Source organism: Paenibacillus amylolyticus (assembly GCF_047302515.1).
In the GTDB taxonomy this organism is placed as follows: Bacteria; Bacillota; Bacilli; order Paenibacillales; family Paenibacillaceae; genus Paenibacillus; species Paenibacillus amylolyticus_G.
In genome coordinates, this window is the sequence record NZ_CP168019.1 from 3,863,798 (window position 1) to 3,921,468 (window position 57,671).

The window sequence follows — 57,671 nt, forward strand, 5'->3', positions numbered from 1 at the left end:
ACCAGTGTTTGTGAACATATTGTATCCACCAACGCCGCCTACTCCGCCTACGTTGCCACCACAGCCATATCCTACTTCGCTCATGTGATTGCCTCCTCTTCATCAGGTATACCCTAACATATGACGTTTCCGTTGGAATGAACCGGGCGAACAGGCAACATTCGATAAATGGTTGTCTGTCTGCATCTACCTGAGTGGGTTAGCCTTTTGCTATTCCCTGTTCTTTGCAGAGATCTATATGTCGGACTCCGAATGAACCTGGATGCCTTTTTCCTTGCGGTACATGATAACAAGTAATCTCCAAAATTCATAACTGCCTTTGTCATTCATAATAAACGGTCGATAATAATCAAATGCTTGCTGCGCCCATGCGGGACAATCCATATTGGAAAGTTGCTCCTGTTGCTGAATCCATCCCCCTTGAATCTCCAGCGTTTTCTGCATGGCTTCAAATACTTTCTTCTGCTCATTGGTCATCGGCGGAGCCTCCTGTTCCTGAGATGCAGTTCCGTATTCGGCCTGTAGATATGCACCCGGTTCCGTCACACCATCTTCGCTGGCTGTATACCCGTAAGATGGTGCACTTGTTTTACGAATCTCATAATGTACATGTGGGCCGGTACTCTGACCGGTGCTTCCCTGAGTACCGATAAGCTGGCCTCGCTTCACACGCTGCCCAACGGTTACGGCAATCCACGAAAGGTGAGCATAACAATGCAAGTAGCCACGATGATCTTGAAGGGCAACTGTAAGCCCGTACCCGCCGAATCCGGAGCCTGTAACTCCTTCGGAAGCAAAACGTACCCTACCTTCCATAAAGGCATAGACGGGGCCATTCCAGGGCTCTGTCACGAGATCAATTCCGCGATGAAATGTCTGTCCGCCATGAATAGGATGAATTCGATAGCCGAATGAACTTGTAATCCGATAGCCCTCGAAAGGGTTTACGCTCATACACTCACATCCTTTTCTATCATTAAATGCTTAAATCTATGAAATGGCTTGTGCTATTGGTCTTATTTTATTCCACAAAAATACCGCTCAGAATATCTTAGGGAAACCTTATGGTCTCTCTCCAACGTATATTCCAAGCGGCGCTGTGCTAATATGAACACTCTATGAGATGTATATATTATTATTTCATTTTAACTACTGCTCACTTCTAATTCAGAGGTCTGTATATGACGCCTAGCTGATCCAATTCCTGTCCTGCTCTTCCATAAAATCCGGCAATGTACCACCCCGCTGGTGCCTCAAGTTTGATTTGATCCGAGGTCTTTTGTCCGCCTTCAACTTTATTTCCAAGATTGGTGGACAACTCCACGTAAAAGATCCGTTTATCTCCATTACGTGTCCCCTGACCAATTGTAGCCTCGGTTAAGTACTCTCCGTCTGCCAGGTTCAGTGTGACAATGTTGGATTGACCACCATGTGCCAGGTTCGTTCCATCCCTGTAGAGCGTTGAAATGCCGTCTACACGGTTGCCCGAGTTAAGCACCACTGAGCTAGGTCTGGCATCGGGAATCTGATTCAGATCATTAAACCCAGTTCCTCCAGATCCTCCGATTGTTGAACTTAGTTGGTACTGAGAAGATGTGCTGTACACAAATTCCGCTGTAATCGGATAATGATCGGAGAGTTGCTTCCCACTCGGATCAACAAATGTTTGATTTTCTAACCGATAGCTCTGTGCATTAAGGGACAATGCTTTACTTCCGCGATACAAAATTTTGTCGACAATTTCATAGTTGGGTCCATTTATATTGCTTGCATCCATAAGGGCATCTCCATCAGCGGGAATACTCCCACCTCGAATCAAATCGATCCACGGATCTCTTAAACCATTCTCAGACATGAGCAACTCTATATTGTCAGCAGCACGGGTGTACCGTGTATTGGTATCCCCGAATACAATAACTGCGTTCCCGTCCGAGTGCTCCTTTATGTAATTGGAGAGTTGCTTGCCACTCCGATAACAGAATAACCTTATGATCGCTGTTATCCCCAGATTTTTCGAATAAAAATACCCCCTAGAGAGACTTTTTAAAAAGTCTGCTCTAGAGGGTATTCGATCACATAAAACGATATCTACCGCTTAACATCAGCAACTAGCTTCAGCTTTACGGCTTCGAAAGGCGCTGCATTGGATTAACCAATGGAGCCCTCCATTTCGAATTTGATCAATCTATTCATCTCAACGGCGTATTCCATTGGCAATTCCTTCGTGAATGGCTCAATGAAGCCCATGATAATCATCTGTGTTGCTTCTGCATCAGTCAGACCACGGCTCATCAGGTAGAAGAGCTGATCCTCAGACACTTTGGATACCGTAGCTTCATGCTCCAGCATGATGTTATCATTCATGATTTCATTGTAAGGAATTGTATCCGATGTGGACTCATTATCGAGAATGAGTGTATCACACTTGATGTTGGATTTCGCGCCTTCAGCTTGACGTCCAAAGGAAGCCAAACCACGGTACGTTACTTTACCACCATGTTTACTGATGGACTTGGATACAATCGTAGATGTTGTATCCGGAGCCAAGTGGATCATTTTCGCACCTGCATCCTGATGCTGGTTTTTACCAGCTACAGCGATGGAGAGTACGGAACCTTTAGCTCCACGGCCTTTCAGTACAACCGCTGGATATTTCATCGTCAGTTTGGAACCGATGTTACCATCGACCCATTCCATCGTTGCATTTTCTTCAGCAACCGCACGTTTCGTAACGAGGTTGTAGATGTTTGGTGCCCAGTTTTGGATCGTTGTGTAACGAACACGAGCATTTTTCTTACAGATGATCTCAACGACCGCACTATGCAGTGAGTTCGTGCTGTAAATTGGAGCTGTACAGCCCTCTACATAGTGAACGAAGCTGTCTTCGTCCGCAATGATAAGTGTACGCTCGAATTGTCCCATATTCTCGGAGTTAATCCGGAAGTAGGCTTGCAGAGGCACTTCACATTTCACGCCCTTAGGCACGTAGATGAAGCTTCCTCCGGACCATACCGCACTATTCAATGCAGCAAATTTGTTATCTGCTGGCGGAATAACCGTTGCAAAATATTCACGCAGGATTTCCGGATGCTCTCTGAGAGCCGTATCCGTATCCATGAAGATTACACCTTGGTCTTCCAATTCCTTTTGCATGTTGTGGTATACAACCTCGGACTCATACTGAGCTGATACACCTGCAAGGAACTTTTGCTCTGCTTCAGGAATACCCAATTTGTCAAAGGTTTCCTTGATTTCAGATGGAACCTCTTCCCATGTTTTCCCTTGTTTTTCAGAAGCACGCACATAATACTGAATTTCATTGAAATCCAATCCGTCGAGATCTCCGCCCCATTTCGGCATTGGCATCTTTTCGAATTGTTTCAGGGATTTCAAACGGAATTCCAACATCCATTCCGGTTCGTTTTTAATCTTGGAGATTTCGGTAACCACTTCTGCAGTCAGACCTTTACCGGTTTGAAAGATGGATTTGTGCTCGTCGCGAAAACCATATTTATACTCTTCCATTTCTGGTGCTTTTTTAGCCATCTTGCTCTACCTCCCTATCGTTATTGTACTTTGTTCTCTTCGTCAATCCCTTTACGTAATGCATTCCAGGCCAGAGTGGCACATTTGATGCGTGCAGGGAACTTGTTCACACCGGATAGGGCTTCGAGATCTTCATAATCGTCGAAATCGACTTCTTCACCTTTCATCAGTGAGGAAAAACGGTTAGCGATATCGAGTGCCTGTTCCATCGTTTTGCCTTTGACGGCCTCTGTCATCATCGATGCAGAGGACATGCTGATGGAGCAGCCTTCACCCGTATATTTGGCTTCCTGGACGATTCCGTCTTTCAGCAAAATTTGCAGTGAAATCCGGTCGCCGCACGTTGGATTGTTCAAATTCACCGTGACAGCGTCATTATCAAATGTTCCGCGGTTACGCGGGTTTTTGTAGTGGTCCATTATAACACGTCTGTACAGATCATCAAGTTGCATCGCCAAAATACTCCTTTGTCTGGATTAAGGCGCTGACAAGCCGATCTACATCTTGTTCGTTATTGTATAGATAGAAGCTGGCACGAGCTGTTGAGCTAACTTCAAGCCAGCGCATTAGCGGTTGACAGCAATGGTGTCCGGCACGAATGGCTACGCCACTCGCATCCAGCACGGTTGCCACATCATGCGGATGAACATCACCCAGGTTAAAGGTAACAACACCCACATGCCGCTTGGCTGGGCCATAGATGGTTAACCCATCGATCTCGGCCAGTCGTTCTGTTGCATAAGCTGCCAGCACACTCTCATGATGTGCGATCTCGTCCATACCAATCTGCTCCAGAAAATCAATGGCAGCCCCCAACCCTACCGCACCTGCGATAATCGGGGTTCCGCCTTCGAACTTCCAGGGAAGCTCTTTCCAGTTGGATTCGTACAGACCCACATCATCAATCATTTCACCACCGAACTCAATGGGTTCCATGGACTCCAGCAGCGCCTTTTTGCCGTAGAGTGCACCGATTCCGGTTGGTCCGCACATTTTATGACCGGATAATGCATAGAAATCACAGTCAAGATCCTGAACGTCCACCTTCATGTGAGGTGTGCTTTGTGCGCCATCAACAACGATGACAGCACCATTGCGGTGTGCAATTTCAGCAATTTGTTTCACTGGATGGATCAGACCCATAACATTGGATACATAAGCGATTGCTACAATTTTAGTATTGTTCGTAATCGTCTTCTCAACATCTGCCAATTCAATATGACCGTCAGGCTGAAGTGGAATGTATTTCAATGTTGCACCTGTCTCCTTGGCAACCTGCTGCCAAGGAATCAGATTACTATGGTGCTCCATTTGCGTGATAACAATTTCATCGCCTTCTTTGCAATTGGCGCGGGCGTACGATGAAGCCACCAGATTGAGGGCTGTCGTTGTACCGCGAGTAAAGATAATCTCCTGTGTACGGCGGGCATTGATAAACTTGGCTACCTTCTCACGTGCGCCTTCGTAAGCGTCCGTTGCACGGCTTCCAAGGGTATGAACACCGCGGTGTACGTTGGAGTTCTCATACTCATAATAATGTTTGACTGCTTCAATCACAGCATGAGGCTTCTGTGAAGTTGCAGCACTATCTAAATATACGAGCGGGTGTCCGTTAATTTCCTGGTGGAGGATCGGGAACTGCTCGCGAATGGACGGGTTCATTGTCCCAGCTTCTTCTCAATCAGGGACTGCAATTGGGTGCGCAGTGCTTCCAGAGGAATATCCGCCACCACCGGAGCCAGGAAGCCATAGATGATCAGGCGTTCGGCATCCGTACGGTTAATTCCGCGCGACATCAAGTAATGAATCTGCTCGGCATTGACTTGACCAACAGAAGCCGCGTGACCTGCTGTTACATCATCCTCGTCAATAAGAAGGATTGGGTTGGCGTCTCCACGTGCTTTAGGGCTCAGCATCAATACTTTCTCTGTCTGCTGTCCATCAGCTTTGGTAGCGCCTTTCTCAATCTTCGTGATCCCGTTGATGATTGCAGAAGCTTCTTCACGCATAACTGCACGTGTAATCATCTGGCTTGGTGTATTCTTGCCGAAGTGACGAGCTTCTGTGGTGTAGTTGATTTTTTGCGAACCGGAACCTACAGCGATGACTTTGGAATCAGAACTTGATCCATTGCCTTTCAGCACGGTCATCGTGTTGCTCGCTGTGTCGCCATTGTTCATTTCGCCTACAATCCACTCGATGGAAGCATCATTCTCCAACACTGCACGACGGAATGAAACATCAGTTACATTCACACTCAGTTGATGAACCGATGCGAAACGTACTTTAGCACCGGATTTTGCGAATACTTCCACAACACCATTATGGAAAACAGGTGCGGACAATTCGCCAGATACATAGTTATCAACATAAGTTACGGAGCTGTTTGCTTCTACAACTACAAGCACGTGAGGTGCAAACGTTGCAGATGCGTCGTCCGTAAGCAACACTGCTTGCAGCGGTACTTCGATTTCGACATTTTTCGGAACATACAGGAAGACCCCGCCATTCCAAAGTGCCGCATGCAATGCAGCGAGGGAATGCTCATCCGCTTTCACTGCTGTGTTCAGATATTGTTTTACCAGATCGCCATGTTCGCGAACCGCTGTAGCCAGATCCGTGAAGATAACTCCTTTTGCTGCCAGATCAGCAGACACCTTGGAGTATACCGTACCGGAATTGCGCTGGATAACCAGACTGCCTTCAGCTTGATCCTGAACCAGATCTTTGATAGAAGCAGGTACTTCTGTCAAAGAAGAAATAGCTTCACTTGTTTTATATGTTCCGTACTCGCTGACATTCCAGCGTTCGATTTTTTGTTTTTCCAGTTTAGGAAGCGCAAGCCCGCTCGCAAGCTTTAAAGCTTCAAGCCGCTGTTCGGTCAACCAGCCGGGTTCATTGTTGCTTTCCGACAAGGCGCGAAGCGCTTCAGATTCAACCGGAAGAATTGTTTGTGTAGTCATTAATTAATCCTCCTCCGTTTTGTCTTTACGCTTCTTGGCCTACAGTTTCGTCTGTAATTCCCAGCTCTGCCTTTACCCAGTCATACCCTTCCGCTTCCAGACGGTGAGCCAATTCAGGTCCGCCGGATTTCACGATACGACCTTGCATCATTACGTGAACATAGTCAGGCGTAATGTAGTTCAACAGACGTTGGTAGTGAGTGATGATCAGGAAGCCACGATCTTCGCTCTTCATAGCGTTCACACCGTCAGCCACGATTTTCAAAGCATCGATGTCCAGACCGGAGTCAATTTCATCAAGTACTACGATTTTCGGATCAAGCAGCATCATTTGCAGAATCTCGTTACGTTTTTTCTCACCACCGGAGAAACCTTCATTCAGGTAACGGTGAGCGAACTCAGGGTTCATGTCGAGTTCTTTCATTTTACCTTCCATTTGACGAATGAACTTGATCAGGGAGATCTCGTTACCTTCGCCACGACGTGCGTTAATTGCACTACGCAAGAAGTCGGAGTTTGTAACACCTGCAATTTCACTTGGGTATTGCATAGCCAGGAAGAGACCTGCACGTGCGCGCTCATCTACAGCCATATCCAATACATCTTCACCATCAAGTGTAATTGTACCGTCTGTTACTTCATATTTAGGGTGACCCATCAAGGCAGAAGCCAGAGTGGATTTACCTGTTCCGTTTGGTCCCATGATTGCGTGGATTTCTCCACCTTTCATTTCCAGGTTGATGCCTTTCAGGATTTCCTTACCTTCGATCGTCGCTTTCAGACCTTCAATGACGAAATTCGTAGCCATGTGTATTGTTTCCCTCCATTGATTAAATTGATGTTTACTGTCGAAAACGAAAAAGCGCCTATTATATCTGAACAGGGCTTCCCCTGAATTTCTCCTGTACTCGAATCTTCAAAGCAAGAGCACTTTAGAATAATTCTAAACTGATTCTCAATGATAATCAAGTCATTTCCTAAGAACCTTTGTCCCTTGCATGAAACCTTATTCTTTCTGATTCTATAGTAAAAGACAAATTGAATCAAATCAGAAAACATCTTAAGCACAAATGCACAGTGAGAAAAATCACAGCAATTCAAGCTTTTATGTCATCTGCTATACACTAATCTAAAAAAAGGACTCATCCATATTATGGACAAGTCCCTCCGTTAATAACGTTACCATTTACAATTTGAGCATCTCGTTAATCTTCTGTACCTGTTCGTCAAAATCCACAACGTCCACCACCGGCGTCATTTCGCGCGGTACCGGACCATTCGGAATAGAAATCCATGAACGGCAACCGTTATATTCAGGCAGTACGGGGATTTCCATCGGTTCTTTCAAAAGGTACACACGTAAAATCAATACATGGAGCGGATCTTTCCGTTTCCATTTCAAACGATCTTCGGCAAAATCCGCTGTCCACATATGAAAGTCAAGAAGTCGATCCAGCATCTCCTGATCTCGTATCTCCAGATCCTGCGTTACTTCGGCATATGCAGTAATACGGATTGTCGAAGCTTCGGGCACCCATTCGGCCAGTGATTCTTCAACATAGGATTGATCCGAGGACTTAATCAGTTCTTTACGCTGATGTTCATAAGTCGGATACAGGTAAAACGCCGGACTTTTCAGCTCAAAATGTCGGGTTTCCTCTACAATCCCGCCTTTGCGCATCACCATAATCTGGCGACCCGTTTCCAGTGCTTTGATTGCAGAAGCCCATTCTTTTAAAGCCGGTATCTTTGGTTCTAACATAAACGGTCCCCTCCCCTATCGTTCTTGTCAGCAGTATAGACGCTCAGGGCGTTTCTGACAACATGATCCGGGCTCAGAAAGCTTACGTAAGAGACCAACTTGTATTAAGCAAAATCTTGGCTATATTAACCCAGGAAAGAGCGAAGCATCCACATGTGTTTCTCCAAGTCAGCCTTGAAGCCTGTCAGCATATCGGATGTTGGTTGATCTTCAGCTGCATCTGCAACTTCGATACCTTCCTGATATTCATTCGAAAGTGTAGCGAAGTCCTCGATCAGGTTTTGCACCATTGTTTTTGCGTCTTCCCCGCCTGCTGCTTCCTGGATAGAGGAAAGCTCCAAATACTCTTTCATTGTAGCCGCCGGGCTACCTTTCAGCGTAAGGATACGCTCTGCGATTTCATCCATTTGTACTGTAACTTCGTTGTAGAACTCTTCGAATTTCACATGCAACGTGAAGAAGTTAGGTCCTTTAACGTACCAGTGATAGTTATGGATTTTAACATACAATACGTTCAGGTTAGCTACCTGACGATTAAGTACTTGTTCCACCGATTTTGCTTGATCTGTTTTGTTTTTTGTAGCCATATTAATCCCATCCTTTATTTAAAATTAGTCTGTCATGCCATGATAAGCAGGTTGTCCCGCAATGCATAACAGAGAGTTAATAATGTGTCACCACATGTAGTGGAGAGGCTTGTTAACGGCGTTTCTCTCAACCGTCCGGCCTATTTGTTTTTACCCTTGAACCGGAAGTTCGAATCAGGATCGACTTGACTTGTCTCAAAAAAAAGTTCAAAAACCGCGTTATTTCCGATATACTGACATATACCAAGCAAAGAAGTGGGTTTTCCTGTTTCTTCATATATATGGAGGTGGCACCTTTGTCCCAATATCGCCCGTTTACCCCCCAGGATGCAATTGAACTGGCCAAAACATTACCGGGTCCATTTGCGGCAGATGCAAATCTGGATTGCCACGAGATCGGCGACGGCAATCTGAATTTGGTATTCCACATCACGGATCAGAACTCCGATAAAAGTATCATTATCAAACAGGCGCTTCCTTATGCGAAAGTGGTTGGAGAATCATGGCCACTCTCTCTGGTACGTGCCCGCATTGAACGTGAGATTCTTCAGGAAGAGTATCGTCTATGTCCAGGGATGGTACCCGAAGTGTATCATTACGATGATGACCTCGCGTTAACGGTTATGGAAGATCTAAGTGATCATGTGATCATGCGTAAAGGCCTGATCGAAGGTGTTTCCTATCCTCTTTTTGCACAGCATATCGGGGAATTCATGGCAAGAACGCTGTTCTTCACATCCGACTTGGGCATGGATCAGCAATTGAAGAAGGAACAACAGGGCAGATTCATTAATCCGGACCAATGCAAAATAACGGAGGATCTGATCTTTGATGAACCCTACCGGATCGCTGAGAAAAATAATTATGATGTTTCCATTGAAGACGAGGCTGAATCCCTTCGCACAGATGGAGAGCTTCACCTTGAAGTGGCCTTGCTGCGGGAAAAATTCTTGACTCATGGGCAGGCATTGCTTCATGGAGATCTGCATACAGGCAGTATTTTTGTTACACCTGAATCGACCAAAGTCATCGATCCCGAATTTGCATATTACGGCCCCATGGGATTCGATGTTGGTGCAGTCCTTGCGAACCTGCTCTTGAATTACGCATCCCTGCCAGGATGGATTCAGGATGAGACTGCTTTGCGTGAGCGTAAGACGCTTTTGCTGAACATGGTTCGTGATGTATGGACTGAATTCGAATCTCGTTTCCGCGCACTCTGGGTTAACGACCTCGTTGATCCGATGGCAAAAACGCCAGGCTATCAGGATCTGTATGTGCAACAATTGTTCAGAGATTCCATTGGCTTCGCAGGTGCCAAAATGGTTCGTCGTATCGTGGGACTCGCTCACGTGGCGGATATAGATACCATTCCAAATGCAACTGAACGTGAACATGCTCAGCGTAAAGCGTTGTCCATTGGTAAAGCATTGATCAAGAACAATCGTCGCTTGAATACCATCGGCGAAATACTGGATATTGTATCCACAGCTGTTACTACTACTAAGGTTTAACATAAGGAACGGAGGAACTACCCATGACAACCCCTGATTATCAGCCTCTGTCCTCTCTCATCTGGAAAAAGGACAAGCTTGAAATGCTTGACCAGCGTCTGTTGCCCGAAACGATCCTCATGTTGAAATTGTATACACCCGAGGAAGTATGGGAATCCATCCACTCCATGAAAGTACGCGGTGCTCCGGCGATTGGTATTGCTGCTGCATTTGGTGTTGTATTGGGTGCCAAATCATATGACGGAACAACCGTTCAAGGTTGGTTGGATCACGTAAAGTCCATATGTGCTCATCTGGCTACTTCCCGACCAACAGCGGTGAACCTTTTCTGGGCACTGGATCGCATGATGCAAAAAGCAAATGAGGTCGTTGAATCCGGCCTGAGCCTGGATGATGGCAATGATGCTCTTGAAGTAGAAGCTCTGTTGATTCAGAAAGAAGACGAAGAAGTATGCCGCATGATCGGCGAGAATGCACTGCCTTTGTTCGAAGATGGTATGGGTGTACTCACTCACTGTAACGCAGGCGGACTGGCTACGGCGAAATACGGTACGGCAACTGCTCCAATGTATCTCGCACAGGAACGTGGCATTCACCTGAAAGTATTTGCAGACGAAACTCGTCCTGTACTTCAGGGTGCACGCCTGACTGCATTTGAGTTACAGCAAGCCGGCATTGACGTTACGCTGCTCTGTGATAACATGGCAGGCATGGTCATGTCCAAAGGCTGGATTCAAGCCGTTATCGTCGGAACGGATCGTGTTGCTGCCAATGGCGATGTAGCTAACAAAATCGGAACCTACAGTGTGGCCGTGCTTGCCAAGGCTCATAATATTCCGTTCTATGTAGCGAGCCCATTGTCGACTATCGACTTGTCCACTCCATCCGGGGACCTCATTCCGATTGAGGAACGTGCTGCGGAGGAAGTGACCGAAGGATTTGGTAAACGTACAGCGCCGCAAGGTGTTAAAGTATACAATCCAGCATTTGACGTAACGCCTAACGAATATGTAACAGCTATTATCACGGAAAAAGGCGTTGTTCGCGCACCTTTCCAAGAAAATCTGGCTGCCTTGTTCGCGAAGGAAGAAGCTTAATTTATGAAGAGTATTTAAGAAAAAAGTTCGTGTATAGAGTTAGTGGCTACTGATGTGCCCGGCTCTGTATTAGAACGCTAAGACGCTAAAGAAGGGCTTCCCGCATGGGAGGCCACATGGGGAGCCCTTTTGTTAGCGATTAGATCATTTTCAACAAAGCCTCTACACCCGTCATGCCAACCGTAATGCCCATGGCCTCGGCTTCTGTTGTCACCGACTCCATAGGTGCATGCAACAATTGCTCCAGTGTACGCACACCAACCGCCCGAGCTGCAATAATTTTGCGATCCCCGAGCTTCTCATTAAGTAATCCCACGTCGAGTGCTCCGCACATGATATATCCTTTGGATGTGTTAATGGTCAACAACGTTGTTTTGGGCAGCTTGACTTCTACCCCTACTAATACATGCTCTCCAACTACAATGGGCTCCATCGTCACCATAATTTCCCGATCCACCTCCTCTTCCACAGGTCACGATAATTGTATGCCTCATTCTGTATTGTCGTGTGGACACCTGCCGTGTTTGAGAAAATGTAGGTACTTACAGTTCAAATATATTGTTGCTAATTCTCTTCGCAGACTTAGATATTAGAAATATGCTTATTTGGAATATAAAAAGCCACCTCAGAAATGAGGCAGCTCTTCCACTGACTTAACCTATACTTACATAGAATCCATGACTTTATCGATGTCGAAGTCCAGAGTGTTATCGCTGTAGATTACTCGATTAATTAAAAAGTTTCCAAAGATAGAGAGGGAAAGACTAATGTGTGTTTTTTTCTTATCTACTATCCAATAGCATTGGTAGCTTATCTTTCCAGCAGCTAGATCTTTCTCTTCGCCATCATACATAGTGACACGCTTGCCGCTTCGATCAAGAATGTCTCTGTTGTTAATAGATCTGTCATATGTATCAAATAGATCTCGCTTTAAACTGAAATATTCACCTATCAAGTGCATTGTAGTTCCATTAGTATTGTTTGGGTCAAATACATACATTGCACGGACTAATTTGTTTTTGTAAAACAAGTAATACAGATTCGCATTCTTCCTAAATCCTTTTGTTTTATAAACTACGTAGGTAAAATCTTTACTCTTTACTGTTTCCAATATCTTTGATTTTTCTTTCTTTTTAACCTGATTGACTGTCATGCCCCAATTGACATTTTTAAAATCGTACTTAGTAGCTGCTGTTGCAGGTGCGGGTGCATATGTAGTTGTAACGACAAACAATAATAAAGCTAAAAACGATAAAACCAACTTCTTCATACGTAGACCTCGTTTCCTAAATTATGGAATGATTATACCATGCCAAAAGAAGTGGGTCTATGGGATTAGATGTAAGGTAAATATTCATATAATACGTTGAATAACCGATAATGATATTAATCGGGAAGGAGGGAAATATGAACTCGATTTATAAAGTATCTTTTTTTATAACTGTACTTGTACTGATTATGTTGTCGTTTATACTTTTCACAGATATTAGAATTCCACTTGAAGGTACAGGTAGGTTTTATACAAAAGAGACAATGAACTTTGGTATGGTCTTGTGTATTAGTATAACTGGATTATTGGGTGTCCTTTCAGGTTTAGCCGCACTTGAAGAAAAAGTATTGGTACATGCTTCACTTCTTTACAATTTCACGGGCTGGTTGTTTATGATGGCAGTTCATTATTACAGAGTTGCCTACAATAACGATCTATTCGATGGCTTACTTCTTAGCATCTTAAAATGGACTACATTATTTATTGTAATACATATAATATTTGCTTCATTCTTCATTAGAATAGATAAGAAAAGAAGAAAACAAGAAGAAGAGAAGAAGCGTAAAGGAAGTATTGAAAAAGTAGGTAAAAATTACGTTTATACTTTTGGAGATGGAAGCAAAATTACCGTAACACAAGAAGACTTTCAGAAAAAAGATTAATAACGAATACTTGGGGGAACGTCAATGATTGACGCCCCTTTTTTATTCTTTACGTTTTAACCAAAGCTGGAAGAGTACACCCAACTCCATCAATCAACATCTGACTTATATGTTCAGTACATATACACAACTGCAATGCAGTTTATACCCAGGTAGAACGAAATAAAGTGTCACCCAAGGTGAATCAAATTCGGCCTACCTTAAAACATATGCTCACCATTCTTTAATCGCCTTATCTCCGTTAAATCTCTTCTAATCCCCAGTACTCGTCTATGAAGTACACTGCGGTCTATTGATTCAGCTACCGACTTTTTGAACTGGACATCCAATTCACTTAATGGCTCCTGAGCTAGTTTCTTTTTATGTATTGGTTTAACTTGAACTGTTGTAGTTTCAGGCTTGATAGGCTTCAATCTTTTCTGCTTCATAATCTGTTCAATTACACTGTCCTCTTGATGCATGGTCTTCATTCCTTAATGTGTGATGAGCATATTGTAACATAATAACGAGAAGACGGTTGTTAAACGTCAGAGTACAAACAATTAAAGTGGGCATAAGATGAATGTTGTCTCATACGGGTTCATTATTTACGTGTAACAGCACTTTGCGACTCTACTCCAAAATGATGTGCGATAAGTTGCTCCGCACATGCCAAGACGCGCTCTCCAACAATAATGGACTGCATCGGTCAACAAATTTTCCGATCCACCTCCTGTTCCACAGGTCACGAATGTTGTTTCCCTCATTCTGGATTGTCTTGTGGACACCTTCTAAAAGACGTGAATAATAAGGTTTATTTATGATATTCACCCAATTGTTTCGGCATATTTCTGCGTCTCTAGCACTATGATAATTTCCTTTTTAATGATATAGTGAATTGAAGCGTTTTTTTGAGCTGACATACTTTTTAACGGGGCTGGGATGAATGAAAGAAACCTTATCCAATCAAGAGGACATCGGCTTTTTATTTAATGTCGATATACTTATTAAGAGCCGCTCAAATGCATTGGCACTGCAGTCCCTGTTGGAGTTCATAAACAATGAAGAACAAATTGCGGACTTTCGGATTCAATCCGGCATAGAGCTAGGCAAAATTATTGAAGCGACACTCCAGTCCAAGAAGGACTCTTTCGTCACACTTCACAACGAACGCAAAAAAGCCAACGCAGCACAGAAGGCATCCACTGCAGCTCAGACACCTGCCTCACCTGCTCCAGTCAAAACACAGAATCAACAAGAAAAACCGGTTAGCGAGAAAAAGCCTGCCACCCAAACATCCAATGTTTCCGATGGAAACTCGTTTGACGCGTGGATTGACACACTCATTAAAGAGAATAAACTCACCCGTATTGTTGTCAATAACAAGAACGGTAAACATCAGAGCATTCCTTGCCGTATTCTAAATTTTGATCGAGATACCAGTATTGTGAGCATCTACCATGTCGATGAAAAACAGGTGTATACTTTCCGAACCAATGAAATCGATGAGTTTCTGTAACTAACTTCATCGGATTAAAACAAAAAGCAACTTGCGTTAGAATGACGGGACATTCTAACGCAAGTTGCTTTTTTAGTTCAATGGTTCATGTAGGATTGAACCCTCCGAGATTTGTTTGGACCGATCAGGAGCGATCCTTACCTCGCTGCCATACATCTAATGCCAATAACAACCATCCGGCAATGAAGGCTACCCCACCAATCGGTGTGATGGCACCCAGAATCTTGATGCCAGAAATACTAAGCACATACAAGCTGCCCGAGAACACAATAATCCCGATAAACAACAAACGTGCTGCCCACTTTAGTTTTGTCGATGCCCCAAGCTGACCAGCCGTCAAGCCAATAATGAGCAGGCCCAATGCATGAATCATGTGATATTGAACACCCGTCTCATATGTTGCTATGGCCGCCGGCCCAATCGTATCCTTGAGCATGTGAGCACCAAACGCACCTATCGCCACCGACAGCATGGTCATTACAGCTCCAAGCATCATCCATCTTCGTTGCATATAAGTTCTCTCCCTTAATTCAACTACACTTCACTCCTATTATTGTAGCGAATCCACTCCTCCTTTACCAGTCGGGACAGAGCTCCAAAGATCATATGTCTGTTTATACTTAATAGTCCTATCCCTGCCCTATTAATTGTAGAAAACAAGCGTAAATCCTTGATTTTTATCGATAATTATGGAAAAGTAAACAGGTATGTAATCGTTGTATTTTAAGTGCAAGTTCAAAAAGATTGGTTTTCAGTAACGAAAAGATGGGATGAAGCTAATCATTACTCATCGATTAGGTTAATAACACACAGTACGATGATTAAGGGAGGCAAGTCAACATTATGGATAATCGCGATTCCTATAATTCAGGTTATAACAACACGGATCAGAATCCTGGCCATGCAGATCCATACAATAACAATGGGTATGAACCATACCCTCCAGATCATGAGAGGCAACCAATGGTACCACTGAAACATTCCGGACCTGGGATCGCCAGCTTTGTCATTGGATTAGTTGCAATCTTGGGTTATATTCTGATATTCTTTATTGCCACCATGGCTGTAAACGAGTCCATCGGAGTTCTCACCCCGTTGCAGACAGAAGAGATCGCCTTGCATCCAGCAGTGGTTCTAGCTTCATTAGCCATTCTGGTCTGCCTGATTCTCAATCTGGCCGGAGGCATCGTCGGAATTATTGGTCTTGTCATCAAGAATCGAAAGAAAGTTTTTGCCATTATCGGAACTATATTAAATGGGATCATGATTCTGTTATTCGTTGGACTTATCTTGGTAGGCATGACGCTGATGTAACGCTTTGCATCAGCGTCATGTTTCCTTATAATTAAAATGAATGGGTTTACACATAAGGATAATCTATACTTTTTGCCAAAATCATTGTTTTCAAAGGAGATTGACATGTCACGAATCAAAATTTTTGCGGACAGCACAAGTGATCTGGCTCCAGAATGGATCCAGCAGCACGATATCGGTATCATCCCCTTATATGTCGTGTTCGGTGAAGAATCACTGAAAGACGGTGCTGAGATTAAACCTGAACAGCTATATGAACGTGTTAGCAAAGATGGGCGTCTTCCCAAAACAGCTGCACCTTCCCCCGCTGATTTCATAACGGCATTTCAACCTTACATAGATCAAGGGGATGAGATTTTATATATCAGCTTATCTTCTGAACTTTCCTCTACCTATCAAAATGCACGACTAGCGAGTTCCGAGTTCCCGGAAGGTCGAATATCGGTCATTGACTCACAGAATCTCTCATCAGGAATTGCACTGATGGTGATGAAAGCTGTACATGCTGCTGATAAAGGGCAAAACCTGACTCAGATTACACACCTGATTGAGGCGATGAAATCAAATGTACGCACGGAGTTTGTCATCGATACACTGGAGTATCTGCATAAAGGCGGACGCTGTTCGGGCATGCAGAACCTGATTGGAAGCCTGTTGAAGATTCGTCCTGTCATCCGGGTAACAGATGGCAAGATGGCACCTGCCTATAAAGTGCGCGGCAAACGGGAGAAAGCTCTGGAACAAATGCTGAATAATACGCTCAGCCAGAAGGATCAGATCGATCCTGACCTGCTGATTGTTGTGCACACCATGGCTAAAGAGGATGCGCTTGACTTGCAGAAGTCTTTGCAGGAACAGACGGGTGCCCGAGTTGAACTAACCACTGCTGGTTGTGTAGTATGCAGCCACTGCGGCCCGAAAACAATTGGAATTATCTATAACACTGTTTTATAGTATTACACGTTACATCGTATCGTATTACCCAATCCTTTCTTCTAGATCTGTATGTGGTACATCCAATACTTGGACTGGCATACCGTTATAAACTAAAAAGGGCATTCCGAGCTTAATCGCTCAGGATGCCCTTTAATAGTTTTGCTAACTTTTGAATGACCTACGCTTGGTCCATTGCTCATTATGATAATGGATCAATAACTTTTGGTCCGCAGATCATCCAGACTTTTGAATGCGTATCCTTGCTTGCGGGCCTCATCAATGATGGAACCCAGAGCTTCCGTGTTATCTTTGGATACCGAATGAAGCAAAATGACAGCGCCCGGATGGAGTTGTTTCAACACCTGTTGATGAGCATATTGTGCGCCACGCTGCACATTGGTATCCCAATCTTTATAAGCAACAGACCAGAACACATTCACATACCCTTGGGCATGACTCTCTGCGAGCGTACGATTGTTAAAAATCCCGCGCGGTGGCCGTAAAAAGGTCGCTTGTTGACCGGTCAGCCGATTGACCTCCGACTTGACCTTCTCAAGTTCCTCTCTAAGCTTTTCATTGGAGATGCGGGTCATATCCGGATGACTCCATGAATGATTACCGACAATATGACCTTCAGCCGCCATACGTTTGACCAACTCAGGCTGATCTTTCAGATAATGACCTGTCACAAAGAAAGCCGCTGGCACCTTCTTGGTACGCAAAACATCCAGTATGGCAGGTGTGAATCCATTCTCATACCCGTTATCGAACGTGAGATACAACTCCTTCTGTTTTGTATCCCCCAGGAAAATGGCATCGTTATGTTGTAAGATTGATTTAAAGCCTTCCTGATCAATGGAGGGCAGTTGACCGTTTTGACTTTTTTTGAAGCCAAAGTGATACGCTCCGGTAACCGGTGATGCTTCAGTCTGTGCCGGTACCATACTGATGGACAACAGTCCCAACAGTATATATAGAACCATTCGCTTCATTCTATCCGCTCCTGTTCCTGAAAAATTCGGTTAGTCGTTTGCACACACGAACACCTTCAGGTAATATGCCACAGGAACGGCTAATGTATGTAAATCATTATTAGAGCGTGTCTGTAAACTCGCTGAAGTGCATCTTTTACAGCCTTTTCGCCCCCTGCTGCGTCACTTTCCCTCGACGTGCCCCGGCACGCCTGCGGAAAACTTCCTTGCTTGGAACGAAATTTCAGCAAAATCTGCTTCCTTCGGAGTTTTCAGCCACGCCCTAATCGAAACGTTTATTTTCAGGTTGTGGCGGAGATTGATGGAACAATTCAAGTAAGGTCTGAGGTTTGCCACTGGAAGCAAGCCATTCCCTCACGGTCTGTATGGCACGGGTCTGTCCATCTCCCCGATCACGCCATGTAAGCAACTCGATAACTTTGATAATCAAGGCAGACATATTGTGATTATCCAGTTCGGACCGCTCTGCCCTCAGCTTGTGATACAAAGCCTCCTGCTCCCAATCCAGTAGAATCTCATCACCGATGGTTGGCTTCAAAAGTGTATACGCTCTGTCACAACCTTTACAACGAACCGTACTGACCTGTTCATCTATAAATTCCGCTCGGATATCCTGCTGGCAATCCGGGCATTTGAACCCAACTTGTATGTTTTGTATGTTTTCGTTCATGACATTGTTCCTCCTGCTATGTGAGCATTTTGCATCATTTGATTCAAAATACTCCTTGGATATATGCATAATGCTTATGTATGTACTACATCTATACCCGATATTTTGTCGATTCACGCTTATTTTGAAGAAATCTGTAAGGTGCTATAATCTTGTAAATATGTTAAAATATTATACATATCATGGTAGGGAAAAGGCGGGATACTTATGTCGAAGGAAGAGCGTAATATAACCTGGCAATCATCCAGCATCAACAGGCAAGACCGGGAGAAGCATAATGGGCACCGTAGTCGTGCCATATGGTTTACTGGGTTATCAGGTGCAGGAAAATCATCCCTTGCATTTGCCCTGGAGCAGTATCTCTACGATCAAGGCGTACGCTGTTATGTTCTGGACGGGGATAATGTACGTCATGGACTGAATCGTGATCTCGGTTTTACAGCAGGGGATCGTCAAGAAAATCTGCGGCGAATTGGTGAAGTATCGAAGTTAATGGTAGATGCCGGGTTATTTGTACTTTCGGCTTTTATCTCTCCTCATGAACAGGATCGGGAGATGGTCAGACAGTTATTTGAACCAGATGATTTCATTGAAATCTATGTGCGCTGTTCAATCCAAGAATGTGAGCGGCGTGATCCCAAGGGTCTATACAAAAAAGCCCGCAACGGTGACATCCCGCATTTCACAGGCATTTCCGCCCCCTATGATGTACCCAAATCGCCTTCATTTATCATCGATACAGAGCAATGGTCCATTGAGGAAGCCGTGCAAGAGATCGTACACCATTTGGAGCAGATCGGCGCTCTTCAACTGCCGCTTCCTACGAAAACAGCTGTTGTTCATTAATCCTTGCTCAATATACGAACCACCTACATGAAAGGCGCGCCCATCGTGGCGCGCCTCTTTATGTGATAACATTGTTGGTTGTAGCAACGATAAATGAATAAAGAGAAGAAGATACACATGCTCTATCATCGCGTTTGAACGTCTTCTGCTATCTACCCTCTTACTGCCCCACAACACCGGCTTGCATGTTCAAAAGTTTGCTGAACGTCCCTACCGGATCAGTAGATAACTGCTGGTACCCTCCCTCTTGAATCACCCGACCTTCATCGAGCACAATTACACGATCTGCCGTCCGAATCGTAGACAATCGGTGTGCAATCACGATAATAGTCACATGTCCTTTCAATCGTTCTAACGCCTCATGAATGTACTGTTCATTCTCACTGTCCAGCGCACTTGTTGCTTCATCCAGTACCAATACCGAAGGATTACGCAGCATAGCCCGGGCAAGCACCAATCGCTGACGTTCGCCCCCCGATAGACGAATACCCCGATCACCAATGATCGTATCCAGACCCTGAGGCAACTTCCGTACAAATGCTGCAGAGGAGGAAAATTGCAAAGCCTGCCACATCTGTTCTTCACTTGCATTTGGATCAACCAGACGCAGATTCTCACGAATACTCGTATGAAACAGGAATGGGTCCTGGGAGACATATCCGATGGAACTCCGCCAGCTCAATAATCGTTCTTCTGACAGAGGCACACCATCAATCAAAATACGACCAGTTTCAGGCCTCACAAGGCCCATAATCAGATCTATCAGCGTGCTCTTGCCTGCTCCGGATTTCCCCACAATCGCGGTCATGCCCCTTGCTGGAATCGAAGCTTGCACATTTCGCAATGAGTACGTATCACTTCCCTCATAGCGATAGCAGACATCCTCACAGGTGATAGATTCCTTCAGTTCCATAGGTTGAATCTCATCAGTTCCAACGTCTCCTGCCGAAGCAATCTCTTCACTAATCTCACGACTCTTCGCCGTCTGCGCTTGCAGTTCTCTGACTACCCGAAATGCAGGCAGCATGGAGCTAATGTACTCCAGATTGGACTGAATTGCCGTAAATCTTGGCCATAATCGGGAAAAGATTAGGATGATGAGCAGCAGACTTGCGGGAGGCACTGTCATTACACGGAGAGAAAGATAGATGAATGCCGCAATAATGATTGCCGCGGACATCCGGTGTATCAGCTGTGTTCCACTGTTCAATTGGCTAAACTGAATGACATTGCGTTCTATCTGTCTGCACATGTGCTCAAACCAGTTCATGTGTGAGCGCTCAAGCATGTTGCTCTTAATATCCTTAATGCCGTTGAAATGCTCGGTAATGCCGTTATAATAACTTTGCGAGAATTCAGAGGTCTGGTCTCCGATCTGCTTGGCCCGCTTGACGAATTTTCTCAAGACAAAAAATAATAACAATCCACAGACCAGCACAAGTGCCGTCAACTTGGCGGATAACCAGAAAGCAAGACCAATCTGTATCCCCGTAAAGATCAGCGAGGCTGCCATTTGCAGCATAATGCTCGTTCCTTGGCTCACACGTGCAAGTTCAGTCGTTAATATATGGTTAAAATCGGATTTTCGTTTTTGGAGAAAAAATGACCACTGCGCCATAATGATGGCACCATAGGTTTCCATACGCAGCGTTCGTACAAATTGCTGCTGGATTCGAGTATTACGGATCGTCTGGAGACGCTGCATCCAGGCCTGTCCGGAGACAATCAACACAAAGGTGAACAATACGAGTAACAATTGGCTATTTTCAGAAAAACGATTCAACACTTCGCCAATCCAGGGAATGTTTAAGCCTGTGGAGCCCATCTCAAATATGCCAATCAGACTCAGCATCGGAACAAGCATGTAGATGCCGATCCCTTCCATGAGACTGATACAGATCATCCCTAGCAGATTCCAATATAAAATGGGCCCCGTGACATGATGCAACTTTCGCATGAAATACCTTAATTCCGAGATCATACTTTACCCCTTTCCGTCACCGTATACCTTTTAATTCGCCGCCAGAACCAGAGAAACGGACGTAACGGAAAGTACAGAAAAAACAAAGAACGCGGAAGCGGCAGTTGATCCACATCCCATGTACTTGGATATAAACGTTCAATAAAGAAAAACCATTTCTGTTTTGTACTTCGAAGTTTAAACAAATACGATTGATAAGACTTCATATCAGCCGGACTTTCCAGCATGTCGTTCATGAACTTTGCGCCTTCGCTGGCTAATCGCTTACCTGTACGGTCACTTAAGGACATCAAGGACCTGTACTCTACATCCAGCGGCGTGTTCAGCAGCTCCGAGGCCAGATAAAGAGCCTGTGAACCAATGGATAAACGTCCCTCCGCTTTCAGACGTCTCTCTAATTTCTTCACATCAAGTGGCATGTTGCGGATCATCTGGTCGATATCCAGTAACCAGCGCAGTCTGAACCATCCGTGTCGTGCACCATGGGTTACGAGATAGGCCCATAGATCTTCTTGTTCAAGCATACGGACAGGTGTCTGTGTGTATGAACTGAACCGGCTGCGTTTCCACAGCAATTCAAAATCGGTTTCTTTGCCCGAATCCGGATTCAGACGCCAATGGATCTCCACTTGAGTCCGTTTGACCGGATGGGTGTAACAGATATGATGTTCCCGCCATTTCCAGCTGCGCACCGTAGGTGCCCGCTCCCCTTCCTTGGATACGTATCCGAGGGTAGCCAGAATGCCTTCAGCCGCTTCCACATCATCAAATGGAATCAGGATATCCAGGTCTTTGGAGGTTCGCATCGATACATCGCCATAGAGATCATGGGCGAGTGCTGGCCCCTTTAGTGTAATATTGCGGATACCGCGTTCACGAAAAGCTCCACAAACCTGCTCCATCTCAGCTGTCAGATGTAACATGCGGAACGTATTGACCGTATATTGTTGTCTCAGACTCTCCATAACATCTGCAGGAATGATTGCAGAGTTTAATTCTTTCATTTTCAAATAAAGGACAGAGTATAAGCGGTGATGATAGACAAGCCGCAGAAAAAGCTGCCAATCGGTTCCTTGCAAACCCGCCTTGAGTTCTTCAGGGGATAGAGCCGTCAGATCACCTCTAATCATGCTCAAAATCAGCTTAAGCTCCTTTGGAAACCCTGATGAATAGAGTTCACTTTCATGTATCATAGACAATCTCCCCAGATCCCTTCTCCGGACACCGTTTGCCAAACACACCGACAACCGTATATTGGTCCATAGTATCAGCTCCGGTCACGATCAATTTACCACTTCGCAGCCAGGCATGAGCCATCATATGTCCTTGCTTATTCCGTGCAGTCCCCATGTATAACGTACTCTCTATCTTGCGTCGCTCAAGCATCTTCATCCCGGCAATCGCCATTACAAGGCAGCGGCTTTCCCATAACGTATATTTGCTGGCGAGCGAAATCGCTTTGGAAATATTACGTATAGTAATGACCTCGCTGCGTTCGAGTCCTGTCATCGGTGTTTCTACCATAGGCGTACCCAGCCCTGGCGCGATTTTGGCGAATGGCATAGCCTTCTGTATGCGTGCCCAGCCAAGGAGGATATAGGCCTCCCATACCAGTCGACGCATCGACCGCGGGAGCGAGAGATAAGCCTTTATTTTTCGCAACATCATTCTAGACTCCGCGAGTAACGTCGATTAAACCTTCACGGGACAGATGTTCCAGGAATTGCACCACCTGCTCACGACATACATCTGGCTCAATCTCATACTCCGCAGCAAGTACCTCCACAACTTCACCCAGCGTGCGTTCTTCTGCGATCAGGTCCCAGATTCGTCCACCGGTACTCCCGAGATTATAGTATTTTCCAGAGCTAATGCTCATCATGACTTTCTCACTGCCCATATCACTGACCAGATTGCCTTCCTTCCGGGTTACCCGGTCTTCCACATTCATCGGCGTAGTCGCTGTCATTGTCCTGTATGCACTCCTTTACGTATATGATCTGTGATCCGATCCACCATCCCAAATGCTGTAAATTCAGCACCCGTTCTGACCAATCTGCCAATCTCCACACTTGCTGAAAGTCTTGAAGCCGTCTCAAACAACCACTGTGCCAGCCCCTGTCTTGCAACGAGTCCACCACGGAACGTATGCGAGCATAACAGATGCAGTCGTTCTAGCCCCGTCACTTCAACCAGTTGAACAGATGTATGGTTTGCCTCCGGTTGTGGAGCAAGTTCGAATATACCACCTAGTGGCACAGCCATCTCATGAAAATAGTGCTGAACAGGAATCGCATACTTCGTAATCTCCGCGTGAACCGTTGCATAATCCTGTTCCTTCATGCCGAAACCATCCAGACTGGGCTGCCATAACTTCTGTTGCGGGTAACCAGGTGATACGATGGCTCTTCCCCCCGCATCCCAGGTTAGTGCAACAACATCATCGGTGAGAAGTGGATATCCGCGTGATGCCAGTGCGGCCGACAGTGTCGATTTGCCTGCCCCCGAATGTCCGACAAATGCGTAAGCCCACCCATCAATAACAACTGCACTACCATGCAAAGGAAGAATGCCACGCTGCATCATAATGACCGCCATACAGGTGCCCAGGATGAATAATCTGACCTTTTTCTCATCTGCACCCGGTATGGGAGATACAACAATGCGCTTTCCTTGTTCCATTAGAAACAGACCTGTATCTTCGATTTTGAAAAAAAGACTGCCCTCTCGTGCCACAAAGTTGTCGTTGCCTACATCCCAATCCTCCCACAATGGGGACAGATCTGAAGACTCGATGTGCACATCCACGACATCAAAATCAGTCTCCGCATCCTTGGGTGCGATCTGTAGTTCAGGCATTCGAATTTGGCTCGACCAGCGCAGACCATACGCCACATAATGCACAGGCAACAATGAACGACGCCTCCTTCGTAATAAAATGTAAAAAAAGCCCTTATATTCATGTTGCTCAATATAAGGGCGGAGGCGAAAAGCTGGATTTGTTGCATTTCCGCCCTTTAAGTATGATGACACTTCATAAAACTTAATAACTTAGGAAGTTGGATCGTACAGATCCGCATCGTGAACCGTTACCCAGTCAATTTGTCTGTAGCCAGTACCGGCCATCGTTTGATTGACTTCCAACACTTCAAGAGCTGGTGCTTGCCATTCCTTTTTTTCCATTTGCATCGTATTCACCTCCTTTCATGTGCCCTCATTCAGAATTTCCGAATGAACCGATAGACAATCAGACTATGCATCATCAACCGTAAATCCGGGTGAGAAGCTAACTCTGGTCTAGGACTTGGAAAATTCGCCAGGGCAGATCTGATGCGCTCCGTGTTTAATATGCCGGCGACCTTGCTATCAGAACACAAGGCACGCAACTCGGCCGTAAAGGCATCCCAATTCGGAATGATGCGATGCAGCCAATCCGCCGGCTGTACACCCCTTACCCGCTGATTCAGTCTGACCTTGTCAGGCAACTCCGGTGAAGTTGCCCGGCGAATCAATGAACGATCCGTCCCGTGTTTCACATATTGTTCAATCGGTACAGATAGGCAGAATCGAATGACTCTGACGTCACTGGTCGGGTCACGTTCCCAAGCCCGATAACGGAGAGAACATTTTGTGGCTACTGCACCGTTTTTGTTCGCTATGGCCAGATTATTGAATTTCTCGGCACGGACTTTGAGTGCATCCGCCTGGGCACCGCCCTGCAGAACAATAATGGATTTGAGTCTTTCCAGTACACCTGTTCTTTGAGCAAAATCAGGATGGATCAACTGCACGGACGCGGCCTGGCTTGCTCCTTTGGACTGAGCCTTGAACCATTCCGGATATGCCTTTTTCCCGGTGATCTTGGCTATACGGGAGAAGGGCATGCCGGTCCGTTCACTATACTGCTGCATCTCACGGAACCAGCGGTACCAGCGGCCACTTTTCAGTAGACTGGCGTAATAATCCAGAGCCGGCCCCCAGGAGATGGTGAAATTACCACGTGCGCCTGTGAGCAGGATGCCTGCATCTTGCTGGCTCGCTTTTTCATAAAATCCGCGAATCCAGAATGAATTTTCAAAGTATTTGTAGGGCATTTCCATAATGTCGAGCCAGGTATCTACTTCACTAAGTGGACTTCTGCCTTCAAAATCCAGATAGTTCTCTGTGATATTGCCCACATGATTAATCGTGGAACGTATGAAGGGCCGTTCGTCTGCGAGCAACGTTTTCGACGTGTAATCCGTGAAATCCGGCACGGGAACATAACTGTAGGCCTGCAGCCGTTTGCCCTGACTTCTCAGTGTTCCGGAAGCAAAACCAACCACGGCTCCCGAGTCCAGTCCTCCACTTAATGCAGCAGCCACCTGCCTGTGAGTTCGTAGTCGTGATCCAACCGCCTGCCCAAAGACCTCTCGAAACGCTTCTACATACTCACCATCGGATTTCAGCTTTAGAGGTTCGACTTCATTCCAGCGATGATATTGCTTCAGCTCCAGTCTCCCATCCCGGAAGACAAGTGTATGTGCAGAAGGCAGCTGGCTTATTCCCCGATATACGGTCGAATTGATATCTGCTGAATCATGCATGTCAGGAATGGCGAGGAATTCGGACAGCCAGGTCTCATCAAGTTCTTTATGTACCCCTTCAAGCCCGAGCAATGGATTCATGAGTGTGCAGAAAGCAAAACGTGAACCATCATGTCGGTAATAAAAAGCTCTCATGCCTGTAATATCTCTAGCTGCATACAGTTTGCGATTCCGCTCATCCCATATCGCGAATACAAAATCCCCCAGCAATCGGACGGCTACATCGTCTCCCCAGCGCTGATAGGCACGCAAGATCAATTCACTATCCGCCAACATAGCCAGTTCAGCTCTGGATATCTGTAATTGATCTGCCAGTTGTTCGCGGTTATCCAGAATCGCATCTGCCGTGATGGTCAGACCACTTTCCTCATCATATAAAGGCAACTTCTCGCTAACCGATTCCGGTGTAATCCATTGGGCATGACAGCTGAGGAACGCCTCATTGCCTTTCCACACCCCTGTTGTATCCGCAGGGACATGCCCCAGGCTTGCGTACAGACGCCAGCTGTCTTCCCATAGCGCCTGCTGACCATCGTTGTGAACAATTCCTGCTATGGCGCTCATGACTTGCCTCCCCGTAGAATCTTGCGCTGTGAAGCCCAGGCGCTGATCTGATGACCAAATGGTACCCATGATTTGATACGCTGTATTTTGCTTTGAGCAGAAGCCAGCTGGACTTTCAAGCGTTCTCGCTCACTGTAACCCCGTTCCAGACGATGATCTGCCGCCCGTAGTGCGGCCTGAAGCTGCCTGATCGTTACCAGTGCAGCTAGCGTCGGGTCTGTCTTTTCCGGTTCTTCGACAACTTGGTCATTAAGATTCCCAAGCGGATCATGAACGACAGAATCTGCTGGCTGCATTCGGTATTGTGGTTGCCACTGGCAACCGGTCGCTGCTGTCAACTGATGCGTGATTCGGTCGATGACCTCTTGATCCGGACTTGCATCATAATGTACACCCGTCCATTGTTCGGCTTCTGCCAGCTGTTCACTGTATCCCATCCGGTGGAACAGATCTGCCCCCATTACACGGCAATACAGTTCAACTTCATGTGGTTCTAATATGTTTTTCCAGTTGTTAACAGAACCCTGATGTGCCTCTTGATGCGAAGAGAGGAAAGGATCACCCACGCCCATACTGTAGAACATGTCAGACTTGGCACTGTCCAGAAACTGTCCATACTGCTCCATTCCCTGTTCATATCGAATTCCCAGAAACGCGCATAGTTTCTCAAGTTCTTCCTGAGGATTGGAAACCAATCGTTCATATTGCAATTCATACGCATTGGAATGGGGTTTGGCAAAATAATCATTCAAGCGGAGCATCCCAAGTGTGAGATCTACGGATTTCATATTTAATTTGGGGCTCTGCAGACTATGAATCAGATCGAATCCTTCTCCTGTGTGGCGGTTTACCTTTTTGAATGATGCAGCTACGGCCAGAGGATTACGCTGGAGATGAATACGCTTGGACTGAGGGAACAGACGATCCAGCCATTCCAGCATGTAATAGTACCGTGGAGATTTATCAACGATGAAGTCTGCTCCGCTCCCCTCCAGGAATCCATTGTAGATTTCAAGAGCAAAACTTCTGCACGCCTTCTCGAAGACATCCTCAGATACCATGGCATTGTAGAACTGGCGCATGATGGAGCTGCCACCGTAAGCACGTGAATCAGCCTTGGGTAAATCGACAAGATTCATCAGAAACCACATTTCCTGGGTGGCAAATATACGACTATGATTTTGCAGCATTACGGTGGATAAGGAACTACCACTGCGGGGAACACATAGTAAGAAAACAAGTCCGTTACCTTGAGCATCGATCAATGGCAGCCTCTCCTCTGTTCATTAGTATAAATATGTAGCTGGGATAGACCAGACTCTACCTTTGTGTTTGGCAAAACGAGTAATATGCACGCTATAGGTCAGCATTTTGCAATATTCCGTCGGAAGTTCACCCGGGAATGAAGCAAAACACATGGTTACATTCGACAACTCTCGGATACAATATGTATTTATAGTTTTACTCTATGATACAAAATGTATCATGTCAATCTTTTATTTTCACCTTTTCATAAATTCATACTCTTTCACTGTATTCTGCTGTCTGTCATTTAAGCACTTATTCATGATCAATTATGTTCTGATTGCACAAACGCGAATAAGCTTCAGACATGTTCTGTGAGGAACAATGTCTGAAGCCATACCTAATCCGTTGAGAAACTTAATATGAAAACGGGTGAACAACCATCAGGTAAACCTTACATTTGAACTTTTCCCAGGAGCTCCAACGCTCCCATTTCGCTCTTCTTCCTGATCTGCCCGTGTAGCATCCTGCATCCCCTTCTGTACCTTCACAGTTAACAATACAGCAATTCCCGCGACGAAAAAGAAGATGAGCGACAGAATACCCCAACGTGTGGAACCCGTGATCTGCCCAACATAACCAAACACAAATGGACCAAAGATCGAAGAGAATTTGCCTGTAATATTCACAAAACCAAAATACTCTCCTGTTCTGCCTGCTGGCATCAGATTGCTAAACAGGGAACGCGCTGTGGATTGACTCACACCCTGTACGACACCAACCAACCCGGCGAGCACATAGAAGTGAATCGCTTGTGTCATGAAATAACCGAGAATCACAATACATATGTAGACCGATAAGCTAACAATTAATACCTGCTTTGCTCCCCAACGCTGTGCCCATGCTCCCAGTAACAATGTACACGGGAATCCGATGAACTGGGTTAACAGTAGCGCGAGCATCAGGTCGGCTGTGCCTATGCCTATACTTGTCCCATAGATCGTAGCCATCAGAATGATGGTATTAATGCCGTCATTAAAAAACCAGAAAGCCACCAACATGCGGATTAACTGGGGAAAACGCCGCATCTGACGAAAGGTTTGCCGCAGTCTGCGTACGCCCACCGCAGCATACCCTTTCCACGTTCCGGGCAGATCCGGTGATGCAGGCCGTCTCGGAGCATGGCGAAAGATCGGTATCGAGAACAGCAACCACCACAACGAGACGGAGATAAAAGCAAGTCTTGTGCCTGCCAGTGTACTGCTCAGCCCGAACCAGCCCGGTTGCTGAATCATCAGCAGGTTCGCTGCAAGCAGCAAGCCTCCTCCAATATAACCATAGGCATAACCTTTGGAGGATATCATGTCTCTTCGTTCCACAGGTACCAGATCCGGCAGCATTGCATCGTAAAAGGTGTTACCACCCGCAAAACCGATCGTAGATATGACCAGCAACGCGGAAGCAAGGAACCAGTCCCCTTCACCGATTGCGCTGAATCCCAATGTAGCAAGGACGCCTATAATTGCAAATACACGCAGGAAGTCGCCCTTCCGTCCTGACAAATCAGCCAGCGTGCCAAGCAGCGGTGTTAGCAGAGCTACGCACAACATGCCAATGGAGTGTGTATAGGCCAGGTAGGAGGCAGCCGTATCCGTATCCAGCGTCGCTGCAGCCACCGAAGCATAGAATACGGGCAATACTGCCGCCAGTACTGTTGTTGCATAAGCCGAATTGGCCCAATCATACATAATCCAAGCCTTGATCGCCTTTTTATTCACATAAATCCTTCCTTTACATGCATCTATTAAATGATTGATGTCTTTCTCCTATTGTATAGGAAGGATATCACACTTGTTCACTGTTATTGTAAAAAATGGTGCAGTTCTGTTCTTACGACTCACCTTACCTCTGAGGTGAACTTGCGTAATTGTATCATTTTATATCCACTCTCATCACATATCGTCCTCGCCCGTGAATATACTTAATTACCGACAGGCCAAACTGTGCCGCGTAATCAATGGGGGGTGCCTACATGTCAAATTCACACCAGCCTTACTCGTTCGTCGTGTCGAAGGAAGATTGGTCGCTTCACCGCAAAGGGTACCAGGACCAACAGCGCCATCAGCAAAAGGTGAAAGATGTCATCAAGCAGAATCTGCCTGATCTGATTACGGAAGAAAACATCATCATGTCTGATGGAAAACAAATCATCAAGGTACCAATCCGCAGTCTGGATGAGTACCGTTTTGTGTATAACTACCAGAAGCAAAAACATGTCGGTCAAGGAGACGGTGACAGTCAGGTCGGAGACGTCATCGGTCGTGATCCCTCTGCTTCGCAGAAACCCGGCAAAGGTGAAAAAGCTGGCGATCAGCCTGGTCATGATATTGTGGAAGCCGAAGTTAGTATTGAGGAATTGGAAGATATGCTCTTTGCTGAGCTGGAATTACCCGATCTGAAGCAGAAAGACAAGGATCTGATTGAGACACATACGGTAGTTTTCAACGATATTCGCAAAAAAGGCATGCAGTCCAATATTGACAAGAAACGTACCATTCTGGAGAATCTGCGTCGCAATGCAACGACCGGTACACCAGGCATCCATCACATCAGTCCGGATGACCTGCGCTACAAGACATGGGAAGACAAAATCATTCCACAATCCAATGCCGTTATTATTGCCATGATGGATACATCCGGGTCCATGGGTTCGTTTGAGAAATACTGCGCGCGCAGCTTTTTCTTCTGGATGACCCGTTTTCTACGCCGTCAGTATGAGAAAGTTGAGATTGTTTTCCTCGCCCATCATACGGAAGCCAAGGAAGTAACCGAAGAAGAGTTTTTTACCCGTGGCGAGAGCGGAGGCACCATCTGCTCCTCTGTATATATGAAGGCACTGGATATTATTGACAGTCGGTATCCACCTTCAAGCTACAACATCTACCCTTTTCACTTCTCTGACGGGGATAATCTGACCTCGGATAACGAACGGTGTGTAAAGCTGATCGGTGAATTAATGAAGCGTAGCAACATGTTTGGATACGGCGAAGTGAATCAGTACAACCGCAGCAGCACACTGATGTCAGCTTATCGTCATATCAAGATGGATCAGTTCATGTATTATGTGATCAAAGAAAAAGGCGAAGTGTACAAAGCTTTGCGCAGCTTTTTCCAGAAACGGGAAGGAGGCAGCGTTAGATGACAGATGAGATCCGCGACCTAGAATACGCTATTGCCGAGATTATGGAGATTGCCAATGGTTTTGGTCTGGACTATTACCCCATGCGGTACGAAATCTGCCCCTCGGATATTATTTATACATTTGGAGCCTACGGCATGCCGACCAGATTCAGCCACTGGAGCTTTGGCAAAACATTTCATAAGATGAAAATGCAATACGATTTTGGACTCAGCAAAATTTATGAGCTTGTCATCAACTCCAACCCTTGTTATGCCTTCTTGCTGGATGGCAATTCCCTGATTCAGAACAAATTGATCGTAGCCCACGTCCTGGCACACTGCGATTTTTTCAAAAACAATGCCCGCTTCTCCAAATCCAACCGTAATATGGTCGAAAGCATGGCTGCTACGGCGGATCGGATCAGCAATTATGAGATGGAGTACGGAACGGAAGCGGTTGAAGCATTTATCGATGCCGTGATCGCAATTCAGGAACATGTGGACCCACAGCTGATTAAACCCCGCCATTTGGACAAACAACGCTACATGGAGATGAAAATGCGGGAGCAGCGCGGTGAGAAAAAACCACGGCCGGAAGGTCGCTATGATGATCTATGGTCACTTGATGACGTGCAAACGGAAGAAGCACCCGCTGAAGGTATTCAGGTCCATCATTTTCCGCCTGAACCGGAGAAGGATGTCATGTGGTTTATTCAGGAATTCTCCGAAGTGTTGACCGACTGGCAGCGGGATATCATGAGTATGATGCGTGAAGAGATGTTATATTTCTGGCCACAGATGGAAACCAAAATTATGAACGAAGGCTGGGCATCCTACTGGCATCAACGCATTATCCGTGAACTCGATCTGAACAGTGAGGATACAATCGAATTTGCAAAGCTCAACTCCTCCGTGGTGCAGCCATCCAAACAAAGTCTGAATCCGTATTATTTGGGACTGAAGATTTTCGAGGATATTGAACGGCGCTGGGATAACCCAACCCGTGAAGAACAGGAACGTTGGGGCCGTAAACCAGGCCAAGGTCGTGCCAAAATGTTCGAGGTGCGTGAATTCGATTCCGATACCTCCTTTATCCGCAATTACATGACCAAGCAATTAACCGAGGATTTGGACCTCTACGTATTTGAGAAAAAAGGCCCGGACTGGAAAATTACCGACAAGTCCTGGGAGAACATACGGGATCAGCTCGTATTTTCACGTGTCAACGGGGGCTCCCCTTATCTGGTCGTGCAAGATGCTGATTATCTGCGGACCGGAGAACTCGTGCTGAAACATCAATATGAGGGCATCGAGTTGGATCTGAAATATATGGAACGCACCCTGCCTTATCTGTATCGCCTCTGGGGACGTACCGTCCATGTGGAGACACGTGTCGAGGATAAACCGATCTGGTTTACGTATGATGGCAAGAAACACCACCGCAAGTTTATGTAAGGTTTTCGATTATCGTTATAGGAAACGAAAATATAAATGCGCTTATCATGGATGAGTTTAATAATTAATAAAAGATATGATATAAAAAAGCGGCAAGTTCCCGACATACACGGGGACTTGCCGCTTGGCATTTATAAAATTAGGATTGTACCGGTGGTGTACCATTACCCTGCAATCGCAGCGGTACAAAAAAATCATGCTCCACTTCACTTGCCGGCAGTGGGCGACTGAAATAATAGCCCTGAATCTCCCGGCAATCATTCTGCATCAGTATATCCAGTTGGCCTTTCGTCTCAATGCCTTCCGCAATGACTTCCATCTTGAGATTCTGTGCCATCGATATAATGGTCGCCACAATGGCTTGATCGCTGTGACTCTCTGTAATGTCCGTCACAAACGAACGATCAATCTTGAGCTTGTGAATCGGGAAATGCTTCAGATAACTGAGTGAGCTGTATCCCGTCCCAAAATCATCCAGGCTGATCTTGACACCCAGTGCTGTCAGTTCATTAAGAATCGCCGTGGATACGGCTGCATCCATCATCATGCTCTCTGTTATTTCCAGCTCCAGATATCGAGCATCCAGCCCTGTTTCCAAGAGTGCATTCTTGACCTGTTCTACCAAGTTGGATTGGTGGAACTGCTGGCTGGACAAGTTAACCGATACCGGAATGAGTGGTCCGCCACTGGCATGCCAGAGTTTCATCTGCCTGCATGCTTCCCGCAGCGTCCAATTGCCAATCTCATAGATCATGCCTGTCTCTTCTGCAAGCGGGATAAACACATTGGGTGCGAGCAGACCTTTGAGTGGATGGTTCCAGCGTATAAGAGCCTCCACACCAATCATGCGGCTATCCTCGGTACGAATCTGTGGTTGATAGTACAGGACCATCTCATCGCGTTCCAAAGCTTTACGAAGATAACCCTCCAGCTCAATGCGTTCATATAGTTCCGAATCCAGTTGGGCAGTGTAGAATTGGAAAGCATTTTTGCCGTTTTTCTTCACTTCATACATGGCGGAATCCGCATGTTTCAGCAAAGCATCCACGCCCACTCCATGATCCGGATACATCGCAATTCCAATGCTGGCGGTTACGTAAAAGTCATTCTCCTTCAGTCGATAAGGTAACTGAATGGCTTCAACAATCTGTTTTGCAAGTTCTGCCACTCTTACTTCTGTCGCTTGACCCTGGGTCACAACGAGTGTGAACTCGTCCCCGCCCATCCGGGCCAGCATGACATTTTCCATAGCCAAGGGATCAGAAGCTTCTATGGCTTTCATGATCCGGTTGCTCACTTCTCTTAGAAATACATCTCCAATGGAATGTCCCAGCGAGTCATTAATCATCTTGAAACGATCTATATCCATCACCATAACGGCAAAAGAATTCCCTTTTTCTGCTGAATCGTTAATCGTACAAGCCAGCACATCATCCAACTTGCGCCGATTGGGCAACCCCGTCAACGGATCATGCAAAGCTTGGTGACGAATCTTCTCCTGAGCCTGTTTCTCCTCCGTTACGTCTTTGATCAAAATGTGACTTCCCACATGTCTGCCATCAATGACAACAGGAACTACAACAATACTAAGGTCCAGAAGTTCACCCTGTACATCTCTCATTTTGGCCATGTAGTGCGCCTGCTCCAGCCCATGATCATCCCAATCGATGGAATCAAATTCACTTATCCACTCTATATCGATTTGCTGAGCGATCTCATCAATGGAACGATCCATGACCTCTTTTTCAGGATATCCAGTGATTGTTGTTACAGCAGCATTAATGCCTTTGACAATACCTTCCTTGTTCACTGAAATAATAGCATCCGAATGGTTATGATACAGGGCCTGATACCATTGCTCATTCTCATGAATCCGTCGATCTTTCTGTGACATTCGCTGATTGATAAATATGCCAAACAACGTCAAGCCCAAAGCAATAAATGTGCCCGATGCGATCAAGTAGGCGAGAATGCCTGGCTCAATCTGCATACCTGAACTTACCATCGAGCCATGTGAATGATGGAAATGTGCGGCTGACATCCCGGTATAATGCATGCCAGAGATTCCAATACCCATAATGAGACCGCTGCCCATCTTGTAAACCCAGGTATGTCTTGATTGATGATAACGGAAGAAAAACATGAGCCACAATGCCGCAAATGAAGCAAGCGCTGCAATCAGAATAGATAACACCACTCTGCCTGGTTCATACGTAACCGGAATTGACATCGCTGCCATTCCCACATAATGCATCGAACTGATCCCTGCTGTCATCAGTACTCCAGCAATCATGAGCTTACTTATCCTGCCCGATTGTCTACCCGCAATGTTCAAGGCCACCCCCGATGCGACAATAGCAAGTAGAACAGATAAAACAACCTTACCGGTGGAATAGGAGACTTGCGTAGGCAGAACAAAAGCCAGCATACCTACGAAATGCATGGACCAGATTCCCAGCCCCATCGATACTGCACCGCAGGTAAGCCATACATTCCGCGCCATCCCGCTAGCCTGACTTACACGGCCTGCAAGGTCAAGGGCAGCGTATGAAGCTAACGATGCAATAATATAGGATAAAATAACAAGTTCTAAGTTGTACGTGCCATGTAGGTGCTCCACTCACTCTGTCCTTTCAACCGGGAAATGCCTTGTATGTATGCAAAAATGTAAAAAAGAAGCGAGTGCGCTGTCTGGATGACAGGCACTCCCTCCGCATCATTTGACTCGTGACAACAGACTTAGTTGAAGCCGTTGTCATACATTGGAACCCGTTTATATGAATGTATATAGTCTAAACGTCCCAGCCTTTAAAATCAACACTTATTTCCAGATATACAATGTTGAATAACTAACATTCTCATATTCTAATTCACAACTAAATATTCTATTTACGAGTCAATAACAGACTTCCAAAACCGGAAGTATCTTGATAAGAATTACCTGATGAATCACTCCAGATGGACACACTGCTTCGCTTGCCATCTCCCGCGCCATCATCATTAACTTGAAGATCAAAACCAATCCATCTTTGCCCTTCAGCACGAACGCTGTCTAGTGGGATTGCCACTTCAACTGTATACCCTCCGCTTGTTAATCGGGTAGCTGATTTGAAACTTTCTTTCCGTGCATTTCCTCCAAAAGAAGCCTCATTATCAAAATTGACCCGGTACTGGGCGTCATCCTCCTGATAGAATGTTGTCTGATCTTTGCTCGGGTCGATAAAAATCTCGATTGAATCCTGCTCATGTGCATTAGAACTTAATTTGCTTCGCAAAGGATCTTTCACATCTGCCAATACATACAGGTATTTCTCATCCCATAACAGCTGTGCAGTCGCCGTTGCACCGGAGTTTCCGACCACCCAGACATCCGTTTTAACAGATGCAGCCTTTTTCCAGACGTTATCCTTTTTTGCATCAATGACAGGTTTGCCATAAGTGACCTTGGTTTGTTTCAAGACAGATCCAAGCTTCAGTTTGCCCCGGTTGGCTGGTTTGTCAGGCTGTTGATTGGAAATATCATTCCAAACAATGGTCGCTGTCTTTCCAGCAGCATGTTCATCCGTAATCCGAAAATCTAGAGACAAGACCTGCCCTTCGGTAAGTAAAGCAGCTGACATAGGCAGTGATGCGTATACAACATACCCGGTTTTTGTCTCCTGTACGTTGTAAGTATTTTTATCTTTGCCTTTAGCGCCATCCCGTTTAAATGTATATTGACCATTTGCAGACGGCGGATTTTTCTTCTTGGCAGACAGATCAGCTTCAGAAGTTACAGCGCCTGTCCCCTTGACTTCTTCCGCGAGGAAAACCTGCACCTGATCCCCTTTGCGACGTGTGGTATCCTTCACTTCTACTCGTAAATTCACCTTTTTGGCATCCCACATCATACGAGCCTCACCCGTAACCGCAGATGTACCATCTGCCAGATGATTAATTTCGAGTCCTTTCACAGCACCCCAAAGAATATCTTCCTGTCCTTTGTGGTTCGGGAAAGAAGGGCTGGCCTTCAATGCTGTCCATTCATTACGATAGATCGGAAGGGTGGTAGGGTCCACCAGTGCCCAAAATGCCGGTTTTGCTTTTAATTTACGATCAAATAACAATGGTGCATCTTTGCGTCCTTTGACTGGATGATTGTCAAGCCATGTACCATCATCCGCAAGTCCCCATACTGTAACACTGTCCATTACGCCGCGTTTTCCCAACTCGTCGAACAGGTCGAACAGTTCACGATAACGATAAGCTTGTTGCAACATTAATTCATCTGTGACAGGCATCTCCAGTTCAGAATTACTCGAATAGATCGAAACGTCCAGCTCTGTAACCTGTACATTTACACCAAGAGCGATCACTTTCTCAAAAGCCTCACGAATGAGCTTTACATCCGGTCCGTACATGGATACATGCATCTGGAATCCAACCGCATCAATCGGTGTTCCTTTGGCAAGCAGCTTCTCTACAAGCTTCACCATATCATTCACCTTGTTTCCATTGCCCTCCATTCCATAGTCATTAATCACCAGTACAGCATCGGGGTCAGCCTCACGTGCATATCGGAAAGCCAGCTCAATGTAATCACTGTCATCTCCGTCGCCATCCACATCCCCAATAATATCTCTCCACTTGGAATTACTGGCCTCATTCCGCAAGCCGCCTCCGTCTGAGATGACTTCATTGACGACATCCCATGTATGAACCTTTCCTTTGTACCGGGTCACGATGGTTTGAATATGGGTTTTCATCCGCGCAAGCAACTGTTCCCGCGTGGCAGGTTTCGATGCATCATTCGGATCAGTAAAGAACCAATTCGGCACCTGACTATGCCATAACAGCGTATGACCTCTGATTTCCATGTCATTTGCTTCGGCAAACTTCACCAGGCGATCTGTCTCTGACCAGACAAACTCTCCTTCCTTGGGCTGCATCGCATCCATTTTCATAAAATTGTCCGCTGTAATACTATTAAAGTGTTTCGTCAACAACTGGGAATGCTGGTTTTCCGCGTCTAGTGCAGACTGGTTGATGGCAGCTCCCATTGCGTAATTTTGTCCCACGATATCGACCAGATTCGGAATTTCCTTCTCAATTTCAATTTTCTGAGCAGCCGTAATCAGAACATCATCCACGTAAAATGAAATCGTATCTGCCGGCGTCACTTCCGCTGACGTCTTCCATGGTGTCTCCACATACATGCGGAATCCGGTGATGCCACTATTTTCTTCGGGAATCACCACATCGGCCTCGACTTTTTTCCACTGTCCTTTGTTCAAGGTAGCGGAGGCAAACGTAGCATATTCAAGACTCGAAGCGTCCTTATTGTATTCTTTCTCGAGTGCACCGTTAAGGACCTGACTGTCCGGCCCTTCATCGTACATGGCCCAAAATGAAATATGAACTGTGCTACCCTTCTGTACATGATCCAGCACTTCAACTAAGGGTCCATGGAACGTCTCGGTACGTGAAGAGGTTCTCAGGCTGCGTGTACTGTCATGACCTACTTGCGTTACGATATCAAGCTTTTCACTTGCACGTGGACGCCATTGTCCCAACACACCATCTTCAAAATCAGCCTTGAACAGTACTTCATCATCGCCAGTCTTAACGTCCGCTGCCGAAGCACGTGTCCCTCCTGTTCCCACACTTGGGAACAAACTGAAGATCAATACAGCCGACAAGCACAAGCTCCACCATTTTCTCAAATGCATCCGATCTCCTCCTTGGTTCGTTGTTTGTGAAGAATAACCTTTGCTCTGCCATGTGCCAGCCCTTTACAAGATCGTTATACAGGATGGATAGATGCAAATGGACAGAAAATTGTAAGCACTTTCATTATACGATTGCCAGTAAACTTTGTTTACCCGTTAAACTATAGGACTTGTACCACTCCATAAACCATATGTTTCCAAATGAGATATAGAACGACAAAAAGCACAGCTTATTAGCTGTGCTTCGTGTAAACATCTTTACTATTTACGTTTTTAAGCTTTTAAAGGTGCTGTCGTCTGACGGATGACCAGATTGGAAGGTTCCGTCACCACAGGAGGAGAATAAGATGGATTCTCGATCATGGCAATCAGATATTCGATGGACTTAATACCAATGGAATAGATATTCTGATTCACCGTGGTCAATCCCGGTTTGAATACCTCAGCATAATACGTGTTATCGAACCCGACAACCGAGATATCTTCTGGTACACTCAGTCCGTGCTTTTCAATTTCATGAATCGCACCAAAGGCAGACATGTCTGATGCACAGACAATTCCCGTTGGTTGATCCTGAAGTGCCAGCAATCGCCGGGCAGCCTTGCTTCCTCCGTCGAAGGAATAATCGCAGATCTCCAGATATACCGTAGAATACGGGATGCCGCATTCTCGTAGCCCTTCCCGATATCCTTCCAAACGTAGATTGGCTACAGCAGGTCCAAGTGTCCCTGAGATATAGGCAATCTTGCGGTGCCCAAGCTCATGCAGATGTTTGACACCCATCGAGATTCCGTTCGCGTTATCCGTAGTAATGTAACCGGCACGTTTGCCCAACATGTCCGTATCAACAAACATCGTTGGAATCTCTGCATCCACCAGTTCCTGAATACTCGCGTTTTCTCTGCCTTCCCCGAATACCACAACGCCATCCACATTACGACTGCGGCAATGTTTGATAAACGAGTACGCCGGATCATCGAATCGAGTAGACAACCGGACCAGGTCATATCCACTGTTCTCCAGCGCTGTCTTGATCCCTTCCAGCAACTCCGACACAAAAGGGTTCGTAAACGGAACCGTTAACAGTACTCCCACCGTCCATGAACGGCGTTTGACAAGTCCACGTGCGACCACATTGGGTTGATATTTCAATAATTCGATGGCTATATTGACTTTTTTGCGTGTTTTTTCACTTACATCAGGATAATCGTTTATCACTTTGGAAACGGTTGCAACAGATACTCCCGCTTCCTTGGCTACATCATGGATAGAAGCCATCTGATCACCTCAACCTCTTTCAAATCCCCTGTCTCCGGCTGCATTTTCTATAACATCGGCAGGTTTGTCTACCCATTATAGCTTAAAACAGCCTGAAACGGTATGGAAGGTTCCTAATGCTTGTAAGCTCTATTCCTGCTGTTCCAGATTCTTCAAATCCAGAGACAGTTTCTCCATTGTTGTTGCAAATACAGCGAGTTCAGCCGAGCGTGAAGCTTGGCTACGTGCTCCGCGAGACGTATGATCCGACTCCTGCTGCACACTGCTCAGTTTCTTCATGATCTGCTCCAGATTAGACTGAATCTTACCCTGGGCATCCCGGGAACTGGCTGCAAGCTTGCGCACCTCACTGGCAACTACTTCGAAGCCACGTCCAAACTCTCCTGCATGAGCAGCTTCAATCGCTGCGTTCAGGCCGACAAGATGACTCTGATCCGATATCTCGCGAATGAGTTCACCCATTTTTCCGATCTGCTGGATCTCTCCTGTTAATTCGGTAAGCATAACCTGAGCCTGATCCTGAGAAGCCGCTGTTTCTTTGGCTACACTTGATATAGCCATTGCACTTTCATTTAATTCACTAATCATGCCTGTAAGCTCTTGGGTAATCTGCGTAATCGCCTGTAATGTATGTTGTTGGTCATCGGCAAGCTGATGTAACTTTTCTTTTTCTTTCTTCTCATAGGCTTCAAGGACAAGCTGTGAATCCAGATTAAACATTTTGCTGAGCGCCTGAATGACAAGATGCCAGGAATCAGGGATAACCTGTTGGAATATGCTCGTTGCAATATCTAGGTAGACCATATAGGTACCCAGATAATAATTTTCAGACAGACCAATCCGTGAATGCACAAGTGCAATCGCAATCCGTTGCTCAATATATGCGTCATCCACGATTCCGTCTGTCATCGATAACCAGTACATCTTCTGTGTTTCTTTTAGACGATCAATGGTAGAGAATCTTGCGATCAGATCTACCAATTCAGGATAATTCCCCACATGATTGTAGAAATGATCTACCACTTCATTAACGACTTTTTTAAAAACCGGCCGATGTTCGGCAAGCAATGTTAGATCCCCTGCGGTTAATCCCATGTAATCAAGTTGCTTCTGTCTTGTTGCGGAAATACTGCTCATATCTGGTTCAGTCAGCTCCTTAATAAACACTAAATTACTTTAAATTGTAAATATATGTATTGATTATAGACTAAAATACCTAAATATACATATACCATTAGAACTAATTCTCTTTAAAATTAACCTTATTTGTCAGCTTTTTAGACTAATATGACCTTCATGTAATTAAAAAGGCCCTGACCCTGCCGTGAAGGAGCCTCACAGCAGGCATCAGGAGCCTGATTCGGAATGGTTCGTTGCCGATTAGCGATTAAGCAGACTACCCACATAACGTAACAGTTCATTCGCGCTGGCTGCGGTGTATCCATGTTCCTCAATTAAGCGTCTAATGACTTCATTCATACGTTTCAATTGTGTTGCATCCGGTGTTTTGGTTGAGGTTGTGATCTTGACGATGTCTTTCAGATCGGTGAACAACTTTTTCTCAATCGCTTCACGCAAACGGTCATGGCTGCTGTATTCGAACTTGCGCTCCTTGCGGGAGTATGCCGAGATTCGGATCAGAATCTCTTCTCTGAACGCTTTCTTTGCATTCTCGGAGATGCCGATCTGTTCCTCAATGGATCGCATCAGACGCTCATCCGGGTCCATCTCTTCATCCGTGAGCGGGTCACGAATCTTGGACCAGTTGCAGAATGCTTCAATGTTATCGAGGTAATTCTCGAATAACGTTCTTGCGGATTCCTCGAATGAGTACACAAATGCTTTCTGTACTTCCTTCTTGGCCAGTTCATCATACTCCTTGCGTGCAAGAGCGATAAAGTTCAGATAACGCTCCCGCTCTTCCTTCGTGATCGAAGCATGTTGGTCCAGACCATCCTTGATCGCCCGCAGAATGTCCAGCGCGTTAATGCACTGAAGATTTTGCTTGATCAAAGCACTAGAGATCCGGTTAATGACATACCGTGGATCAATGCCGGACATCCCTTCGTCCAAATACTCATTTTGCATCTCGCGAAGATCGGCTTCTTTGTATCCTTCCACTTCTTCACCATCATACATGCGCATCTTTTTAACGAGATCCATACCTTGTTTTTTCGTTTCCTTCAAGCGGGTAAGTATGGAAAAAATGGCTGCAGTCCGCAGTGCATGCGGTGCAATATGAACATGCTTCATGTCACTTTGCTGAATGAGCTTGGCATAGATTTTCTCTTCCTCGGACACTTTCAGATTGTACGGAATCGGCATGACAATCATCCGGGATTGCAGTGCCTCGTTCTTTTTGTTGGAGATAAATGACTTATACTCCGATTCATTCGTATGCGCCACAATCATTTCATCCGCACTGATTAAGGCAAAGCGTCCTGCTTTGAAATTCCCTTCCTGCGTGAGCGACAGGAGATTCCAGAGGAATTTCTCATCACATTTCAACATCTCCTGGAACTCCATTAACCCACGGTTCGCCTTGTTCAACTCCCCATCAAAACGATAGGCACGTGGATCGGATTCGGAACCAAACTCCGTAATAGTGGAGAAGTCGATACTCCCCGTCAGATCGGCAATATCCTGCGATTTCGGATCGGATGGACTGAACGTTCCTATACCCACCCGATTATCTTCGGAAACAATGACCCGTTCCACCGGCACCTTGCTGATATCACCACCATATTCGGTACGGAGTCTCATCTGGCAGGAGGGGCAAAGGTTACCCTCAATACGGACTCCAATTTCCTTTTCCACTTCAGGACGAAGCTCCAGTGGAATCAGATGCAGCGGTTCCTCATGCATCGGGCATCCATCAATAGCGTATATGGCACCTTTCTCTGTCCGCGAGAACTGTTCAAGCCCCCGCTTCAGCAGCGTAACCAGCGTCGATTTACCTCCACTTACGGGACCCATCAGGAGCAAGATCCGCTTCCGTACATCCAGACGGCGCGCTGCCGAGTGAAAGTATTCTTCAACCAGCTTTTCAATCGAACGGTCCAGCCCAAAGATCTCCTGTTCAAAAAACTTGTACCGCTTATGCCCACCTACTTCTTCCACCCCAAACGATTCAATCATCTCATACACTCTGGCGTGAGCCGTCATTGCCGGAGTCGGGTCCTCTCTCAACAGTGCAATATAATCTTCAAATGTTCCGTTCCATGTCAAACGGTCACTCTCTGCCCGATGTTCCGCAACGCGTTCAAAAATATTCATGCTTGGTACCTCCCATGGCTCCTTTAGTGTGATTGTCAACCATTCCGAATGGTATGAAGAAATCAATAGAATTGCGGCTCCTGCTTGAATACCAATCTTGCGGTCCTGTTTAGTCCCGCCACCCTCTGTCCAAACGTCTTGTTTTGTTGTGAAAAGTGTATTACATACCTATGCGGCAATTCGGATAAGTTGACCTCTTTTTTTTCAATCAACCGCTTCGAATTTTGGCTTTTCCCTGTTCTATCAGACATCTTGTGCCTTCAGAAAAAAAAGAACGAATATGATATAATGAGGGTTCTAAATTCAGGAAACCGGACAACACATGGTCAGAGACAGGCCACTTCTGGAAAGGAGCACGGACGATGGCAGTGAAATACGAAACCGAATTATATTCGCCTGTGAAGGCTTTCTTCGAGCAGCGTGGCTTCGACGTCAAGGCGGAAGTCAGACATTGTGACCTCGTCGGAGTCAGATCAGACCAGGACGAACCACTCATCGTGGAGATGAAAAAAACATTTAACCTCTCCCTGTTGTTGCAGGGCATGCAGCGCTTGAAGCTTAGCCCGTTCGTGTATTTGGCCGTCGAGCGCAATCGTAGCAAACGTGGAGCCGTGAACCAACGCTGGAGCGAACTGGCTGCACTATGCAGACAGCTCGGTCTGGGGCTGCTGACTGTCACATTTTACAAAACCAAAGCTCCCCTGATTGATGTATTGTGCGAGCCCTCCGCCCTGATCCCCCTCACTGGCCACAATCAGGTTACCCGTAAAAGCGGTGTTCGGCGGAAACGATTGCTCAAGGAATTCGACGAACGCAGCGGAGACTACAATACGGGAGGTAGCACACGAAGACAGCTGGTCACAGCATATCGTGAGAAGGCTTTACGTGTCGCATCCGCTTTACGGACGAACGGAGAAGCCTCTCCGGCCAACCTTGCCAGACAGACAGGCGTAGGTTCTGCCGCAGCAATTTTGCAAAAAAATTATTATGGCTGGTTTGAACGCCTCTCCCGTGGAAAGTATATTTTGACAATTAAGGGAGTACAGGCGTTAACCGAGCATGCACACATGCTTGAGGATAATGATATGATTGAACGAACCATTAATGAACTCGATGTAACGTATTCTGTATCTGGTGAGAATATGGACGACCTTGCTCACATTGCTGAAGCAGCGGAGTTTTACTTAAAAAGTACAGGCAAGATCTGAACCGGAATCATCTGAAGTAACGGATGTAAAAAAAAGAGAATGCAAAAAAAACACCTGTAATCTCCACTGGAGACTACAGGTGTTTTGATGTGTTCTATATAGAAGATTGTTATTAGAATTTCACTGCTACATCGGAAGCCAATTTCAGACCTGCAGTAACGATTTCTTCAGCACGATCTGCAGAAGCGTTATGTCCTTCAACGATAACCACTTCAGGGTTTTGAATGCCCCACAAGCCGAGAACTGTTTTCAGGAAGTTCAGGGACATTTCAGCAGCTGCCATTGGGCCTTCGGAATAAACGCCACCACGTGCGTTAAGCAAAGCTACTTTTTTGTCGCCAGCAAGTCCTACAGGACCTTCAGCAGTGTATTTGAATGTTTTACCAGCTTGGCTCAGGTAAGCAATGTAGTTTACCAATGGAGCTGGAACAGTGAAGTTCCACAGTGGGAATGCAAATACAACTTTGTCAGCTGCCAGGAATTGATCTTGCAATTGTGCTGCAAGTGAAGCTGCTTTTTGCTCGTCAGCTGTCAGTTCAAAACCGTTAGCTGCTTTGTAAGTACCTGTGATAGCAGTGTTACCATAGAATGGGAATTCTGTATTGTAGAGATCCAACTCAGTAACTGTGTCACCTGGGTGGGACTCTTTGTATGCGCTCAAGAATGCATCGTACAATTTAACGCTGACTGCTTGATCTGCAGGACGGTCATTTGCTTTAACAAATAAAATATTAGACATGTTGAATTTTCCCCCGTTAGATAAAATATATGAGTGCTTTTCCTGAACTGGCCACCATTGTAGCTTATATAAAGAAACCAACAACTCATTAATTCATATTATATATAAAAATGTTAGTGGATGCAATAACGTAATCACTTTGGTCATGAACCAATTTTAATTTTTGCTACAAAATCTATTTTTGATTTGACTTAGCTACGAGCCGTAAATTCGGAAATGGCTTCACTGATCAGGTTCATGCCAAGTAGCAATTCATCCCGGCCCGGGTGGCTAAAGTTCAATCGAATGTAACGTTGATCCTGTACACCTGTGGAGCATAGTGATCCAGGAAGAAAGGATACACCTTTGGGCAAAGCCGCCTTAAGCAGAGCACCACTATCCAATCCTTCCGGCAACTGTACCCACAGATACATTCCGCCCTCAGGGATATTGTACTGACACCCTTTCCAGCCCGGCCTTTTCAACAGTTCAAGCATCAGTTTGAGTCTTGTCTTATACTCCCGATTCAACATCGATAGGTGATCACTCCAACGAAATGGGGAATGAGCAAGCAATTGATATAACAGCCGCTGATTCATCGGACTGGACTGACCATCTGCAATCCGTTTAACCGAGGCCATTGCCTGAATCAGCGCAGGATGTCCAGCGGCCCATCCGGTTCGAAGAGCGGGCGCTACTGTTTTGCTGAATGAACCAATGTAGAGAACATGTCCACCCTGATCGGCAGTATCCAGTGCAAAGAGTGAAGGATATTTACGATAGAATTCCGTTGGCTCAAGGCCATCGAAATGGAGCTCTCCGTAGGAATCATCTTCCACAAGCAGTACACCATAGCGCGAACACAGCTCAAGGACTGCCTCCCGCCGCTCCATACTCCACAAAGCACCGGTCGGATTCGAGAAACTGGGTGCAGCAAAAAGCAGCTTCGGTCTGACCTGCTGCATGTGATGCTCCAAAAGGTCTGGCAGTATGCCGTCCCGATCACCCATTACGGGCACAATTGTGGCTCCTTGCATCTCCAGAACCTCAAGACAGCCTGGAGATGTGGGATGTTCAACCAGTACAGAATCTCCTGGCTCAAGCAATAGACGCATCACCAGATCGATGGCCTGCTGGGTACCAGTGGTCAACAGAATCTGCTCGGGTACCGTTCGTATGCCTTTGCGTGCATTCCAGTCTTTGTTCAACCACTCTCTTAGGGGGGTGTAGCCTGCTGGCTCTCCATATTGCAATGCGGAGGGGCCTGAACTAAAGACCGAAACCGCTGCTTCTTCCAACAATTTGAAAGGAAACAACTCCTCCGCAGGCAATTCTTCTGCCAGAGAAATGAAATAATCCCTGCCAGACATCTCACGTATATCCCTCAGTGGTGATGACAAAAGCCTGTTGGTACGGGAAGCAAAGAAATATTTCATCGATCCGTTCCCCTTTCATCCCTATTCCGAAACTGTACTCGCAGTCCGCAGCCCTACAACCTATTCCTGCTCGCCATCGAATATGACCGGATGCATACAGAACTGTTGTGATCATGGGAAGAACAGACCTGTTTCGTCAGGATCCCGTCTTCACTTGTCTTGCATGCAAGGCATAACGTTCAATGGCCTGTGCTCTACTGCTCACTTCCAGCTTCACGTATATTTTACGCAGGTAATTATCAATGGAACGTCTGCTAACGTTGATCTCATTCGCTATTTTATCATAGGTTACACCCTGAACAATTCTTTCCATGATAAAAGTTTCGGTTTCTGTTAATTCAATGACACGTGCTTCTGTCGGAGACTCCACAGGTTGCGCCCACTCAGCACTGTTTAACCACGACAATGGAATGGACACATGGCCCTCACGTAATCCAGAGATCAGATGAATCAGCTGGCTAGGGGAAGCCTGTTTGGATAACATGCCGCTTGCACCAAGGCTCATCAGATGACGAAACAGCTTCACATTGTCTTCATCCGTCAAAATAATGATGTGACTGTGAGCTGACAGATTCTTCATCTGGGCAATATATTGATCTGCCTGACCCTCCGGAAGACGATAATCCATCAGAATCAGATCAGGCTGGTGAATATTCACCAGCTCGAGCCCTTCTGTTCCGGTCGAAGTCATGCCACGTACCGTCAGATCTTGCTGCTCTTCCAAAATCAATTTTGTACCGAGCATGCTGGTGGGGTGGATATCTATGATGACCACCTGCCATACTTTTTTCATTGTTGTTCCCCCTGTTATGTATTGGACAAATAACTTTTAAATTCTGTCATGATGATTTCATCGTCTATGCGACAATCCGAGTATAGAAGAAGCATAGGTCGGATTATGTCGAAAAACAGAAAAACACAGGAGGAAGCCGATAAAAAAGCTCTATTTTCACTGTATTTTGTTATAAAAACACCATGACGTCCATCTTCCCATCCCCGGAAAGGTCAAAATATAGTATAAATTTCCTGCATTTCTATCTAAAAAAGTCGAAAAACCTGCCCAAAGTTCCTACTTATTGCATCTATAAGAAATTGTATCCTAGGACTTCCTTCCGATGCAATCTCTTTTTACTCTATTAAGTAAAGAATTTCATTTTTGCGTAATCAATAGGGGCATGATAGAATGAGGACTGGAAATTTTTTTGGTACCTATAAATGACCAGGAGTGATGATATGAAACCATCTGCCCCGTCCTCTGACATCCATCACACCCGGAGCGCCAAAGGCAAGGCTGGATCTTCAATCAAGCTGTTTCTGGTAATGTGGATTGTTCTCATTGCACTAGGAGTCGTTGGAACCTACTATTATAGTAACCGTCTCCAGCAACAGATGATTAACCAGCTTCAAGCCCATAATCAGCAGCAGATTGCAGCGCTAAAAACCGACTACGAAAATCAGCTAACAACGATATCAAAGGAAGTAGAAGACCTGCAGGGACAGGTTCAATCCTTCAATGAATTGCTGACTTTCACCAAGGATAATGCAAGTGACAAAACGGATAACAGCAACAAACTGTATACCCAGCTGAGCGAAGTCAAAAAACAACTGGAGACACTCCAGAAAAAGATGGACCTGCTCAAATGATTACACCCGTCAAACAGGTTAATCGTTTTTTTATGCTTGCACTCGCTCCTTTTGTTGGATTGATATTATGCCTGCTGCTGCTTCGTCCTCCACTTGAACCCGGAGGTTTGATGCCTACCGAACTGTCAGAGGATACGATTACACCCCGGACCCAAGCAATTAGCCAAGAGCTTGCGGGGGCAAAAGATGCTGCTGTCCAGACTTCTTCTTCTATTAAAAGAACGACACAGCTCTATAATAAAACAACAAGTACGATGTCTACACTTGTGCAGAAGGCTTCCACCCAGGCGGTTCGTCCGGAAACGATCTACAACAAACGGATTTCATCCAAGCTTGGCGTTCCATTTGAACGGGTAGACAGTGACCGGCTAACGATTGAAATGTACAGAGTGAATCCTGGCAGCTATAAGGGCTATGCCATGAAGATCAAGCTAAAAGACCCTACAGCCATGCAGATGGCTCTAGACAGTGAACCTGGGCGTTCTGAGACGACCATGCAGGCTGTGAAGCGTAACGGCGCAATTGCCGGTATTAACGCAGGTGGATTTGCTGACAGTGGCGGCAAACGTTATCCACTTAGCACAACCGTCATGGACGGGAAGTACGTGAACGGTTTCCAGGCCAGTTTCAAAGATCTGTTTTTTGTAGGACTTAACGATACCGGCAAACTGGTTGGAGGCAAGTTCTCCGACAAAAACTCACTGGATCGCCTGCAACCGCAATTCGGGGCTACGTTTGTTCCGGTGCTGCTACAGAATGGGCGTAAAACCCCAATTCCCGACAAGTGGAAAGTATCACCCAAACGAGCACCACGTACAGTCATTGGCAATTATAAGGATGATCAGTTATTGATTATAGTAGTTGACGGATATAATGAGGGCGGAAGTTCCGGTGCTACCCTTGAAGAGTTGCAAGGGCGATTGTACAAGCTTGGGGTGATTGACGCCTATAATCTGGATGGCGGTGGATCATCCTCGCTTATTCTGAATAATCGGGTCGTGAATAACCCTTCAGATGGCAGCCTTAGACCGGTGCCCACACACTTTTTATTTTACAAATAATAGGGTGAAGCATTTCTTTTCTACCTATAATGGTTATAATGGTTATAATAGAAGAAAATGAGCTTGTGCAGGAGGTGCGAAGGGCATGTCATTTTCACTGACATTCTGGATTATTGCAATCGTATTGACTCTCTTCATTACAGGCATTCTCACTTCATCCTACAACAATGACAAAACAAAAGGCTTGTAAAGGCCAAGCCTCTCTCCGGAGAGGCTTTTTCTATTGCTTCATCCTCGAAATAGCAAGAGACAAGGCTTAAAAGAATGATTCGATTCTTCTAAGCCTTGTCTCTTGCTGTATTCGGGATCAATAACTAACCGCCCGGTCATTCCGCATAGATATAACCGAATCAGACGGAATAGGCCCACTCACCGACCCACCCTCAACTAATGTCACATAAATTCGTTCATGATCAACAGGTTCTCCAGCAATAATTTTGATCAATTGTTCAGCAGCGAGCGATCCCCACTTGCGCTTGGAATAATCAATGCTTGCCAATCTCGGCTGGACGTATTTGCTCAATTCAATATTGTCGAATCCGATGACATCAATCTCATGACCAACGCCAAGTGCACTGTCTGCCAGACGATCACACAAGCCAATAGCCATCTCATCATTGAGGCAGAATACCGCTGCGGGTCCATCATACACCTGCACAATCTGATCTGCGGCTTGTTCTCCACCACTCTTTTCAAAATCTCCCGTGATCTCAATCCATTCCACATCGGCTTCACGTTCCGCAACCTGTCTCACAGCCTTTAACCGCTGCACAGAGTCAAACGAACCTTCCGGTCCTGTCACCACGTAGATTTTCTTATGTCCCTGTTCAATAAGATGTTCCATCGCAAGTGTCGCCCCGGCCTTATTATCCAGCAGAACCTGATTAATGTTGGGATGATCCATCTCACGGTCCAGTACAACGATTTTGTGCCCACGATCGGCATACTGCATTAGTTCCTCACTTGCAAACGTATGATCCAGAATGATCGCACCATCAATCATCCTCTCTGGAAGCATGCGGTGGGATTGTTTACCACTGCACACGATCAGGTCATAGCCTTGAGCATTACATACGGCTTTCATGCCACTCAGCAAGTCTCCATACACATCTCCTCTAAAATCGGTCAAGAATACACCTAGAATTTTGGATTCCCTCTTCTTCAGTGTTCTTGCTGCGGCATTTGGAACATAGTTCAGTTCTTTGGCAATGGCCAAAATTTTGGAACTCGTCTCATCGGTCACTTTGTTGCTGCCATTCAGCGCATATGACACAGTAGAGATGGAAACTCCCGCCTGTTTGGCGATATCCTTGATACTGACCACATTCTTCGCTCCCCTGTTATGTTCATCAGGCCTTCCATAACAAAAGGCCTGACACATTACTCTTTCCATTCAACGGATTATACAAGTCTGAATGATTTCTTCTGAGTATCCCGACTGTTTGCACCCACAAGAATATGGAACTCGCCTCGATCACTGCGGTAGCTTAAGTCAGAATGGTGATAACGAAGCTGTTCTTCATTTAACGTAAACGTGGCTGTACCACTCTCGCCTGGCGCCAGTGCAAGCTTCACATATCCTTTCAGCTCACGCATAGGACGAACGACTTCACCCGTTACATCACGAACGTACAACTGAACGGTCTCCACACCTGCGCGCTCACCCGTGTTCGTTACACGTACTTGAATGCTCAGGGACTCTTCGGTAGTCATCTCATTACTTGACACTTCAAGATCACCATAAGAGAACGAAGTGTATGAGAGACCATAACCGAACGGAAGCAAAGGTTCATTCGGGCTGTCAATGTATTTGGATACGTAACGTTCTTCCGTCTTCTCCGGGTTCAGTGGACGACCTGTATTGAAATGGTTGTAATAGACCGGAATCTGACCTACGGACTGCGGGAAAGACATCGTCAGACGTGCAGATGGATTCACTACACCTGTCAGAACATCTGCGATCGCTGCTCCGCCTTCACTACCTGGGAACCAGGCTTCAAGAACAGCATCCGATTCATCGATTACACCATGCAGATCCAATGGACGGCCGTTGAAAATAACGCTGGCAATCGGTTTTCCCGCTGCTTTGAGCTGTTTAACCAATTCCATTTGGGCTGCTGGCAGACGAATATCCGTGCGCGAGCCACCTTCTCCACTCATCTCGGAGTCTTCACCAAGAGCAAGGACAATCAGGTCTGCTTTGCTTGCCACTTCCAGGGCTTCGGCAATCTGCTCAGCTGTAATCGTATGAACATTACTGCCTTGAGCAAATTGAACTTTCCCACCCGTCAGGCGTTCTTGCAGAGCTGTTCCCAACTTAACTGCATCTTCCTTAACTCCTTCACAGGACCACCAGCCCAGAATATCAGGACTCTGTGCAAAAGGACCAATAAGGGCTACATTAGCGTCAGGTTGAAGTGGAAGCACGCTGTCATCATTCTTCAACAGGACAGCTGATTTCGTTGCCAGTTCATACGATACCTGACGGTGCTCTTTGGAGAATACAATCTCACGTTCACGTTCAGGATCAGCTGCACGAAGTGGGTTATCAAACAATCCCAGCTTTTCTTTCAGTTGCAGAATTCGCAGAACGGCTTCATCAATGAGCTTCTCATCCACTTCACCACTCTCAATCAGTTCAGGCAAATGATGCACATAACAAGGTGTCATCATCTCCATATCTACTCCTGCGCGAATGGCACGATATGCCGCTTCACGATCATCTTCTGCAGCACCATGCGCAATCATCTCGCGAATGGAAGCCCAATCCGAAATTAATACACCATCAAAGCCCCACTCGTCACGCAAAATGCCGCGCATTAACTTCTCATTGCCACTTGCCGGAATACCGTCAACCGTATTGAACGAAGTCATGACCATTTCCACGCCCGCATCCAACGCTGCTTTGTACGCTGGCAAATAGTACTCACGCAGGTTACGCTCAGACATGTCCACCGTATTGTAATCCCGACCGCCCTCAGCCGCTCCATACGCCGCAAAGTGTTTAACACAGGCTGCAAGACGATCTGGCTCATCCTTCAAGCTATCGCCCTGATATCCACGTACAAACGCAGCCGCGAACAAACTGTTCAGATATGGATCTTCTCCTGTCGTTTCCATCACACGACCCCAGCGCGGGTCACGAACCAGATCCACCATAGGTGCAAAGGTAACATGCAAACCGGATACAGCTGATTCACGTGCTGCTATTTCAGCACTTTTCTCAGCCAGTTCTGTGTCCCATGAACAACCGATCGCCAGTGGAATCGGGAAAATGGTTTTGAATCCATGAACTACGTCAGCCATGAACAAAAGCGGAATGCCCAAACGGCTTTTTTTCATATAAGCTTGCTGTACATCAATGATGGCCTGCGCACCGGACAACCCCAGAATGGACCCACTGGCATCCACGGACTGCTCCGTAATTCCCATCTCTTCCATCGGCCCTGTGATCTGACCTTCAACATTTGTTCCTTCATAAAAGTTGGCAGTCAACTGAAGAAGCTGAGCTGTTTTTTCCTCCAACGTCATCTGTTTTACCAGATCTAGCAACTGCTCGTTATTCATCTGATCGTATCCTCCACTATAAGTTGTTGAAATAAAGAACCCGGCTGCGTTCGGGGAGAGACCGCGCACCGGGTTCAAAATTAAATACTGAATGATTACTAGAATTTATCGTTTAGCTCATCCAGATAAGGTTGAACCAGGGACATTTTACTGTTTACCCATTCTTTCCAGTTTGCCTCTAGATCTCCGTTTTTGAGGATCAAGTTGGCATATTCATTCTGGTAGTCGAATGAAGCCTGACTCTTAGCTTTGGAATCGTACAGGTTGACATCCCAATCGTAAGTTGCAAGGGATTTACCTTCTGTACCAAGTTTTGCTTTTTCTTCGAACAATTTCACGGCTCTATCACGGTAATCTTTTTTGATTGCAGGGTTTACAACACTGAAGTCGTCACCGAGCAGATACAGACCTTCGAAACGTGCTGGATATTTATCTTCCAATACCGTTCCTTCTGGCAACAAGCTAACGAGTTCGTTGTTTTCATCATATTTCCAATCTTTTCCTTCAAAGCCCATGTTGATGAGCAACTGTCCTTCTTTTGTTGCGGAGTAATCGATCAGATCCATGATCCGTTCGAATTTCTCGTCACTAATCTCCGGATTGAAGATCAATGCAGACCAGAAGTTGGCTTGTTCCATGTTACGGTATTTACCGTCATCGCCTACTACGATTGCTGTGTGTACCAGTTCATCACTATCTACACCCAGATTTTTTTTCATATCCGAATCCAGACCTTGTCTGTAGGAAGCCAGTCCGCCCAGACTTGTTACAGCAGCTGTACCTGTTACTTTGAAGTTGTTTTGACCTTCATTGTTTTTCCATGTGTAGAACTCAGGATTGAGCAGTCCGTCTTTATAGGCTTTTTGCATCAATTTAAGTCCTGTCAGCGTTTCAGGATCTGCTGGTCCCCAGTGGAATTGGCCATCTTCACCTTTGTAGAACGGAGAGTCAGTCATGGCATGCACACTGTTTGGCATAATCATGTTTGTCATGGCATCTGCCGCATTGTAGGACAGAGGTACAAGTTTGTTACCCACTTTGCCTGGATCTTTTTCTTTCACTAACGCAGCATATTCATTCAATTCGGTTGTTGTATAAGCATCTTTCAGTTCAAAACCAACCGCTTCAGCCCAGTCTTTACGAAGCGCAATGACACCAATTTGGTTCGTCAGTGGGTCAGCCGGTTTGTTCTCGAAATAGATTGGTCTAGGCAGGACATATGTTCCACCTGTCAATTCTTCCAACTTGTCTCCAAGACCCGTCAAATTGTAAGCTGCTGCCACGTTAGGCCAGCGTTCTTTCCAGTCATCCGGGAATTTGTAGAACAAACCTTGTTCAATGCTGTTAATGGCATCGCCATGTACGTAGTTCCATACCGCTACATCCGGCAAGTCGCCAGAGTTGATCCACAGACGAAGTTTCTCGCCCCATGAATCCCAATCGATATAGTTGTAGTCCCATGTTAAATTAAATTTGTCTGTCCAGAACTTGTGGAAGTCATTATCCAGGTTCCCGTTTTTGATTTCTGTCAGGTTAGCTACAGAGATGGTCAGGTTGTCTTTGTAATTTCCCTCTGCATCTTTTTCGTTACCACCTGAAGCTCCTTGACTGGAACAAGCGGTCACCATCAGCATAACTACACTAAGCGTGATGGCAAAGAGAGCTCTTACTGACAACTTTTTGTTCGTTTTCATGTTTTACCCCCATGTTTTTAGTAGAATTTTATTGCAAAATCCTATACGTATATCAGGTCTTGATTGCCCCTGTTAATACCCCTTTGGCAAAGTGTTTTTGCAGCATTGGGAAGAAACACATAATTGGTACCATGGTGACAAATACGGCCGCCATCTTCATCCCCATTGAGAAGTTGCTTGCCTGGGCAGCATCCACACTGGATGCATTGGATGCATTCGTCGTAGATGTCACGATAATATTTCGGAGTACATTCTGGAGCGGTAACTGATCCGCTTTTCGAAGGAATATCATCGCATCATACCAACTGTTCCAGTAAGCCACACCGTAGAACAACGTGATTGTAGCCATAATTGGTGTAGCCAGCGGAAGAACAACGGAGAACAAAATTCTCCACTCTCCTGCTCCATCCAGTCTCGCCGATTCCATCAGCGATTCAGGCAAGGTGTAGAAGTAGTTCATCATCAGAATCATGTTAAACGCACTGAAGCTTCCCGCCAGGATAACGGACCACAGCGTACCTGTAAGATGAAGGGATTTCATGATCAGGTACAGCGGCACGATACCACCATTAAAGATCATGGTGAACAATACCAGGAAAAAGAGAAATTTCTTAAACGGAAATTTGTTGCGACTAAGGCCATATGCCATGCTTGTTGTCAGGAACAAGCTGAGTGGCAAGCCGATGACTAGCAATATAATTGTATTTTTGTACCCCGTCAGAATCGTTCCGTCAGCGAACAATGCCTTGTAGGAATCCAATGTCCATTCTTTAGGGAACATCAAAAATGGATTGTCAGCATATTCTTTTTGTGTTGCAAACGAAATCATGATGACATTCCAGAACGGAATCAGGATCATCAGGGCAAGCACTAGTAATACGGCGAAAATAATGTAATCGAGAAGTGTCATTTTTTCTGTACCAATTCTCGGTTTTTTGTTAGCTTTCTTGCTCATCTCATTTTTCCTCCTCTCTTATCGGAACAAACCGTCTCCGCCAAGCCACTTGGCAAATCTGTCAGCAAGAAGCAGCAAGGCCATATTCACTAGGGAACGGAACAAGCTGACCGCTGTCGAGAATGAGAAATCGGTAGATGACTGGAACGTAATCCGATAGATATATACATCGAGTACTTCCGATACATTTTTGGTAGCGGCATTTGCCAAGTTGAAGATCTGGTCAAACCCGGAAGACATCAATCCACCAACCGAGAGAATAAACATGATTGTGATGGTTGGAAGGATGTTCGGTAAAGTAATTTTGAACATCTGTTGCATACGGGAAGCCCCGTCAATCTGTGCTGATTCATACTGATCCTGATCAATACCGGAAATGGCAGCCAGGAATATAATCGCGCCCCATCCACTTGATTTCCAAATATCAGTCAACAGCAACATGGGTACAAAGTTGGATTCAGACCCCAGGAAGTTAATCGTTGGCAATCCGAGTAATCCGAGCGCGCTGTTTACCAGTCCGTCATATGCCAGCACATTGATGACTACCCCGGATACGATGATCCAGGACAGGAAGTGCGGGAACGTAAGAACGGTTTGGAACAATTTTTTCCCTCTGCGCATCCGCAATTCATTCAGCAACAGCGCCAGAATGATCGGGAACGGGAACTGAATAATCAGTTTCAGAATATTGATGTACAGCGTACGCCATACTGCGTCGATAAAGGTTGGATCACGGAAAACATATTTGAAGTTCTCGAATCCGCTCCATGGACTTCCCCAGATGCCCAGGTTGGCCTTGTAATCTTTGAATGCCAGAGACAGGCCACCCATCGGCATGTAGGCAAACAGAATTAGCCAGACAAGCCCCGGAATAAGCAGGGTGTATGTCATTCGGTGCTTCCAGATTTCAGTCCAGAGCGAATTGCCCTTCACGTTTCCCTTCAGCTTTTTGCTAGGTCCTTCGGCTGCAGGTTTCACATTGCATCTCCTCACTCTACTATGATCTTGTCGTTGTACAGAAAATCAAACATCGTTCTCAGGTGGTGCTCCCAAAATTTCCATTCATGAGCCCCCGGCGTCTCCACATACCGAAAATCAAAGGCAGTCCCCTGCATGTATTTCGCATAGTCGCGATTCATCTCTACAAAGGGGTCACTATCGCCACAGCAACTGAGGATATCCGGTAAAGCAACACCCTGTTCCAGCAGCTTGGCCGATAATGCGTAAATATCCTGATCGGCTTTCACCTGTAAACGTTCTCCAAAAACCGCTTTCATTTCCTTGATCATGGTCGCTGGCATATGGGGATCATGGAGTCGTGTCTGGATATCCGTTACGCCGGATAGAGACACTACTTTGCGATATCGCTCTGGATAAGTTAGTCCACATTTCAGTGCACCATATCCACCCATGGATAAACCGGCGACGTATGTTTTCTCCGGATCAGGATTCAGATTGAGCAGACGCTTGCATATTTCAGGTAACTCCTGAGTGATGTAGTGGAAGTAATTCAGGCCGTATTCCATATCGGTGTAATAGCTTCGATTCGCTTCCGGCATAATGATAGTACAGCCATATTGCGCTGCATACATCTCAATTGTGGTTAACCGCTGCCAGGTACTCGCATTATCGCCTGCCCCGTGCAACAGATATAGTGTACCGCCTGAAGTCTCTCCAGAGTCACTGGACACAACATGTATGCTGGTATTCATGCATAAGGTTGGCGATCCGGTTTCGATCGTTATATGTGCCATAAATGTAACCCCTCTCATCATCGCCTGCTGTCTTTACTCATTCGTTTCTCTGGCGTTGGATTGCAGGCTGTTGTAGATTCCCTTGTATTACGATGGGTTATCGAAACGATTTTCTCGAATCGTTTCAAAACATAGCCAACGTTGATTCACATGGACTTCATTACAACACTTTTAATGTGGAAGCGATTTCTTCGAATCGTTTCGAATAAATCATAAGCCCGATGAGTAAATCCTGTCAATAACCTTTTTACAAATTTCGCGTTTTTTTCTCGAAAAAATGCTCTTTTAAGTCTAAATTTGCGTCCAAAGACACTATTATTACGAAAAAATGAAAATTTAGTAAGTGCTATTACAACTTTAATTGACACCAAACCAGGTTTATACTAACATGGGTTCTGATTTTGCATTCGAATTACGGAAACGTTTCACCAACCGATTTTACTCAGGTTTCACCTGATATTAGGGAGGTTAATATGTCTGAGCAACTCAAAGGTTTCATTCATACGATTACGGAGCAACAATTGAACGTTTTTTCCATTCGCATATTACAAAAAGGGCATCTGCTTGCCCATTGGGACCGGGATAAGGATCAGCGCAGGGTACAACATTCCATCAGTAAATCCTTCACGTGTATGGCCGTTGGTCTTGCGCTTGAAGAAGGTCTGATACATCTGGATGCGACACTTGGTGATTATTTCTCTTAT

52 protein-coding genes (2 of these 52 running past the window's edge) are annotated in these 57,671 nt (G+C 45.7%); 13 read left to right on the forward strand and 39 right to left on the reverse strand.

Translation table 11 applies throughout. The features are described from left to right. The 10 genes from ACDJ59_RS16560 to ACDJ59_RS16605 all read right to left on the reverse strand — a co-directional run. Nucleotides 1-84: the 5' portion of a hypothetical protein gene (locus tag ACDJ59_RS16560; protein WP_017689533.1), read on the reverse strand. Its footprint begins 57 nt before the window's first position; 84 of the gene's 141 nt are visible here — the first part of the coding sequence; it begins with the start codon at nucleotides 82-84; its stop codon lies beyond the left edge, outside the window. 150 nt (nucleotides 85-234) lie between these two features. Then, nucleotides 235-954, reverse strand: a complete 720-nt coding sequence (locus tag ACDJ59_RS16565; protein ID WP_413404248.1) for a M23 family metallopeptidase — start codon at nucleotides 952-954, stop codon at nucleotides 235-237. Nucleotides 955-1,162: 208 nt separating this feature from the next. After that, on the reverse strand, nucleotides 1,163-1,855 hold the full coding sequence (locus tag ACDJ59_RS16570) for a jacalin-like lectin (protein ID WP_413404250.1): 693 nt from the start codon (nucleotides 1,853-1,855) through the stop codon (nucleotides 1,163-1,165). Between the two features lie 293 nt (nucleotides 1,856-2,148). Continuing rightward, nucleotides 2,149-3,546, reverse strand: coding sequence for a Fe-S cluster assembly protein SufB (sufB, locus tag ACDJ59_RS16575; protein WP_036669904.1), 1,398 nt, complete (start codon nucleotides 3,544-3,546; stop codon nucleotides 2,149-2,151). A gap of 20 nt (nucleotides 3,547-3,566) precedes the next feature. Beyond that, nucleotides 3,567-3,998 carry a Fe-S cluster assembly sulfur transfer protein SufU gene (sufU, locus tag ACDJ59_RS16580; RefSeq protein WP_017689537.1) on the reverse strand — a complete coding sequence of 144 codons (432 nt, stop codon included), beginning with the start codon at nucleotides 3,996-3,998 and terminating at the stop codon, nucleotides 3,567-3,569. After that, the gene (locus tag ACDJ59_RS16585) at nucleotides 3,988-5,208 is read right to left on the reverse strand and encodes a cysteine desulfurase (RefSeq protein ID WP_017689538.1); all 1,221 of its coding nucleotides are present in this window, start codon (nucleotides 5,206-5,208) and stop codon (nucleotides 3,988-3,990) included. The genes sufU and ACDJ59_RS16585 overlap by 11 nt, the downstream gene beginning before the upstream one ends. Continuing rightward, nucleotides 5,205-6,509 (reverse strand): Fe-S cluster assembly protein SufD, encoded by a 1,305-nt coding sequence (sufD, locus tag ACDJ59_RS16590; protein ID WP_237176150.1) that lies wholly within the window; start codon nucleotides 6,507-6,509, stop codon nucleotides 5,205-5,207. Before sufD ends, ACDJ59_RS16585 begins: the two co-directional genes overlap by 4 nt. Nucleotides 6,510-6,534: 25 nt before the next feature. After that, nucleotides 6,535-7,317, reverse strand: coding sequence for a Fe-S cluster assembly ATPase SufC (sufC, locus tag ACDJ59_RS16595; protein WP_017689540.1), 783 nt, complete (start codon nucleotides 7,315-7,317; stop codon nucleotides 6,535-6,537). A gap of 378 nt (nucleotides 7,318-7,695) precedes the next feature. After that, nucleotides 7,696-8,271 (reverse strand): DUF1802 family protein, encoded by a 576-nt coding sequence (locus ACDJ59_RS16600; protein ID WP_413404254.1) that lies wholly within the window; start codon nucleotides 8,269-8,271, stop codon nucleotides 7,696-7,698. A 125-nt stretch (nucleotides 8,272-8,396) separates the two neighbouring features. After that, nucleotides 8,397-8,858: a Dps family protein gene (locus ACDJ59_RS16605; RefSeq protein WP_017689542.1), complete on the reverse strand. Its 462-nt coding sequence runs from the start codon at nucleotides 8,856-8,858 to the stop codon at nucleotides 8,397-8,399. Between the two features lie 296 nt (nucleotides 8,859-9,154). Here ACDJ59_RS16605 and mtnK point away from each other — a divergent pair, with 296 nt between their 5' ends. Both mtnK and mtnA read left to right on the forward strand, forming a co-directional pair. After that, nucleotides 9,155-10,372, forward strand: coding sequence for an S-methyl-5-thioribose kinase (mtnK, locus tag ACDJ59_RS16610; protein WP_413404257.1), 1,218 nt, complete (start codon nucleotides 9,155-9,157; stop codon nucleotides 10,370-10,372). Between the two features lie 23 nt (nucleotides 10,373-10,395). Next, nucleotides 10,396-11,469, forward strand: coding sequence for an S-methyl-5-thioribose-1-phosphate isomerase (gene mtnA / locus ACDJ59_RS16615; RefSeq protein WP_413404259.1), 1,074 nt, complete (start codon nucleotides 10,396-10,398; stop codon nucleotides 11,467-11,469). Nucleotides 11,470-11,608: 139 nt separating this feature from the next. Here mtnA and ACDJ59_RS16620 read toward each other — a convergent pair whose 3' ends face one another. Both ACDJ59_RS16620 and ACDJ59_RS16625 read right to left on the reverse strand, forming a co-directional pair. Continuing rightward, nucleotides 11,609-11,911, reverse strand: coding sequence for a YunC family protein (locus ACDJ59_RS16620; RefSeq protein WP_017689545.1), 303 nt, complete (start codon nucleotides 11,909-11,911; stop codon nucleotides 11,609-11,611). Nucleotides 11,912-12,133: 222 nt separating this feature from the next. Beyond that, nucleotides 12,134-12,739, reverse strand: coding sequence for a hypothetical protein (locus ACDJ59_RS16625; RefSeq protein ID WP_341006611.1), 606 nt, complete (start codon nucleotides 12,737-12,739; stop codon nucleotides 12,134-12,136). 137 nt (nucleotides 12,740-12,876) lie between these two features. Between ACDJ59_RS16625 and ACDJ59_RS16630 the strand changes: the two genes are divergently transcribed. After that, nucleotides 12,877-13,401: a hypothetical protein gene (locus ACDJ59_RS16630; RefSeq protein WP_413404261.1), complete on the forward strand. Its 525-nt coding sequence runs from the start codon at nucleotides 12,877-12,879 to the stop codon at nucleotides 13,399-13,401. A 200-nt stretch (nucleotides 13,402-13,601) separates the two neighbouring features. Here the strand turns inward: ACDJ59_RS16630 and ACDJ59_RS16635 are convergent, their stop codons facing one another. Continuing rightward, nucleotides 13,602-13,871: a hypothetical protein gene (locus ACDJ59_RS16635; RefSeq protein WP_413404262.1), complete on the reverse strand. Its 270-nt coding sequence runs from the start codon at nucleotides 13,869-13,871 to the stop codon at nucleotides 13,602-13,604. A 455-nt stretch (nucleotides 13,872-14,326) separates the two neighbouring features. Here ACDJ59_RS16635 and ACDJ59_RS16640 point away from each other — a divergent pair, with 455 nt between their 5' ends. Beyond that, the gene (locus ACDJ59_RS16640; RefSeq protein WP_091014625.1) at nucleotides 14,327-14,899 is read left to right on the forward strand and encodes a hypothetical protein; all 573 of its coding nucleotides are present in this window, start codon (nucleotides 14,327-14,329) and stop codon (nucleotides 14,897-14,899) included. Between the two features lie 124 nt (nucleotides 14,900-15,023). Here ACDJ59_RS16640 and ACDJ59_RS16645 read toward each other — a convergent pair whose 3' ends face one another. Beyond that, nucleotides 15,024-15,410, reverse strand: a complete 387-nt coding sequence (locus tag ACDJ59_RS16645) for a DUF423 domain-containing protein (protein WP_091032639.1) — start codon at nucleotides 15,408-15,410, stop codon at nucleotides 15,024-15,026. A 332-nt stretch (nucleotides 15,411-15,742) separates the two neighbouring features. Here ACDJ59_RS16645 and ACDJ59_RS16650 point away from each other — a divergent pair, with 332 nt between their 5' ends. Next, nucleotides 15,743-16,213, forward strand: coding sequence for a hypothetical protein (locus ACDJ59_RS16650; protein ID WP_413404264.1), 471 nt, complete (start codon nucleotides 15,743-15,745; stop codon nucleotides 16,211-16,213). Nucleotides 16,214-16,318: 105 nt separating this feature from the next. Continuing rightward, a complete protein-coding gene (locus ACDJ59_RS16655) occupies nucleotides 16,319-17,167 on the forward strand; it encodes a DegV family protein (protein WP_413404266.1) in 849 nt (282 codons plus the stop codon). Nucleotides 17,168-17,361: 194 nt separating this feature from the next. On the opposite strand, the gene pdaA is transcribed toward ACDJ59_RS16655, so the two are convergent. Both pdaA and ACDJ59_RS16665 read right to left on the reverse strand, forming a co-directional pair. Beyond that, the gene (gene pdaA / locus ACDJ59_RS16660) at nucleotides 17,362-18,141 is read right to left on the reverse strand and encodes a delta-lactam-biosynthetic de-N-acetylase (RefSeq protein ID WP_074094344.1); all 780 of its coding nucleotides are present in this window, start codon (nucleotides 18,139-18,141) and stop codon (nucleotides 17,362-17,364) included. 262 nt (nucleotides 18,142-18,403) lie between these two features. Next, nucleotides 18,404-18,811: a hypothetical protein gene (locus ACDJ59_RS16665; protein ID WP_413404269.1), complete on the reverse strand. Its 408-nt coding sequence runs from the start codon at nucleotides 18,809-18,811 to the stop codon at nucleotides 18,404-18,406. Between the two features lie 207 nt (nucleotides 18,812-19,018). Between ACDJ59_RS16665 and cysC the strand changes: the two genes are divergently transcribed. Beyond that, on the forward strand, nucleotides 19,019-19,657 hold the full coding sequence (gene cysC / locus ACDJ59_RS16670) for an adenylyl-sulfate kinase (RefSeq protein ID WP_413404271.1): 639 nt from the start codon (nucleotides 19,019-19,021) through the stop codon (nucleotides 19,655-19,657). Between the two features lie 160 nt (nucleotides 19,658-19,817). Here cysC and ACDJ59_RS16675 read toward each other — a convergent pair whose 3' ends face one another. The 9 genes from ACDJ59_RS16675 to ACDJ59_RS16715 form a co-directional block, all read right to left on the reverse strand. Next, a complete protein-coding gene (locus ACDJ59_RS16675) occupies nucleotides 19,818-21,635 on the reverse strand; it encodes an ABC transporter ATP-binding protein (RefSeq protein ID WP_413409841.1) in 1,818 nt (605 codons plus the stop codon). Beyond that, complete coding sequence (locus tag ACDJ59_RS16680; protein WP_413409842.1) at nucleotides 21,635-22,768, reverse strand: nucleotidyltransferase family protein; 1,134 nt, start codon at nucleotides 22,766-22,768, stop codon at nucleotides 21,635-21,637. The genes ACDJ59_RS16675 and ACDJ59_RS16680 overlap by 1 nt, the downstream gene beginning before the upstream one ends. A 52-nt stretch (nucleotides 22,769-22,820) precedes the next feature. Beyond that, entirely contained in the window at nucleotides 22,821-23,303 is a 483-nt protein-coding gene (locus ACDJ59_RS16685) for a lasso peptide biosynthesis B2 protein (protein ID WP_017689559.1), read from the reverse strand. Nucleotides 23,304-23,307: 4 nt separating this feature from the next. Continuing rightward, nucleotides 23,308-23,607, reverse strand: a complete 300-nt coding sequence (locus tag ACDJ59_RS16690; RefSeq protein ID WP_017689560.1) for a lasso peptide biosynthesis PqqD family chaperone — start codon at nucleotides 23,605-23,607, stop codon at nucleotides 23,308-23,310. Then, nucleotides 23,604-24,551: an aldolase gene (locus tag ACDJ59_RS16695; RefSeq protein WP_413404274.1), complete on the reverse strand. Its 948-nt coding sequence runs from the start codon at nucleotides 24,549-24,551 to the stop codon at nucleotides 23,604-23,606. Before ACDJ59_RS16695 ends, ACDJ59_RS16690 begins: the two co-directional genes overlap by 4 nt. Before the next feature lie 138 nt (nucleotides 24,552-24,689). Beyond that, nucleotides 24,690-24,827 carry a paeninodin family lasso peptide gene (locus ACDJ59_RS16700; protein WP_017689562.1) on the reverse strand — a complete coding sequence of 46 codons (138 nt, stop codon included), beginning with the start codon at nucleotides 24,825-24,827 and terminating at the stop codon, nucleotides 24,690-24,692. Nucleotides 24,828-24,856: 29 nt separating this feature from the next. Next, nucleotides 24,857-26,788, reverse strand: coding sequence for an asparagine synthase-related protein (locus tag ACDJ59_RS16705; protein ID WP_413404276.1), 1,932 nt, complete (start codon nucleotides 26,786-26,788; stop codon nucleotides 24,857-24,859). Next, complete coding sequence (locus ACDJ59_RS16710; RefSeq protein ID WP_413404278.1) at nucleotides 26,785-28,053, reverse strand: sulfotransferase family protein; 1,269 nt, start codon at nucleotides 28,051-28,053, stop codon at nucleotides 26,785-26,787. Before ACDJ59_RS16710 ends, ACDJ59_RS16705 begins: the two co-directional genes overlap by 4 nt. A 423-nt stretch (nucleotides 28,054-28,476) precedes the next feature. Continuing rightward, on the reverse strand, nucleotides 28,477-29,811 hold the full coding sequence (locus ACDJ59_RS16715; RefSeq protein WP_413404280.1) for an MFS transporter: 1,335 nt from the start codon (nucleotides 29,809-29,811) through the stop codon (nucleotides 28,477-28,479). A 254-nt stretch (nucleotides 29,812-30,065) separates the two neighbouring features. On the opposite strand from ACDJ59_RS16715, the gene yhbH reads away from it, so the two are divergent. After that, a complete protein-coding gene (gene yhbH / locus ACDJ59_RS16720) occupies nucleotides 30,066-31,235 on the forward strand; it encodes a sporulation protein YhbH (RefSeq protein WP_036609998.1) in 1,170 nt (389 codons plus the stop codon). Continuing rightward, the gene (locus ACDJ59_RS16725) at nucleotides 31,232-32,668 is read left to right on the forward strand and encodes a SpoVR family protein (protein WP_076252399.1); all 1,437 of its coding nucleotides are present in this window, start codon (nucleotides 31,232-31,234) and stop codon (nucleotides 32,666-32,668) included. Before yhbH ends, ACDJ59_RS16725 begins: the two co-directional genes overlap by 4 nt. Nucleotides 32,669-32,807: 139 nt before the next feature. Here the strand turns inward: ACDJ59_RS16725 and ACDJ59_RS16730 are convergent, their stop codons facing one another. The 5 genes from ACDJ59_RS16730 to ACDJ59_RS16750 form a co-directional block, all read right to left on the reverse strand. Further along, on the reverse strand, nucleotides 32,808-35,288 hold the full coding sequence (locus ACDJ59_RS16730; RefSeq protein WP_413404282.1) for an EAL domain-containing protein: 2,481 nt from the start codon (nucleotides 35,286-35,288) through the stop codon (nucleotides 32,808-32,810). A gap of 265 nt (nucleotides 35,289-35,553) precedes the next feature. After that, complete coding sequence (locus ACDJ59_RS16735; protein ID WP_413404284.1) at nucleotides 35,554-38,376, reverse strand: endo-1,4-beta-xylanase; 2,823 nt, start codon at nucleotides 38,374-38,376, stop codon at nucleotides 35,554-35,556. A gap of 273 nt (nucleotides 38,377-38,649) precedes the next feature. Further along, nucleotides 38,650-39,654 carry a LacI family DNA-binding transcriptional regulator gene (locus tag ACDJ59_RS16740; RefSeq protein ID WP_017689571.1) on the reverse strand — a complete coding sequence of 335 codons (1,005 nt, stop codon included), beginning with the start codon at nucleotides 39,652-39,654 and terminating at the stop codon, nucleotides 38,650-38,652. 129 nt (nucleotides 39,655-39,783) lie between these two features. Further along, a complete protein-coding gene (locus ACDJ59_RS16745; RefSeq protein WP_413404286.1) occupies nucleotides 39,784-40,791 on the reverse strand; it encodes a protoglobin domain-containing protein in 1,008 nt (335 codons plus the stop codon). Between the two features lie 243 nt (nucleotides 40,792-41,034). Further along, nucleotides 41,035-42,930, reverse strand: a complete 1,896-nt coding sequence (locus ACDJ59_RS16750) for a PrkA family serine protein kinase (protein WP_413404288.1) — start codon at nucleotides 42,928-42,930, stop codon at nucleotides 41,035-41,037. A gap of 362 nt (nucleotides 42,931-43,292) precedes the next feature. Between ACDJ59_RS16750 and ACDJ59_RS16755 the strand changes: the two genes are divergently transcribed. Next, nucleotides 43,293-44,138, forward strand: coding sequence for a DUF2161 domain-containing phosphodiesterase (locus ACDJ59_RS16755; protein WP_413404290.1), 846 nt, complete (start codon nucleotides 43,293-43,295; stop codon nucleotides 44,136-44,138). Nucleotides 44,139-44,250: 112 nt separating this feature from the next. Here the strand turns inward: ACDJ59_RS16755 and ACDJ59_RS16760 are convergent, their stop codons facing one another. The 3 genes from ACDJ59_RS16760 to ACDJ59_RS16770 all read right to left on the reverse strand — a co-directional run bounded on the left by ACDJ59_RS16760 (nucleotide 44,251) and on the right by ACDJ59_RS16770 (nucleotide 47,085). Continuing rightward, on the reverse strand, nucleotides 44,251-44,877 hold the full coding sequence (locus tag ACDJ59_RS16760) for an FMN-dependent NADH-azoreductase (RefSeq protein ID WP_413404292.1): 627 nt from the start codon (nucleotides 44,875-44,877) through the stop codon (nucleotides 44,251-44,253). 191 nt (nucleotides 44,878-45,068) lie between these two features. After that, entirely contained in the window at nucleotides 45,069-46,292 is a 1,224-nt protein-coding gene (locus ACDJ59_RS16765; protein ID WP_413404294.1) for a PLP-dependent aminotransferase family protein, read from the reverse strand. A gap of 136 nt (nucleotides 46,293-46,428) precedes the next feature. Beyond that, nucleotides 46,429-47,085 carry a response regulator transcription factor gene (locus tag ACDJ59_RS16770; protein WP_338593040.1) on the reverse strand — a complete coding sequence of 219 codons (657 nt, stop codon included), beginning with the start codon at nucleotides 47,083-47,085 and terminating at the stop codon, nucleotides 46,429-46,431. Between the two features lie 440 nt (nucleotides 47,086-47,525). On the opposite strand from ACDJ59_RS16770, the gene ACDJ59_RS16775 reads away from it, so the two are divergent. Further along, complete coding sequence (locus ACDJ59_RS16775; protein ID WP_413404297.1) at nucleotides 47,526-47,936, forward strand: hypothetical protein; 411 nt, start codon at nucleotides 47,526-47,528, stop codon at nucleotides 47,934-47,936. Next, nucleotides 47,933-48,997: a phosphodiester glycosidase family protein gene (locus ACDJ59_RS16780; RefSeq protein ID WP_413404299.1), complete on the forward strand. Its 1,065-nt coding sequence runs from the start codon at nucleotides 47,933-47,935 to the stop codon at nucleotides 48,995-48,997. The genes ACDJ59_RS16775 and ACDJ59_RS16780 overlap by 4 nt, the downstream gene beginning before the upstream one ends. A gap of 307 nt (nucleotides 48,998-49,304) precedes the next feature. Here ACDJ59_RS16780 and ACDJ59_RS16785 read toward each other — a convergent pair whose 3' ends face one another. From ACDJ59_RS16785 to ACDJ59_RS16810, 6 genes are all read right to left on the reverse strand, one after another. Then, nucleotides 49,305-50,321 carry a LacI family DNA-binding transcriptional regulator gene (locus ACDJ59_RS16785; RefSeq protein ID WP_413404301.1) on the reverse strand — a complete coding sequence of 339 codons (1,017 nt, stop codon included), beginning with the start codon at nucleotides 50,319-50,321 and terminating at the stop codon, nucleotides 49,305-49,307. 77 nt (nucleotides 50,322-50,398) lie between these two features. Further along, nucleotides 50,399-52,564, reverse strand: coding sequence for a beta-glucosidase BglX (gene bglX / locus ACDJ59_RS16790; protein ID WP_413404303.1), 2,166 nt, complete (start codon nucleotides 52,562-52,564; stop codon nucleotides 50,399-50,401). 98 nt (nucleotides 52,565-52,662) lie between these two features. Continuing rightward, nucleotides 52,663-54,258, reverse strand: coding sequence for an ABC transporter substrate-binding protein (locus ACDJ59_RS16795; RefSeq protein ID WP_211081125.1), 1,596 nt, complete (start codon nucleotides 54,256-54,258; stop codon nucleotides 52,663-52,665). A gap of 52 nt (nucleotides 54,259-54,310) precedes the next feature. After that, nucleotides 54,311-55,213, reverse strand: coding sequence for a carbohydrate ABC transporter permease (locus ACDJ59_RS16800; protein WP_036610027.1), 903 nt, complete (start codon nucleotides 55,211-55,213; stop codon nucleotides 54,311-54,313). Nucleotides 55,214-55,231: 18 nt separating this feature from the next. Further along, nucleotides 55,232-56,191 (reverse strand): ABC transporter permease, encoded by a 960-nt coding sequence (locus ACDJ59_RS16805; RefSeq protein WP_017689585.1) that lies wholly within the window; start codon nucleotides 56,189-56,191, stop codon nucleotides 55,232-55,234. An 11-nt stretch (nucleotides 56,192-56,202) separates the two neighbouring features. Continuing rightward, nucleotides 56,203-56,967 (reverse strand): alpha/beta hydrolase, encoded by a 765-nt coding sequence (locus ACDJ59_RS16810; RefSeq protein ID WP_413404306.1) that lies wholly within the window; start codon nucleotides 56,965-56,967, stop codon nucleotides 56,203-56,205. A 473-nt stretch (nucleotides 56,968-57,440) separates the two neighbouring features. Here ACDJ59_RS16810 and ACDJ59_RS16815 point away from each other — a divergent pair, with 473 nt between their 5' ends. After that, on the forward strand, nucleotides 57,441-57,671 hold the 5' end (the start) of the coding sequence (locus ACDJ59_RS16815; protein WP_036669832.1) for a serine hydrolase domain-containing protein. 687 nt of this gene lie beyond the right edge of the window; the window shows 231 of its 918 coding nt (coding positions 1-231); it begins with the start codon at nucleotides 57,441-57,443; the stop codon falls past the right edge of the window.

What these genes read in the sequence shown, in the direction of transcription:
- ACDJ59_RS16565 (WP_413404248.1), bottom strand. Translation starts at nt 954, where the DNA reads ATGAGCGTAAACCCTTTCGAGGGCTATCGGATTACAAGTTCATTCGGC.
- ACDJ59_RS16570 (WP_413404250.1), bottom strand. Translation starts at nt 1,855, where the DNA reads ATGTCTGAGAATGGTTTAAGAGATCCGTGGATCGATTTGATTCGAGGT.
- sufB (WP_036669904.1), bottom strand. Translation starts at nt 3,546, where the DNA reads ATGGCTAAAAAAGCACCAGAAATGGAAGAGTATAAATATGGTTTTCGC.
- sufU (WP_017689537.1), bottom strand. Translation starts at nt 3,998, where the DNA reads ATGCAACTTGATGATCTGTACAGACGTGTTATAATGGACCACTACAAA.
- ACDJ59_RS16585 (WP_017689538.1), bottom strand. Translation starts at nt 5,208, where the DNA reads ATGAACCCGTCCATTCGCGAGCAGTTCCCGATCCTCCACCAGGAAATT.
- sufD (WP_237176150.1), bottom strand. Translation starts at nt 6,509, where the DNA reads ATGACTACACAAACAATTCTTCCGGTTGAATCTGAAGCGCTTCGCGCC.
- sufC (WP_017689540.1), bottom strand. Translation starts at nt 7,317, where the DNA reads ATGGCTACGAATTTCGTCATTGAAGGTCTGAAAGCGACGATCGAAGGT.
- ACDJ59_RS16600 (WP_413404254.1), bottom strand. Translation starts at nt 8,271, where the DNA reads ATGTTAGAACCAAAGATACCGGCTTTAAAAGAATGGGCTTCTGCAATC.
- ACDJ59_RS16605 (WP_017689542.1), bottom strand. Translation starts at nt 8,858, where the DNA reads ATGGCTACAAAAAACAAAACAGATCAAGCAAAATCGGTGGAACAAGTA.
- mtnA (WP_413404259.1), top strand. Translation starts at nt 10,396, where the DNA reads ATGACAACCCCTGATTATCAGCCTCTGTCCTCTCTCATCTGGAAAAAG.
- ACDJ59_RS16620 (WP_017689545.1), bottom strand. Translation starts at nt 11,911, where the DNA reads ATGGTGACGATGGAGCCCATTGTAGTTGGAGAGCATGTATTAGTAGGG.
- ACDJ59_RS16625 (WP_341006611.1), bottom strand. Translation starts at nt 12,739, where the DNA reads ATGAAGAAGTTGGTTTTATCGTTTTTAGCTTTATTATTGTTTGTCGTT.
- ACDJ59_RS16630 (WP_413404261.1), top strand. Translation starts at nt 12,877, where the DNA reads ATGAACTCGATTTATAAAGTATCTTTTTTTATAACTGTACTTGTACTG.
- ACDJ59_RS16635 (WP_413404262.1), bottom strand. Translation starts at nt 13,871, where the DNA reads ATGAAGACCATGCATCAAGAGGACAGTGTAATTGAACAGATTATGAAG.
- ACDJ59_RS16640 (WP_091014625.1), top strand. Translation starts at nt 14,327, where the DNA reads ATGAAAGAAACCTTATCCAATCAAGAGGACATCGGCTTTTTATTTAAT.
- ACDJ59_RS16645 (WP_091032639.1), bottom strand. Translation starts at nt 15,410, where the DNA reads ATGCAACGAAGATGGATGATGCTTGGAGCTGTAATGACCATGCTGTCG.
- ACDJ59_RS16650 (WP_413404264.1), top strand. Translation starts at nt 15,743, where the DNA reads ATGGATAATCGCGATTCCTATAATTCAGGTTATAACAACACGGATCAG.
- ACDJ59_RS16655 (WP_413404266.1), top strand. Translation starts at nt 16,319, where the DNA reads ATGTCACGAATCAAAATTTTTGCGGACAGCACAAGTGATCTGGCTCCA.
- pdaA (WP_074094344.1), bottom strand. Translation starts at nt 18,141, where the DNA reads ATGAAGCGAATGGTTCTATATATACTGTTGGGACTGTTGTCCATCAGT.
- ACDJ59_RS16665 (WP_413404269.1), bottom strand. Translation starts at nt 18,811, where the DNA reads ATGAACGAAAACATACAAAACATACAAGTTGGGTTCAAATGCCCGGAT.
- cysC (WP_413404271.1), top strand. Translation starts at nt 19,019, where the DNA reads ATGTCGAAGGAAGAGCGTAATATAACCTGGCAATCATCCAGCATCAAC.
- ACDJ59_RS16680 (WP_413409842.1), bottom strand. Translation starts at nt 22,768, where the DNA reads ATGATTAGAGGTGATCTGACGGCTCTATCCCCTGAAGAACTCAAGGCG.
- ACDJ59_RS16685 (WP_017689559.1), bottom strand. Translation starts at nt 23,303, where the DNA reads ATGTTGCGAAAAATAAAGGCTTATCTCTCGCTCCCGCGGTCGATGCGT.
- ACDJ59_RS16690 (WP_017689560.1), bottom strand. Translation starts at nt 23,607, where the DNA reads ATGACAGCGACTACGCCGATGAATGTGGAAGACCGGGTAACCCGGAAG.
- ACDJ59_RS16700 (WP_017689562.1), bottom strand. Translation starts at nt 24,827, where the DNA reads ATGCAAATGGAAAAAAAGGAATGGCAAGCACCAGCTCTTGAAGTGTTG.
- ACDJ59_RS16705 (WP_413404276.1), bottom strand. Translation starts at nt 26,788, where the DNA reads ATGAGCGCCATAGCAGGAATTGTTCACAACGATGGTCAGCAGGCGCTA.
- yhbH (WP_036609998.1), top strand. Translation starts at nt 30,066, where the DNA reads ATGTCAAATTCACACCAGCCTTACTCGTTCGTCGTGTCGAAGGAAGAT.
- ACDJ59_RS16725 (WP_076252399.1), top strand. Translation starts at nt 31,232, where the DNA reads ATGACAGATGAGATCCGCGACCTAGAATACGCTATTGCCGAGATTATG.
- ACDJ59_RS16735 (WP_413404284.1), bottom strand. Translation starts at nt 38,376, where the DNA reads ATGCATTTGAGAAAATGGTGGAGCTTGTGCTTGTCGGCTGTATTGATC.
- ACDJ59_RS16740 (WP_017689571.1), bottom strand. Translation starts at nt 39,654, where the DNA reads ATGGCTTCTATCCATGATGTAGCCAAGGAAGCGGGAGTATCTGTTGCA.
- ACDJ59_RS16745 (WP_413404286.1), bottom strand. Translation starts at nt 40,791, where the DNA reads ATGAGCAGTATTTCCGCAACAAGACAGAAGCAACTTGATTACATGGGA.
- ACDJ59_RS16750 (WP_413404288.1), bottom strand. Translation starts at nt 42,930, where the DNA reads ATGAATATTTTTGAACGCGTTGCGGAACATCGGGCAGAGAGTGACCGT.
- ACDJ59_RS16755 (WP_413404290.1), top strand. Translation starts at nt 43,293, where the DNA reads ATGGCAGTGAAATACGAAACCGAATTATATTCGCCTGTGAAGGCTTTC.
- ACDJ59_RS16760 (WP_413404292.1), bottom strand. Translation starts at nt 44,877, where the DNA reads ATGTCTAATATTTTATTTGTTAAAGCAAATGACCGTCCTGCAGATCAA.
- ACDJ59_RS16765 (WP_413404294.1), bottom strand. Translation starts at nt 46,292, where the DNA reads ATGAAATATTTCTTTGCTTCCCGTACCAACAGGCTTTTGTCATCACCA.
- ACDJ59_RS16770 (WP_338593040.1), bottom strand. Translation starts at nt 47,085, where the DNA reads ATGAAAAAAGTATGGCAGGTGGTCATCATAGATATCCACCCCACCAGC.
- ACDJ59_RS16775 (WP_413404297.1), top strand. Translation starts at nt 47,526, where the DNA reads ATGAAACCATCTGCCCCGTCCTCTGACATCCATCACACCCGGAGCGCC.
- ACDJ59_RS16780 (WP_413404299.1), top strand. Translation starts at nt 47,933, where the DNA reads ATGATTACACCCGTCAAACAGGTTAATCGTTTTTTTATGCTTGCACTC.
- bglX (WP_413404303.1), bottom strand. Translation starts at nt 52,564, where the DNA reads ATGAATAACGAGCAGTTGCTAGATCTGGTAAAACAGATGACGTTGGAG.
- ACDJ59_RS16795 (WP_211081125.1), bottom strand. Translation starts at nt 54,258, where the DNA reads ATGAAAACGAACAAAAAGTTGTCAGTAAGAGCTCTCTTTGCCATCACG.
- ACDJ59_RS16800 (WP_036610027.1), bottom strand. Translation starts at nt 55,213, where the DNA reads ATGAGCAAGAAAGCTAACAAAAAACCGAGAATTGGTACAGAAAAAATG.
- ACDJ59_RS16810 (WP_413404306.1), bottom strand. Translation starts at nt 56,967, where the DNA reads ATGGCACATATAACGATCGAAACCGGATCGCCAACCTTATGCATGAAT.